Source organism: Novosphingobium guangzhouense (genome assembly GCF_002896965.1).
Classification (GTDB): Bacteria; Pseudomonadota; Alphaproteobacteria; order Sphingomonadales; family Sphingomonadaceae; genus Novosphingobium; species Novosphingobium guangzhouense.
On the sequence record NZ_LYMM01000084.1, the window covers coordinates 1 to 57671 of the forward strand.

General features: G+C 63.0%; 47 protein-coding genes and 2 riboswitches (1 of these 49 running past the window's edge). Of the genes, 24 read left to right on the plus strand and 23 right to left on the minus strand.

The window, feature by feature from the left end; translation table 11 throughout:
- Nucleotides 1-205: 205 nt before the first annotated feature.
- Entirely contained in the window at nucleotides 206-2590 is a 2385-nt protein-coding gene (locus tag A8V01_RS28400; protein ID WP_146037380.1) for an NACHT domain-containing protein, read from the plus strand.
- A gap of 832 nt (nucleotides 2591-3422) precedes the next feature.
- On the opposite strand, the gene prpB is transcribed toward A8V01_RS28400, so the two are convergent.
- The 15 genes from prpB to A8V01_RS29595 form a co-directional block, all read right to left on the minus strand.
- Nucleotides 3423-4343, minus strand: a complete 921-nt coding sequence (gene prpB, locus A8V01_RS24560) for a methylisocitrate lyase (RefSeq protein WP_103098889.1) — start codon at nucleotides 4341-4343, stop codon at nucleotides 3423-3425.
- A 9-nt stretch (nucleotides 4344-4352) separates the two neighbouring features.
- A complete protein-coding gene (prpC, locus tag A8V01_RS24565) occupies nucleotides 4353-5510 on the minus strand; it encodes a bifunctional 2-methylcitrate synthase/citrate synthase (RefSeq protein ID WP_103098890.1) in 1158 nt (385 codons plus the stop codon).
- Entirely contained in the window at nucleotides 5507-5812 is a 306-nt protein-coding gene (locus A8V01_RS24570; RefSeq protein WP_103098891.1) for a hypothetical protein, read from the minus strand. Before A8V01_RS24570 ends, prpC begins: the two co-directional genes overlap by 4 nt.
- Nucleotides 5809-7017 (minus strand): 2-methylaconitate cis-trans isomerase PrpF, encoded by a 1209-nt coding sequence (prpF, locus tag A8V01_RS24575; protein ID WP_103098892.1) that lies wholly within the window; start codon nucleotides 7015-7017, stop codon nucleotides 5809-5811. The genes A8V01_RS24570 and prpF overlap by 4 nt, the downstream gene beginning before the upstream one ends.
- On the minus strand, nucleotides 7017-9635 hold the full coding sequence (gene acnD, locus A8V01_RS24580) for a Fe/S-dependent 2-methylisocitrate dehydratase AcnD (protein ID WP_103099040.1): 2619 nt from the start codon (nucleotides 9633-9635) through the stop codon (nucleotides 7017-7019). The genes prpF and acnD overlap by 1 nt, the downstream gene beginning before the upstream one ends.
- Before the next feature lie 218 nt (nucleotides 9636-9853).
- On the minus strand, nucleotides 9854-10882 hold the full coding sequence (locus A8V01_RS24585) for a methionine synthase (RefSeq protein WP_103098893.1): 1029 nt from the start codon (nucleotides 10880-10882) through the stop codon (nucleotides 9854-9856).
- A gap of 19 nt (nucleotides 10883-10901) precedes the next feature.
- Entirely contained in the window at nucleotides 10902-11900 is a 999-nt protein-coding gene (locus A8V01_RS24590) for a DUF1852 domain-containing protein (protein WP_103098894.1), read from the minus strand.
- A 395-nt stretch (nucleotides 11901-12295) separates the two neighbouring features.
- Nucleotides 12296-12517: riboswitch (cobalamin riboswitch) on the minus strand.
- Between the two features lie 232 nt (nucleotides 12518-12749).
- Nucleotides 12750-14930 carry a TonB-dependent receptor gene (locus A8V01_RS24595; RefSeq protein WP_103098895.1) on the minus strand — a complete coding sequence of 727 codons (2181 nt, stop codon included), beginning with the start codon at nucleotides 14928-14930 and terminating at the stop codon, nucleotides 12750-12752.
- Nucleotides 14931-14984: 54 nt separating this feature from the next.
- Nucleotides 14985-15743, minus strand: coding sequence for a (2Fe-2S) ferredoxin domain-containing protein (locus tag A8V01_RS24600; protein ID WP_211295159.1), 759 nt, complete (start codon nucleotides 15741-15743; stop codon nucleotides 14985-14987).
- Entirely contained in the window at nucleotides 15740-16732 is a 993-nt protein-coding gene (locus tag A8V01_RS24605) for an LLM class flavin-dependent oxidoreductase (RefSeq protein ID WP_103098896.1), read from the minus strand. The genes A8V01_RS24600 and A8V01_RS24605 overlap by 4 nt, the downstream gene beginning before the upstream one ends.
- A complete protein-coding gene (locus A8V01_RS24610; protein WP_103098897.1) occupies nucleotides 16729-17496 on the minus strand; it encodes an ABC transporter ATP-binding protein in 768 nt (255 codons plus the stop codon). Before A8V01_RS24610 ends, A8V01_RS24605 begins: the two co-directional genes overlap by 4 nt.
- Complete coding sequence (locus A8V01_RS24615; RefSeq protein WP_103098898.1) at nucleotides 17493-18536, minus strand: FecCD family ABC transporter permease; 1044 nt, start codon at nucleotides 18534-18536, stop codon at nucleotides 17493-17495. Before A8V01_RS24615 ends, A8V01_RS24610 begins: the two co-directional genes overlap by 4 nt.
- The gene (locus A8V01_RS24620; protein ID WP_103098899.1) at nucleotides 18533-19630 is read right to left on the minus strand and encodes an ABC transporter substrate-binding protein; all 1098 of its coding nucleotides are present in this window, start codon (nucleotides 19628-19630) and stop codon (nucleotides 18533-18535) included. Before A8V01_RS24620 ends, A8V01_RS24615 begins: the two co-directional genes overlap by 4 nt.
- A gap of 186 nt (nucleotides 19631-19816) precedes the next feature.
- A riboswitch (cobalamin riboswitch) is annotated at nucleotides 19817-20072 on the minus strand.
- 240 nt (nucleotides 20073-20312) lie between these two features.
- Nucleotides 20313-21206, minus strand: coding sequence for a LysR family transcriptional regulator (locus A8V01_RS24625; protein ID WP_103098900.1), 894 nt, complete (start codon nucleotides 21204-21206; stop codon nucleotides 20313-20315).
- A gap of 234 nt (nucleotides 21207-21440) precedes the next feature.
- A complete protein-coding gene (locus tag A8V01_RS29595; protein ID WP_281256535.1) occupies nucleotides 21441-21575 on the minus strand; it encodes a hypothetical protein in 135 nt (44 codons plus the stop codon).
- A 28-nt stretch (nucleotides 21576-21603) separates the two neighbouring features.
- Between A8V01_RS29595 and A8V01_RS24635 the strand changes: the two genes are divergently transcribed.
- The 4 genes from A8V01_RS24635 to A8V01_RS29600 all read left to right on the plus strand — a co-directional run bounded on the left by A8V01_RS24635 (nucleotide 21604) and on the right by A8V01_RS29600 (nucleotide 25881).
- On the plus strand, nucleotides 21604-22587 hold the full coding sequence (locus A8V01_RS24635) for an aldo/keto reductase (RefSeq protein WP_103098901.1): 984 nt from the start codon (nucleotides 21604-21606) through the stop codon (nucleotides 22585-22587).
- Nucleotides 22588-22607: 20 nt separating this feature from the next.
- Nucleotides 22608-23465: an aldo/keto reductase gene (locus A8V01_RS24640; protein ID WP_103098902.1), complete on the plus strand. Its 858-nt coding sequence runs from the start codon at nucleotides 22608-22610 to the stop codon at nucleotides 23463-23465.
- Nucleotides 23466-23616: 151 nt separating this feature from the next.
- Nucleotides 23617-24660: an aldo/keto reductase gene (locus tag A8V01_RS24645; protein ID WP_245892810.1), complete on the plus strand. Its 1044-nt coding sequence runs from the start codon at nucleotides 23617-23619 to the stop codon at nucleotides 24658-24660.
- 147 nt (nucleotides 24661-24807) lie between these two features.
- Nucleotides 24808-25881: a bifunctional transcriptional activator/DNA repair enzyme AdaA gene (locus A8V01_RS29600; protein WP_103098904.1), complete on the plus strand. Its 1074-nt coding sequence runs from the start codon at nucleotides 24808-24810 to the stop codon at nucleotides 25879-25881.
- 156 nt (nucleotides 25882-26037) lie between these two features.
- Here the strand turns inward: A8V01_RS29600 and A8V01_RS24655 are convergent, their stop codons facing one another.
- Nucleotides 26038-27051: a pyridoxamine 5'-phosphate oxidase family protein gene (locus tag A8V01_RS24655; protein ID WP_103098905.1), complete on the minus strand. Its 1014-nt coding sequence runs from the start codon at nucleotides 27049-27051 to the stop codon at nucleotides 26038-26040.
- Nucleotides 27052-27211: 160 nt separating this feature from the next.
- On the opposite strand from A8V01_RS24655, the gene A8V01_RS24660 reads away from it, so the two are divergent.
- The 10 genes from A8V01_RS24660 (at nucleotide 27212) to A8V01_RS24705 (ending at nucleotide 38586) form a co-directional block, all read left to right on the plus strand.
- Nucleotides 27212-29347 carry a TonB-dependent siderophore receptor gene (locus A8V01_RS24660; protein ID WP_103098906.1) on the plus strand — a complete coding sequence of 712 codons (2136 nt, stop codon included), beginning with the start codon at nucleotides 27212-27214 and terminating at the stop codon, nucleotides 29345-29347.
- A 430-nt stretch (nucleotides 29348-29777) separates the two neighbouring features.
- Nucleotides 29778-30290 (plus strand): RNA polymerase sigma factor, encoded by a 513-nt coding sequence (locus tag A8V01_RS24665; RefSeq protein ID WP_103098907.1) that lies wholly within the window; start codon nucleotides 29778-29780, stop codon nucleotides 30288-30290.
- A 108-nt stretch (nucleotides 30291-30398) separates the two neighbouring features.
- Nucleotides 30399-31379 carry a FecR family protein gene (locus tag A8V01_RS24670; RefSeq protein ID WP_170066056.1) on the plus strand — a complete coding sequence of 327 codons (981 nt, stop codon included), beginning with the start codon at nucleotides 30399-30401 and terminating at the stop codon, nucleotides 31377-31379.
- Between the two features lie 122 nt (nucleotides 31380-31501).
- Nucleotides 31502-34015: a TonB-dependent siderophore receptor gene (locus A8V01_RS24675; protein ID WP_103098909.1), complete on the plus strand. Its 2514-nt coding sequence runs from the start codon at nucleotides 31502-31504 to the stop codon at nucleotides 34013-34015.
- A gap of 211 nt (nucleotides 34016-34226) precedes the next feature.
- A complete protein-coding gene (locus A8V01_RS24680) occupies nucleotides 34227-35858 on the plus strand; it encodes a PepSY-associated TM helix domain-containing protein (protein ID WP_103098910.1) in 1632 nt (543 codons plus the stop codon).
- Nucleotides 35855-36157, plus strand: a complete 303-nt coding sequence (locus tag A8V01_RS24685) for an iron transporter (protein WP_103098911.1) — start codon at nucleotides 35855-35857, stop codon at nucleotides 36155-36157. Before A8V01_RS24680 ends, A8V01_RS24685 begins: the two co-directional genes overlap by 4 nt.
- Nucleotides 36154-36981 (plus strand): DUF3325 domain-containing protein, encoded by an 828-nt coding sequence (locus tag A8V01_RS24690; RefSeq protein ID WP_103098912.1) that lies wholly within the window; start codon nucleotides 36154-36156, stop codon nucleotides 36979-36981. Before A8V01_RS24685 ends, A8V01_RS24690 begins: the two co-directional genes overlap by 4 nt.
- Nucleotides 36978-37340: a hypothetical protein gene (locus A8V01_RS24695; protein WP_103098913.1), complete on the plus strand. Its 363-nt coding sequence runs from the start codon at nucleotides 36978-36980 to the stop codon at nucleotides 37338-37340. Before A8V01_RS24690 ends, A8V01_RS24695 begins: the two co-directional genes overlap by 4 nt.
- Nucleotides 37341-37344: 4 nt before the next feature.
- The gene (locus tag A8V01_RS24700; RefSeq protein WP_103098914.1) at nucleotides 37345-38157 is read left to right on the plus strand and encodes an energy transducer TonB family protein; all 813 of its coding nucleotides are present in this window, start codon (nucleotides 37345-37347) and stop codon (nucleotides 38155-38157) included.
- Nucleotides 38158-38181: 24 nt separating this feature from the next.
- Entirely contained in the window at nucleotides 38182-38586 is a 405-nt protein-coding gene (locus A8V01_RS24705) for a hypothetical protein (protein WP_146037381.1), read from the plus strand.
- Nucleotides 38587-38750: 164 nt separating this feature from the next.
- Here the strand turns inward: A8V01_RS24705 and A8V01_RS24710 are convergent, their stop codons facing one another.
- The gene (locus tag A8V01_RS24710) at nucleotides 38751-41627 is read right to left on the minus strand and encodes a DUF2339 domain-containing protein (protein WP_146037382.1); all 2877 of its coding nucleotides are present in this window, start codon (nucleotides 41625-41627) and stop codon (nucleotides 38751-38753) included.
- A 122-nt stretch (nucleotides 41628-41749) separates the two neighbouring features.
- Between A8V01_RS24710 and A8V01_RS24715 the strand changes: the two genes are divergently transcribed.
- From A8V01_RS24715 to A8V01_RS24730, 3 genes are all read left to right on the plus strand, one after another.
- Nucleotides 41750-42889, plus strand: a complete 1140-nt coding sequence (locus tag A8V01_RS24715; protein WP_103098917.1) for a sterol desaturase family protein — start codon at nucleotides 41750-41752, stop codon at nucleotides 42887-42889.
- Nucleotides 42890-42891: 2 nt separating this feature from the next.
- Entirely contained in the window at nucleotides 42892-43500 is a 609-nt protein-coding gene (locus A8V01_RS24720; protein WP_103098918.1) for a TetR/AcrR family transcriptional regulator, read from the plus strand.
- A 207-nt stretch (nucleotides 43501-43707) separates the two neighbouring features.
- A complete protein-coding gene (locus A8V01_RS24730; protein WP_103098920.1) occupies nucleotides 43708-43938 on the plus strand; it encodes a hypothetical protein in 231 nt (76 codons plus the stop codon).
- 32 nt (nucleotides 43939-43970) lie between these two features.
- Here the strand turns inward: A8V01_RS24730 and A8V01_RS24735 are convergent, their stop codons facing one another.
- Nucleotides 43971-44315 carry a winged helix-turn-helix transcriptional regulator gene (locus A8V01_RS24735; protein ID WP_103098921.1) on the minus strand — a complete coding sequence of 115 codons (345 nt, stop codon included), beginning with the start codon at nucleotides 44313-44315 and terminating at the stop codon, nucleotides 43971-43973.
- Between the two features lie 122 nt (nucleotides 44316-44437).
- Between A8V01_RS24735 and A8V01_RS24740 the strand changes: the two genes are divergently transcribed.
- On the plus strand, nucleotides 44438-44851 hold the full coding sequence (locus A8V01_RS24740; protein WP_103098922.1) for a nuclear transport factor 2 family protein: 414 nt from the start codon (nucleotides 44438-44440) through the stop codon (nucleotides 44849-44851).
- Between the two features lie 28 nt (nucleotides 44852-44879).
- Here the strand turns inward: A8V01_RS24740 and A8V01_RS24745 are convergent, their stop codons facing one another.
- Both A8V01_RS24745 and A8V01_RS24750 read right to left on the minus strand, forming a co-directional pair.
- Complete coding sequence (locus A8V01_RS24745; protein ID WP_170066057.1) at nucleotides 44880-45497, minus strand: DUF1826 domain-containing protein; 618 nt, start codon at nucleotides 45495-45497, stop codon at nucleotides 44880-44882.
- Nucleotides 45494-46738: a GTP-binding protein gene (locus tag A8V01_RS24750; protein ID WP_103098924.1), complete on the minus strand. Its 1245-nt coding sequence runs from the start codon at nucleotides 46736-46738 to the stop codon at nucleotides 45494-45496. The genes A8V01_RS24745 and A8V01_RS24750 overlap by 4 nt, the downstream gene beginning before the upstream one ends.
- A gap of 73 nt (nucleotides 46739-46811) precedes the next feature.
- Here A8V01_RS24750 and A8V01_RS24755 point away from each other — a divergent pair, with 73 nt between their 5' ends.
- Complete coding sequence (locus A8V01_RS24755; protein ID WP_245892811.1) at nucleotides 46812-47219, plus strand: MerC domain-containing protein; 408 nt, start codon at nucleotides 46812-46814, stop codon at nucleotides 47217-47219.
- 55 nt (nucleotides 47220-47274) lie between these two features.
- On the opposite strand, the gene A8V01_RS24760 is transcribed toward A8V01_RS24755, so the two are convergent.
- Both A8V01_RS24760 and A8V01_RS24765 read right to left on the minus strand, forming a co-directional pair.
- Nucleotides 47275-48168, minus strand: a complete 894-nt coding sequence (locus tag A8V01_RS24760) for an NAD(P)/FAD-dependent oxidoreductase (protein ID WP_103098925.1) — start codon at nucleotides 48166-48168, stop codon at nucleotides 47275-47277.
- Nucleotides 48158-48622: an Rrf2 family transcriptional regulator gene (locus A8V01_RS24765; protein ID WP_103098926.1), complete on the minus strand. Its 465-nt coding sequence runs from the start codon at nucleotides 48620-48622 to the stop codon at nucleotides 48158-48160. The genes A8V01_RS24760 and A8V01_RS24765 overlap by 11 nt, the downstream gene beginning before the upstream one ends.
- Before the next feature lie 171 nt (nucleotides 48623-48793).
- Between A8V01_RS24765 and A8V01_RS24770 the strand changes: the two genes are divergently transcribed.
- The 4 genes from A8V01_RS24770 to A8V01_RS24785 are packed head-to-tail and all read left to right on the plus strand — an operon-like array spanning nucleotide 48794 to nucleotide 55436.
- Nucleotides 48794-50764 (plus strand): TonB-dependent receptor domain-containing protein, encoded by a 1971-nt coding sequence (locus tag A8V01_RS24770; RefSeq protein ID WP_170066058.1) that lies wholly within the window; start codon nucleotides 48794-48796, stop codon nucleotides 50762-50764.
- Nucleotides 50765-50768: 4 nt separating this feature from the next.
- The gene (gene cobN / locus A8V01_RS24775) at nucleotides 50769-54671 is read left to right on the plus strand and encodes a cobaltochelatase subunit CobN (protein ID WP_103098928.1); all 3903 of its coding nucleotides are present in this window, start codon (nucleotides 50769-50771) and stop codon (nucleotides 54669-54671) included.
- The gene (locus tag A8V01_RS24780; RefSeq protein ID WP_103098929.1) at nucleotides 54658-55131 is read left to right on the plus strand and encodes a MotA/TolQ/ExbB proton channel family protein; all 474 of its coding nucleotides are present in this window, start codon (nucleotides 54658-54660) and stop codon (nucleotides 55129-55131) included. The genes cobN and A8V01_RS24780 overlap by 14 nt, the downstream gene beginning before the upstream one ends.
- The gene (locus A8V01_RS24785; protein WP_103098930.1) at nucleotides 55131-55436 is read left to right on the plus strand and encodes a DUF2149 domain-containing protein; all 306 of its coding nucleotides are present in this window, start codon (nucleotides 55131-55133) and stop codon (nucleotides 55434-55436) included. The genes A8V01_RS24780 and A8V01_RS24785 overlap by 1 nt, the downstream gene beginning before the upstream one ends.
- Before the next feature lie 94 nt (nucleotides 55437-55530).
- On the opposite strand, the gene A8V01_RS24790 is transcribed toward A8V01_RS24785, so the two are convergent.
- Nucleotides 55531-57671: the 3' portion of a TonB-dependent receptor plug domain-containing protein gene (locus A8V01_RS24790; RefSeq protein WP_103098931.1), read on the minus strand. Its footprint extends 649 nt past the window's final position; the window shows 2141 of its 2790 coding nt (coding positions 650-2790); the start codon falls outside the window, past its right edge; it ends in the stop codon at nucleotides 55531-55533.

Here is a 57671-nt window from a genome sequence, read left to right on the forward strand (position 1 = left end):
GTCGTCATCCTCCGCCTCGTCGTCAGCCCCAATTAGCCAACGAACAAAGATGACCCGGGGGTGGTCCCCGATTAGGCGCCGATCACCGAGTCAGGTGGGCACCACTTGCACGCCGAAACACACAAAACTATCGGACCCGGATCGCCTTCAGTTAGTACTTGAGCGCCTTGACGCTGCTGCAAAGAATGCTGCGACAGCGATGCTCATGATCAGTCCGCTGCAGGTTGCAATTCTGTTTCAGCTTGTGGACCAACGAGGCACGGCACCCACCTCAAGGTGGACGCTGTTTGCGGAGTATTTGTCTGTCGTTATTAAGCGCGAGCAGGAGAAGACGGGTCCTGGCGGCGACATTGTCCGACTGCACGAACCTCGAATACACGCGCTACTTTCCCGGCTTGGCCTCCTCCTCCATGTTGAGGCTGAAGTTGGCGGGAATTCCGAGGCGTTCGTGTCACGTGAGCGGCTTAACACGATAGCCAGTGATCTGTTGATCGAGGAGGGGTATGAAGGTGACGAACTGAAAAGTCTCGTCAATGACATCCTCGTAGCCTCTACCGACAGGCTCGTGTTCCTCGAACAAAGAACCGAGGGCCAAATTCAGTTCGACGTCAGGTCTCTCCAAGAGTTCATGGCTGCATCCGAACTGATGAGCGGCAATGATGAAGACGTCAGGGAACGCCTCAGAGAGATCGCAGGAAAAACCCATTGGCAACATGTTTATAGGATAGCTGCCAGTAAGGCTTACTCTGTGCATGACGCCAATAAATTCCGTGATTCAATACTAACTATTAATAGAGAACTCGACGATTCCTCTCAAGCAGCCAGTGCTATGCGCTGGGGAGCATTAACCTCATTAGATCTTCTTTTGGATGGCCTCGCTACGGGACAGCCTAAATTTCGCCACCTTCTTCTCGCTCACGCCCTAGAGGTGCTATCAACTGGCTCAAACCAAAATGACCACTTCCCCCCCATCCTTCAGAAGATTGACCATGAAGTGGCAAGGCGGCTGCTGGATCGCCACGTCAATTCGAGCTCGTCAGTTGAGCGCACTGCCGCCTGGGCTATCTTGATCCGTTGTATCAGTGAAGCAAGAGATTGGGCTGATCAGTTTGCCGCAAATTTCTGGCCGACAACAGGCGAGCGTCAACTTGATATCATTGCAGCTGCGGTACTACCGCCTGCCGGCAGCGCAACCGAAGGTCTGCTGGCGAAGGCTATTGCGGAAAAAGGACCACAAGCGCTTATCGAACGATGCAGACGGAACCGCACGGCCGAAGGTGACGCCCTACGACAACTAGCCGCCCGCTTCGAGTATCTACACCCGATCACGAGATCGAATTCATTTGAAGATCGCGAAATTGACTTCCTTACGCCTGGAAGTGAGCTTAGGCTAAAGATATCAACGCTAGGAGACGAGCAAGCGGCTAATATCTACAGCAGTGCTCCACAGATGGATTCTTGGAGAATTTTTCACGTGGTGGGGAATTTCATTGAAAATCCGTCTATCAACAATGCTGTTACCTTTGCTCAAACACTGACCGAACCTGAGTGCCTGGAACTTTCGCGTGAACTAGAGCTTCCGTGGATACTTAAAACCTTAGTTCAGATAGTTGCCGGGGGTGAAAACCCTCTCGACGTTGTAACAAACCTGCGAGCTGGCGATTATGGCGATTTCGATGAGTGGATAGACGGCGAAAATCGTCTTGGCGAAAAAGGAATGACAGAATCCGATCTCAGCCTCTGGCGCGACAATACAATCCTTAACGCTTCGATCGCCGATCTGGGGATGCCTTATCCAAACGCACTTTCGTTGACGCGTAGCAAAGGAATTCTAAATTGGCTCGAACCTTTGATCGAAACAGCTGCTGCTACGCCTCGAGGCCCAGCATTAAATCTTATGAACTGGATGCTGTCGTTCGTTCTGCGCTCGAAGGATAGGCAAAGAATTTCTGCTGACCGTTGGCTTCACATATTCAATTGTGGAAAAGACAATCTTACCATCTACACCGGAATTGTTCATCTTCTGGATGAAGTTGACCTAAGAAGTAAAGAGGTTATTGATTTTCTCGCGAGGGTCAGCGAGGATGGCAATATTGTCATTGCGGAAGGCAGTCCACGCTTCACAGAAATAGCGCAGTCCCTGCTTGATAGTAGCGATAGAGAAGGCATTTTAGTCTTCGCACTTGCGTTGGCTGGCTCTAACGCCAGCCAAGTGGTCGAGCTTGCGAACATCGCAAATTTGTCTGAACGGCGGTTTAGTACCCCAGCTGGACGGGATGCCATCGCCGCCTTGCAAGTCGCAAAAGGGCATGATGATATCGAATATGCTGCCCTTACAGCTGTCGAGGGCGATTCAGTTGGTCAACACGCGGTCCTTGCTGTGGCGCGTAGCGCCTTAATCACCACAGCGGAGATGAAAGCCGCGGTCGCCCATATCGCCACAAAGGTTGTTGATGGTGAACATGTGCGCATCGAGGCTGTGAATGTTCTGAAGCAAATGCTCGACAAAGAGCGTTCAGAACTAAGGAGTCGGCATTGCTGGGTGAGATTAAAGTTACCTGACACCCTCTTTCGTCGAATCGAAGCATGAAGAACAAGGGGTAATTATATTTTTTTAAGAATACCGATTCAGTTTAACGCCGAGATTTAGATAATTATAATATAGTTACTTATTTAATAAGTGCTGGGGAGAAAATTGCGCGACAACGCTATATATTTCCCGATTTTTACTTAGTTGAAGCGCGAATTATCTCGAGTTTAGAGCTCTCGGTGTTCGGTGGCTACTAAATGGGGCGATCTTGACCTGTCAACGAATTATCGGGCCGCTGCTTCTACCCGCCGGCTGGACTGCCGGGCCTGGGTTCCGACCCATACCGTCAAGAACGTTTTAGCACTCGCCGCCGCGAAATGTTCACTGACGTCAGCCTTCGAGAACGGCAGCTTATTCCAATGAGCCGTTCCTAAGCTGACATTCGGGTAAGTCCCAGAAGGTGCTGAGCGGCGTCTAACGTTCGCGGCTGCTTGGCGGCTGGGACGGGACGAGGGCATTGTCGGTTAATCGGAACCGGGTTCTACAGCGGTGGAATTCGGCCCCCGCAACCAACACCAATACAACTCTCTCAAAATCACCACCCAACGGCACACAATGCCCTGGATACACCCCCCACAACACAATCTGACGTGCGCGCGGGGCGGCCGGGGGGCGGCTGCGCGAGAATGTCCGTCTTGTCGGCGGACTGCGCCGCGCCTTTGCGCGCTACAGTCTAGGCGGCGATGAGAACCGAGCGGTTCGAAGTGTTGGTACAGCTGGCGGTCATGTGGAGGCTTCTGTGTGTCTTTGGGAGGCGCGCCGATAGACGGCCCTCCGATCCGACAGGATCGAAGAGCCGTCCAGCGCAGCGATTTTGCAGAGCTGAAGGAGTTTAGACCTGCGGGATCGCCTCGGGCACGATCGTCTTGACGATCGATGCGTCGAGCTCTTCGTAGTCGTGAAGGCCGATGACGTCGTAGAGTTCGGCGCGGGTCTGCATGGCATCCACCATGGCGTGGGTGCCGCCGTCCTTGGCGATCGCCGCGTAGAGCAGGCTTTGCGCCTTGTTGGCGACGCGCAAGCTGGAGACCGGCCAGATCACCATCTTGTAGCCCATCGCCTCGAATTCGTCGGCGGTGTAGAACGGGGTCTTGCCGAATTCGGTCATGTTGGCGAGCAGCGGCACGCCCGGCATTGCGGCGGCGAACTTCTCGAACATCTCGCGGGTGTTGAGCGCTTCGGGGAAGATCGCGTCGGCGCCTGCCTCGACATAGAGCTTCGCGCGTTCGACGGCGGCGTCGAAGCCTTCGACCCCGGCGGCATCGGTGCGCGCGACGATGACGATGTCGCGGCTCGCTTTCTTGGCTGCGGCGACCTTGCCGGCCATGTCGGTGGGCGAGACCAGCGCCTTGCCGTTGAGGTGCCCGCACTTTTTGGGCAGGATCTGGTCTTCCAGATGGACTGCGCCCGCGCCAGCATCCTCGAAGGTGCGGACCATGTGCATGACGTTGAGCGCCTCACCATAGCCGGTGTCGCCATCGACCAGCAGCGGAAGGCCGGAAGAGCGCACGATCTGCCGGATGAAGAACGCCACCTCGTCCACGGTGATGATGCCAAGATCGGGCAGGCCCATCGACGCGGTCATCGCCGCGCCCGAAAGGTACAAGCCATCGAACCCGGCATTGCGGGCCTGGATCGCGGCCTGGCCGTTGTGGGCGCCGGGCAGGCGATAGATGCCCGGCCGCTCGAGTGCGGCGCGAAACCGCTTGCCGGCGGATTCGGTGGGAAGGTCGTCAGCGAGAAGGTAGGGCATGGGTTCTCCTCAGGCCGCTTCGCTGCGCTGGGCGAGCGGCACGAATGTCAGGTTCTCGGGGCCGGTGTAGTTGGCCGAGGGGCGAATGATCTTGTTGTCCACGCGCTGCTCGATGACATGCGCGGCCCAGCCCGAGGTGCGGGCGATCACGAAGAGCGGGGTGAACATCGCGGTCGGCACGCCCATCAGGTTGTAGGACACCGCAGAGAACCAGTCGAGGTTGGGGAACATGTTCTTGGCGTCCCACATCACGCTCTCGATCCGCTCGGCCACCGCAAACTGGCGCTGGGCAGCGGCTTCGTCGGCAAGGCTCTTGGCGACGCGCTTGATGACGACGTTGCGCGGGTCGGAGATGGTGTAGACCGGGTGGCCGAAACCGATCACCACTTCCTTGGCCTCCACTCGTCGGCGGATGTCTGCTTCGGCCTCGTCGGCGGTCGCATAGCGCTTCTGGATTTCGTAGGCGACTTCGTTGGCGCCGCCGTGCTTGGGACCGCGCAGCGCGCCGATGGCGCCGGCGATGCACGAGTACATGTCCGAGCCGGTGCCCGCGATCACGCGCGCGGTAAAGGTTGATGCGTTGAACTCATGCTCGGCATAGAGGATCAGCGAGGTGTGCATCGCGCGCACCCAGCTTTCCGGCGCAGGCCTGCCGTGCAGCAGGTGGAGAAAATGGCCGCCGATGCTGTCGTCGCTCGTTTCCACCTCGATCCGGCGACCGTGATGCGCGAAGTGATACCAGTAGAGCAGGATCGAGCCGAGCGAGGCCATCAGCCGGTCGGCGATGTCGCGCGCGTCGGGCAGGTTGTGATCGTACGTCTCGGGCAGCACGCAGCCCAGCGCCGAGACGCCCGAGCGCATCACGTCCATCGGATGCGCGGCAGCGGGGATCGCTTCCAGCGCCGATTTCACCGAATGCGGCAGGCCGCGCAGGCCCTTGAGCTTGGCCTTGTAAGCGACGAGTTGCGGTGCGGTCGGCAGTTCGCCGTGGACCAGCAGGTGGGCGATTTCCTCGAACTCTGCGCTCTCGGCGAATTCGAGGATGTCGTAGCCGCGATAGTGCAGGTCGTTGCCGGTCTTGCCGACCGTGCACAGAGCGGTGTTGCCCGCAGCGACGCCTGAGAGAGCGACGGATTTCTTGGGCTTGAAGGGAGTCTCGGCATTCATGCGGCGTATTCCCGTTTGTGCGTGAGCGTGGTGAAAGTGAAGCGGCCGCTGGCGGCCATTGTGCGGGCACCGCCGTCCTGCGGCGCGGTGGCGAAGACGGAGACGACGATCGCCTGATGGTCGGCGCTGACCGACCAGGTTTCGAGATCGACGTCGGGCGTGGAAAAGCCCTCGTTCAGCTGGACCTGTTCGCACTTGGCGAAGCGGATCGTGCCGGGCAGATGGGCCGAAGCGCGCCCCGCTGCGGCGCTGACCATCGCGCCCAGCAGGTCGAGGCCCTTTTCGGGACGATTGGAGATCATTTTTCGTCTCCTGCGAGAGTGGCGGCAGGCACGCGAACGCGGCCTTCCATGAGGATGCGGGCGCTGCGGCTCATGATCGCCTTGGTCACGATCCATTGGCCGTCCACCTGCTGAGCTTCCGCCCCGACGCGCAGGGTGCCCGAGGGATGGCCGAACGTGACCGAGCGGCGCTCGCCGCCGCCTGCGGCAAGGTTGACCAGCGTGCCGGGCACGGCGGCAGCGGCGGCGATGGCGACGGACGCGGTGCCCATCATCGCATGGTGCAGCTTGCCCATCGACAGCGCCCGGACGAGGACGTCGATCTCGCCCGCCGCAACGGTCTTGCCGCTTGAGGTGACGTATTCGACCGGCGAGGCGACAAAGGCGATCTTGGGCGTATGCCGGCGCCTTGCGGCCTCTTCAGGAGTCTTGATAAGGCCCATCTTCAGCGCGCCGATCGTGCGCAGTGCCTCGAAGCGGGCCAGCGCGGCGGCATCGCCGTTGATCGCCTCGCGCAGTTCGGTGCCGGTGTAGCCGATGGCTTCGGCATCTACGAAGATCGTCGGGATACCGGCATTGATCAGCGTCGCCTTCAGCTTGCCGCCTGCGACGAGGGCCTCAGGCACGTCCAGTTCATCGACCAGATTGCCGGTCGGGAACATGGCGCTCCCAGTACCATTGGCATCCTCACCTTCGTCGGCAGGATCGACGAATTCCAGCACGATCTCGGCGGCGGGGAAGGTCACCCCGTCCAGTTCGAAATCGCCGGTTTCCAGAACCGCGCCGCCGCTGACGGGGACATGGGCCACGATGGTCTTGCCGATGTTGGCCTGCCAGATGCGCACGGTGCGCACACCGTCCGCTCCGGCATCGACATAGCCCGCATGGATCGCGAAGGCTCCAGCGGCGGTCGAGAGGTTGCCGCAGTTGCCCGACCAATCCACGAAATCGGTGTCGATGGAGACCTGCCCGTAGAGGTAGTCCACATCATGGCCTTCACGGGTGCTGGGCGAGAGGATGACGCACTTGCTGGTGCTGGAGGTCGCGCCGCCCATGCCGTCGATCTGGGCGCCGTAGGGGTCGGGGCTGCCGATCACGCGCTGGAACAGGCGGTCGCGAGCAGCGCCGGGAACCCGTGCCGCTTCGGGCAGGTCTTCCAGACGGAAGAACACGCCCTTGCTGGTGCCGCCGCGCATATAGGTGGCCGGAATTGCGATCTGGCCCATCAGACGGTTTCCGCTTCGGAAGCGAGGAAGTCGGCGGCGAAGCGCTGCAGCACGCCGCCCGCTTCGTAGATCGAGACTTCCTCCGCCGTATCAAGGCGGCAGGTAACCGGCACGCGCTTGAGCACGCCGTCTGATTGCCGGACGATCAGCGTCAGGTCGGCGCCTGGTTTGCGCTCGCCTTCAACATCGTAGGTTTCGGTGCCGTCGAGGCCCAGCGTCAGCCGGGTGGTGCCGGGCTGGAACTCCAGCGGCAGCACCCCCATGCCGATCAGGTTGGTGCGGTGAATGCGTTCGAACCCTTCGGCGACGATGGCCTCCACGCCTGCAAGCCGCACACCCTTGGCTGCCCAGTCGCGCGAGGAGCCCTGGCCGTAATCGGCCCCGGCGACGATGATAAGGGGCTGGCGGCGATCCAGATACGTTTCGATCGCCTCCCACATGCGCGTGACCTTGCCCTCGGGCTCGACACGGGCGAGCGAGCCCTTCTTCACCGCGCCGTCCACCACGGCCATTTCGTTGACCAGTTGCGGATTGGCGAACGTGGCGCGCATGGCGGTAAGGTGATCACCGCGGTGCGTGGCGTAGGAATTGAAGTCCTCTTCGGGCAGGCCCATTTTCGCGAGGTATTCGCCCGCCGCCGAACTCGCGAGGATCGCGTTGGAGGGCGAGAGGTGATCGGTGGTGATGTTGTCGGGCAGGATCGCCAGCGGGCGCATGGCCTTCAGCGTGCGCGGGAAGGCGGCCAGCGCGCCGACGCCCTCGGTGTCCCAGTAAGGCGGGCGGCGGATGTAAGTGGACTGCGGGCGCCAGTCGTAAAGCGGGCTGGCCTCGTCCTTCCCGCGCGGCGCGAACATCGGGTCGTAGACGTCGCGGAACTGCTGCGGCTTTACTGAGGTGGCGACGATCGCGTCGATCTCCTCGTCGCTCGGCCACAAGTCGGCAAGGCGGATGTCCCTGCCGTCCACTGTGCCCAGCACGTCGTTCTCGATGTCGAAGCGCACCGTGCCCGCGATGCCATAGGCGACCACCAGCGGCGGTGAGGCGAGGAACGCCTGCTTGGCATAAGGGTGGATACGGCCGTCGAAGTTGCGGTTCCCCGACAGGACGGCGGTGGCGTAGAGATCGCGCTCGATGATCTCGTTCTGGATCGCCGGATCGAGCGCGCCCGACATGCCGTTGCAGGTGGTGCAGGCATAAGCGACGATGCCGAAGCCCAGCGCTTCGAGTTCGGGCAGCAGGCCCGCTTCCTCCAGATAGAGCCGGGCGACCTTTGATCCGGGTGCGAAGGAACTCTTGACCCATGGCTTGCGGGTGAGGCCCAGCGCATTGGCCTTCTTCGCCACCAGCCCCGCTGCCACGACATTGCGCGGGTTGGACGTGTTGGTGCAGCTGGTTATTGCGGCGATGATCACCGCGCCATCGGGCAACAGGCCCTCGCGCTCCTGCGCGGCCGCCTTGTCGAGATCGACGGCGATGCCGCGTTCCTCCAGCGCCGAGGTTGGGAGGCGGCGGTGCGGGTTGGAAGGCCCGGCCATGTTGCGCACGACGGTCGAAAGATCGAACTCCAGCACGCGTTCGTATTCGGCCTTACGCAGATCGTCGGCCCACAGTCCGGTCAGCTTCGCATAGTCCTCGACCAGACGGACATGATCGGGATCGCGGCCGGTCAGTAGCAGGTAGTCGATGGTCTGGCTGTCGATATGGAACATCGCGGCGGTGGCGCCGTATTCCGGGCACATGTTGGAGATCGTCGCGCGGTCGCCGATCGAGAGGCTGTCGGCACCTTCGCCAAAGAACTCGATCCATGCGCCAACCACGCGGCTCTGGCGCAGGAACTCTGTGATGGCCAGCACGATGTCGGTGGCGGTGATGCCGGGCTTGCGGCGGCCCGTTAGCTTGACGCCGACGATATCGGGCAGGCGCATCATCGAAGCGCGGCCCAGCATCACCGTCTCGGCCTCAAGCCCGCCGACACCAATCGCGATCACACCCAGCGCATCCACATGTGGGGTGTGGCTGTCGGTGCCTACACAGGTATCCGGGAAGGCGACGCCATCGCGTACCTGAATGACGGGCGACATCTTCTCCAGATTGATCTGGTGCATGATGCCGTTGCCTGCCGGGATCACATCGACGTTCTCGAAGGCGCTCTTGGTCCATTCGATGAAGTGAAAGCGGTCTTCGTTGCGGCGATCCTCCACCGCGCGGTTCTTGTCGAAGGCAGCTGCGTCGAAGCCGCCGTATTCCACGGCCAGCGAGTGATCGACGATCAGCTGCGTCGGCACCACCGGATTGACCTTGGCCGGATCGCCGCCCTGATCGGCAATCGCATCGCGCAGCCCCGCCAGATCGACCAGAGCGGTCTGGCCAAGGATGTCGTGGCACACGACGCGCGCCGGATACCACGGGAAGTCGAGGTCACGCTTGCGCTCGATCAGCTGGGTCAGCGCCGCGTTCAGCAACGCCGGGTCGCAGCGTCGCACCAGCTGCTCGGCCAGCACGCGGGAAACATAGGGGAGGCCGTCGTAGGCACCGCTGCGGATCGCCTCGATGGCGGCGCGGGTGTCGAAGTAGTCGACGGCGGTTCCGGGGAAAGGTTTGCGATAGGCGTCGTTCATGACGCCGTTATTGGCAGCGCTGCCGCCCGTGAAAATGGCTGAAATGGCGAAGATTTGCGGATGAATTTCTGCAAATCCGTAAACTTTGCGAAGACAGCCAACCACGTGCGAGGCGCGTTGAAGAGGGAAGGTTGCGAATTCGGTGTGGGCACACGCCAAGGGGGGCTGCCAGGCACCGCCAGGGCCCGCCCGGTTCCCGGACGAGCCCTGCGGTTCGGTCAGCCGGCCAGTTCCTCTCTGACGATCCTTGCACCGGCGCCCAGTGCGTTCAGCTTGCCACGCGCAACGGTGCGGTCCAGCGGAGCCATGCCGCAATTGGTGGAGGGGTAGAGCTTGTCGGCATCCACGAACTTAAGGGCCTTGCGCAGAGTGTCAGCCACTTCTTCAGGCGTTTCGATCGTGTTTCTGGCAACGTCGATGGCGCCGACCATCACTTTCTTGCCCCGGATCAGTTCGATCAGGTCCAGTGGAACCCGGGAGTGATGGCATTCCAGCGACACGATATCGATCTTCGACTTCTGAAGGTTGGGGAAGGTCTGTTCGTATTGCCGCCATTCGGACCCCAGGGTCTTCTTCCAGTCGGTGTTCGCCTTGATGCCGTAACCGTAGCAAATGTGGACGGCGGTTTCGCATTTCAGCCCTTGCGCCGCCTTCTCCAGCGTGGCGATCCCCCAGTCGTTGGCTTCCTCGAAGAACACGTTGAAGGCGGGTTCGTCGAACTGGATGATGTCGACGCCTGCCGCCTCAAGCTCCCTGGCCTCCTGGTTGAGGATCGTGGCAAATTCCCAGGCCAGCTTTTCACGGCTGCGGTAGTGGGCATCGTAGAGCGTATCGATCATCGTCATCGGGCCGGGCAGAGTCCACTTGATCGGCTGATCGGTCTGTGCGCGCAGATACCGGGCATCATCGACGAAAACCGGCTTCGGCCGGGCGACCGCGCCGACGACCGTCGGCACACTCGCATCGTAGCGATTACGGATCCTGACCGTCTCGCGCTTCTCGAAATCGACACCGCTCAGGTGCTCGATGAACGTTGTGACGAAATGCTGACGGGTCTGTTCGCCATCGCCGACGATGTCGATGCCCGCCTGCCGCTGATCGTCCACGGCCAAACGCAGGGCATCGTGCTTGCCGGCGACCAGTTCCTCGCCTTCCAGCTTCCAGGGCGACCAGAGTTTCTCTGGCTCGGCCAGCCAGGAGGGCTTCGGCAGGCTGCCGGCGGTCGAAGTGGGCAAAAGTGTCTTCATGTTGGATGACCTTGTCTTATCAGAGGCTGTGGTTGGCGGCGTAGTCGGCGGACCAGCGTTTCAGATCGGCCTGGTACGGCCGGATGAAGTGCTCTTGCGCGAACCGGCCCTGCTCGATGGCGAGGCGGCTGCGTTCCTCACGGTCGTAGACGATCCGGGTGGACGAGAAGTCCTGATGGCTCAGGCTGGGCCGGAAGCATTTCCCGGCCGCTGAATTCGCATTGTAGATTTCGGGCCGGTAGATACGTTGGAACGATTCCATCGTGCTGATCGTGCCGATCAGTTCGAGGCTGGTGTAATCGCTTGCCAGGTCGCCGGTGAAGTAGAACGCCATCGGCGCCACGCTGCCGCGCGGCATGAAGTAGCGCGCCTGCAGACCCATCTTTGCGAAGTATTCGTCGGTGGGAGAGAATTCGCTCTGCCGGTACTCGATCCCCAGGATTGGGTGGCGGTTTTCCGTGCGATGGTAGGACTTGCTGCTCGATACGCTCAGGCAAATGACTGGAGCCTTCAAGAAATTGTCCCGGTATGCGGGCGAGGCAAGGAAGTGCCGGAAGAGGTTGCCGTGCAGATCGCCGAAGCCTTCCGGCGTCGCGAATGCGGTCCGGCCCTTGTTGTGCTCGGCCAGAAGGACGCTGAAATCGTAATCGCGCACGTAGGAGGAGAAGTTGTTTCCGGCGATCCCGGCGATGCGCGTATCGGTCTTTCGGTCGATGATACTCGGCTTCAAAATCTCGATCATCGGGAAGGCATCGCCGCCATCGCCGGCCGCAACCTGCATCTCGACCGAGACGATATCGAGTTCCACCTGATAGCGGTCACCCTCCGGATTGTCCCAATCCGCCAGATCGTTGAAGCGGTTGTCGATCATCCTGAGGGCTCCGCGCACGTTTTCCTGACGATGCTCGCCTCTGGCCAGATTGGCGAAATTCGTCGTGATCCGCGTGTTGTCGGACGGGCGATAATTCTCGTCGAAGCGGATGCTGCTGATGGAAAATGTGAGATCGTCGTCTGTCATGGCCGGTTGTCCTGAAGTTCGCCCGATCGTGGACGCCAGCGGCGCGCCGGAGGCGATGGGGAGGGCAGGGCGTGAAAATGTCGGGTTGGCGTGTGTTGCGGGCATGCACGGTGTCCTGCGGGTCCGGCGCGAACGCCGCCCGTTTTTGCGGTTCGGAAATGGGTGTGGATCTGCGGCGCGCCGCGTCAGGTGGGCCTCAGCCCGATGACACGGCGCGCGAACGCATTCGTCGGTGTGCGAAGGGCGGGAACAGAACTGCAAACATCGACCGAACACCTGCTTTGGCCGGGCGAAAGGGTCGAAGGAAGAACGCGCAAGGCACGAGTGGCCCGAACGGCAAATAGAATACGGGCCACGCTTCAAGCGCGATCCACCGGAGGAACCCCCGTCCGAGGAACGTTATGGCGCCGAAGGCAGGTCTCCTGGCTTGCGGGTCATTGCGGTGGTTCCGGCCTTCCCGAGCCTTTTGCGAAGCCCAGTGACACGAAATGGAACCGCCACTCGCCGCTTACAGTTGCGGGGGCAGCGCCGGACTCTGCTCCTGAGAGCACCACCGGCTTCCCGTCTTAGCCCCGCTGTCATGCCTGAAGCGGAGAACCTCGACAGGCTCTCTCAACACCATCGGAGCGCCATTGTCAATGATCATATAAAGATATCTTTATATGATAGTTCTGAGCGATTGGCTGCAATTCGACATCGTCGTGTCTCTGGCCACAAATCCCGCGCGCGCCAGAGCTCCATTGCCGCAGCGAGCCCTGTGCCGATTGCAAAGCGAACGTTCCGGATTGAAAGGATAGAAGCTTCAAGGATCCCGGTGCCGCTATTGAATGCGGCACCGGGTTGACGACGTCAGAAGTCGGCCTGAACCGAAAGCTGGACCGTGCGCGGCATGGACAGTCCAAACGTTGTCGAGCCACCACGCCCCATCCAGTAGCTCTTGTCGGCCAGGTTGATCACGCTGGCGTTCAACCGGATGGGCATGGAGCCGACCCGCATCCGATAGTTGGCGCCCGCGTCGAATGACACGAAGGCGGGAATACGCGTGCGTCCGCTGGTGCCGGAATCGATGAAGGCCTCACCGTTGTAGATGGCGCGGCCGGTGAAACCGAGGCTTTCGAGCGGACGGAACTCGAACCCTGCGGTGCCGCTCCACTCCGATACGCCATTGACGAACTTGCCGTCCGTCAGTCCGCCGTTGGTCTTCTGGCGCTCTGCATCGAGGTAAAGGCCGCCCAGCGTCACTGTCCACTGTCGGGCAAGTTGACCGACAGTGGACAGTTCGACACCGCGATAGCGGTTCTTGCCGTCCGCATCGCGGCGGAAGGTCGTGGTGCTGACGGGAACGTCGATGAGGTTCTGCTGATCCATGTCGAAGACGGCCAGCGTCGTCAGCATGCCGCCCTTCTGCAGCTTCATGCCGATCTCGTTTTGCCTGGAGCGCATCGGCGCCAGCACGGCACCCGCGTTGACATAGCGGCTGTCGTTGCTGACCATCTGACCGCGAGAGAAACTCTCGGTATGGCCGGCATAGATCGAGAAATCAGGCGTGACGCGGTAGGTCAGGCCGCCTGTCGGCAGTACGTTGTCGTTCCTGATCCGCTTTCCGGTGAGTTCGTTCAGGAAATTCTCGTCCTTGAGCGATGCGGCCAGCAGAAGGTCGAACTTGCCCAGCGTGATGACGTCGGTCAGCGTCACGCCGAGGTTCTTCTCGGTCCACTGGAGTACGGGCGTGCGCAGGGCCGGCAGCGGGTAGAACGTGGAGCTATAGGCAACCCCGTCATAGAGGTTTCCGCCGATCTTGCCGGTCGCGGTGTTATTGGTGTCGTTCCAGTACTTGGCGAAGGCGTAATCGACCGCGAGCGCAATCTTGTGCGCCAGCGGGCCGGTCCTGAAGGCGCCGCGGATGCCCAACTGGGCGTACTGGTTGAGCGTCTTCTCGTTCTGCGCGTTGGCGACGTTCGCCGTCACGAAGGCACCCGCATCGTTGAAGCGCAGAGCGGAGCTGGAATTGTACTTGTACCCTTCCTTCTCCTGCGCGCCAAAGTTCGCGAAAATGGTCCAGTTATCGCTGATGTGCTGTTCGTGGTTCACGGCGACGATGTAGCCGTGCATCAGCTTGGTGGTTTCCGGGAAGTCGTAGTCGGTGTCTGCCTTGGGCACCTTGGGTAGTTCAGCACCGGTCCCGCTGAAGGTGAACCAGCGCTGGCCGCCATTGATGCGCAAGTCGAAGTAGCCACCGAACAGATTGGTCGTGCTGCTGGCGCTCTTGTGGTCGATGTTGACGAAGATGTTCTTGCTGTTGTTCTCCGCACCCTTCAGCGAGAGACCGCCATCCATGTATTCGGCGTTGGCGCGGATGCCCCATTCCTTGTTCTCTCCAAAGCGCCGGGCGACGTCGAAATAGAGCCCGACGTTGCTGCGGCCGGAGAAGGTGCCAGTCACGCGATTGAGGTCTTCGTTCGGAGCGGACTTGGTGATGACGTTGATCGTGCCGGGCGCGGCGGTGGCGCCGCTGTCGGTCCCGTTGTTCGACATGGCCACGCCATTGACCGCGGCGTTCGGACCCGAGGCGATGTCGATCCGCTCGATGATGTGCGACGGCGGCGTGGTGAACTGCGAGAACAGGCTGGGAATGCCGTTCAGCAGCATGTGATTGCCGTTCATGTTGACACCGCGCATGCTGAAGTCGGTGTACATCGGCGAACTGGTGCTGGAGCGGATCGAGGGATTGTTCTGCAGCACGTTGGCCAGCGGCAGGCTGGGGTTGTGGAACAGCTCCAGCGATTTCGCCGACATGCTTGTCAGCGAATAGGGGATTTGCATGATCGAGGTGTCGCCCAGGATGCCAAGCCTGCCTTCGTCCTGAAGCAGTCCGCCGGGAAGTGGGCGAGATCCGGTAACGATGATGGTTTGCTTGCCGTCACTGGTGCGCGTTTCGGCGCTCGTGCTCTCATCCTGCGCGTGGGCCAGCGCCGGAGCGAGCGCCGTCAACGTGGCAATTCCCAGACCGCGAATGATAACCTTGGACATATATCCCCCTGTTTGAAAATCGAAATGCCGTGAAACTGTGATGGTGAGTGGCTGTCAGGCGCTGCCGTTGCGCAGCCGCTGCTTGCGGCCGTCCGCCGGGTAGGCGTAGGCCTCCGCCGTCTGGCCGCAGAGGATGTGCCGTTCGATGATCGCATCGATGCCTGCCTCGTCGACGCCGCCGTATGTCGTCCCGGCGGGCCAGACCTGAACCACCGGGGCGAGGCTGCATGGGCCGAGGCAGGTGCTCTTGGCGCTCATCATCCCCTCGCCGCAGGTGCGCAGGGACTGGCGGGCCTGTTCATTGCGCAGATGGCCCCATACCAATGCGGCGCCCGCTGCGGTGCAGGGCGCGCCGTGACACACCAGCACGCGATGTTTCTGTGCCGGAACGATGGACCCTTCCGTTTTCAGCACCGGTTCGGGTGGCTGCGCCCAGTCGTCCGTGGTAGCGACCGCGCGCGCAAGAAGCTCGGCGGTGCCCGGCAGCGTCATTGGTGGCGGTGCCAGCAGGACCGGTGGCCAGTCTCGCTCATCGGCTGCGCGCCATCGCGCCAGCGCTTTGGCGATCCAGTTGGCGAAGCTGGCTTCCATGGGGACCAGCAGCGGCACCAGCACGATCCGGTTCGCCCCGGCCTCGATCCGTTCGGACAGGCTTTGGCGCAAGGCGGGTTCGCCCTGTTCGGTGAAGGCGAAGGAGGTGTGGGCTGCAATGCCGCTGCTGGCTAAACCATCGCACAGCGCCTGCATTTCGGCGATCGGCGCGGCGGCGATTGCGGACCGGGCGACGACGATCACATCGGGCTTGTTCATCATGCCGCAATTCCCATGGCGGCGGCGATCAGAGCGCAGGAGCGCTGCCGATCGGCGAGGTCGTATGTCCAAGTCGTGAGGACGAGTTCGGCGGCATCGTAGCGGCGCGCCAGCGCGGTCAGCCTCCGCGCGACGTCGCCCGCTTCACCGACGAAGGAATAGTCGAGCGTCCGCTCGATCCTCTCGCGTTCCGCCGCCGAGTAGTCCTGCGCGGCGGCTACATCGGGCGACACCATCCCGCCGCGCGCCTTGCGGTCCAGTTGCAAGCGCCAGTGCCCGCGCGGACCGTAGAGGAACCGCGCCTCATCGGCGTTGTCGGCCGCCAGTGCGAAGACGTTGAGCGACAAGTGTGGCCGGTCCCCGAACGGCCCGGCCCTGAAGTCGCTGAAGTAGCGGGCCACCGCTTCGTCCAGCAGGCCGTGGTTGAGGTCGTGCGAGGCGTTGAAGCAATAGGGTAGTCCCAGTCTTCCCGCGAGTGCCGCCCCGCGCGGGGAACTGCTGAGAATCCACGGCTCCGGCGCGCGTGAGACGATGGGATAGGCGCGAATATCCCGCTCACCCTGTCCATCGTCGCGCAGGAAATCGAGCAGGGTTTCGACGTCCGCATCAAAAGTGGCCTGTCCTTGACGCCCCAGCGCGACCGCCGCCGCATCGCTGCCTCCCGGCGACCGGCCCAGACCCAGATCGATCCGTCCCGGTGCCAGTGCTTCGAGCACCCGAAACTGCTCGGCAACCTTCAGCGGGGCATAGTGCGACAGCAGCACGCCTGCCGTGCCAACGCGAATGCGGCGGGTCATGGCGGCGATCGCAGCGGCGAGGATTTCCGGCGCGGTGCCGATATTGGCGGCACCATTGTGATGCTCGGCCAGCCAGTAGCGCTTGAAACCCAAAGCCTCGCAAGTCTGCGCGAAGGATACCGCATCGCGGATCACCTCTTCGTGGGCCATGCCTTTGATCGCGGGCGACTGGTCGAGGTAGGACAGCGCGATCATCCCTGCGCCTCCGGAATGACGAAGGGCAGGCCGTCGACGGTGCCTACCCGCGCCTCGATGCCGAAGGCCCCGCGCAGATGCTCGGGCGTCAGGACGTTCTGCCAGGCCCCGGCCGCGCGGATGCGCCCCTGTTCGAGCAGGACAAGCCGATCGGCAAAGCGTGCCGCCGCCGACAGGTCGTGGATCGCGATCAGGGCGCCGACCTGCAGTTCATCGACCATCTCGCGCACCGTCCGCAGCGCTTCCAGCTGATGCCGCAGGTCCAGTGCGCTGGTCGGCTCGTCGAGCAACAGGTAGCGTGCCTCCTGCACGAAGGCGCGGGCAAGCAGGACGCGCTGGCGCTCGCCCCCACTTAACTGGTCGAAGGCGCGGGTTTCCATGCCATTCAGCGCGAAGCGGGCCAGCGCCGCCTCCACTTTCCGGGCGCGCAGGCTTACCGTATCGGTTGCCCGGTGCGGCGCGCGGCCAAGCGTGACCATTTCGCTGACTGACAGCGACATGGTGTCGCCACCGGCTTGCGGGACGTAGGCGATGGAGCGCGCCACTTGCGCGCGCGTCAACGAAGGCAGCCGCTTTCCATCGATGCTGACTTCGCCGCTGCCCGGCCGCCAAAGGCCGTCGAGGCAGCGGATCAGACTGCTCTTGCCCGCTCCATTGGCGCCGACGAGACAGACCAGTTCGCCCGGCTCCAGCGCAAAGTCGATGCCGGACAGGACGGTTCGCTTGCCGCGCGTTACGCTCAGCGCTGTGCAGGACAGGCTCATGCGCGATGCCTCGCCCGGCCCAGCAGCAGATGCAGGAAGATCGGCACACCGAGGTAGGCGACGACGATACCGGCCGGGACGACCACGGGGGCGAAAAGCGTCCGCCCGGCCAGATCGGCAAGCAGCAGCAGCAGGGCTCCTACCAGCGCCGAGAAGGGCAGCAGCACGCGATGGTCGCCGCCGACGATCAGCCTGCCGATGTGGGGTGCCACCAGCCCGACGAACCCTATCACGCCCGCGTAGCTGACGATGGCGGCGGTCACCAGCACGGCCGCTACGGTGATCACGATGCGGGTGCGAGCAACGGCAAACCCCAGCGAACTGGCGACCTCATCCCCGCCCGCAGCGAAGGCATTGAGCGCCCAGCTGTGCGCGGCAAGCACAGGGAGAACGATCCCCAGGATCAGGCCCGTCACCGTGACCGCCTGCCATGTGGCGCCGTTCACCGAACCGAAGGCCCAATGGACGATCACCGCCAGCTGCTGCTCGCTCGCCACGAATTGCAACGTGGAGGACAGCGCGCCGAACAGATAAGACAGCCCCACGCCCGACAGCACCAGCACCGTGCCCGTCACCCCGCGCAGGGCGGACAGACCCAGCACCAGAAATGCGCAGAGCAATGCGGCAGCGAAGGCCGCCACGACCACGGGGGCATAATTGCCCGCGCCGCCATCGCCGCTCGCCAGAATGGCGATCGAGGCGCCGAAGCTGGCGGCGGGAGAGATACCGATGGTGTAGGGGCTGACCAGAGGGTTGCGCGTGATCCCCTGCATCGCCACGCCCGCCACGGCCAGCCCGGCGCCGGCGATGATCGCCAGCAGGGTGCGCGGCAGGCGCAGGGTGAGCAGGATTGCCTGATAGGAAGGCGGAACGTCGGCGCGCCACCCCGCGGGAAGCAAGGGCGCGATCATCGCCTTGAGTCCCGTCGTAAGCGGCATGTGCTGGACCCCGTGGAGAGTCGCAAAGCCCGCGACCGTCACCAGCAGCAGGCCGAGCACCGCAAACGCGCCGGTTCGCCGGGCGAAGGCCTGCGCGATCATTCGCGCACCTCGCGCAGACTGGCCGAGTAGCCATGCCGGGCGGGTACGTGCTGGAAGCGCGTCAGCCATTCAGCCATCACGGCTTCGGGATCGACGTCGCGAAAGCGTTCGGGATAAAGCCACTTGGCCACCTGCAAGGCGCCGACGATCTTGGAGCACCCGCCTGCGAGGTAATAGGAGACGTGGTAGACCTGACCGTCACGCACGGCCGGGATCGTCCCGAAGCCCGGGCGTTCGGCGATCCGCTCCAGCACGGCGCGCGAGAACGTGCGCGGGTGCGGGGCGTACTGGCCGGGCTGGAGCTTGATGATGACGTCGGGCTTGCGGGCGATCACTTCCTCGGGATCGACGGTGAAGCCCTGCGACGTGCCGCGCGCGGTGTTGCCGGCGGAAATCGTGACGTCGCGGAACACGTTGATGCCGCCGCCCGTCTCGATCATGTCATGCCAGCCCGATCCCGGCAGCAGGGTGCGGTAATCGCCGACTTCTTCGAGATAGACGCGCTTGCGCTTCACGCCCTTGAGGCGCTCTGCCAGCAGATCGCGCCAGTGCCGGTAGAACGCGCTCAGCGCCTCGGCTTCCTTCGGTTTTCCGAACAGGCGGCCCAGCAGTGTCGCGTTCTGCTCGTGCTTGAGCACGTCCCATGCGGTGACCACCGCCACCGGAATGCCCAGCGGCGTCAGCAGCCGGTCAGCCTCGGCCCAGGCACCATTGCGGGGCACGATTACGAGATCGGGCGCGAGATTGGTCACGGCGTCGTAGTTGGGGGTGGACTGGCCCTGTCCGACGATCGCCACGTGGCGCAGTTCGGGCCAGTAAGCTCGTTCCTTGGCGGTGCTCGCATCTATCCCGATGATGGGGGCGGTCCCGGCAACGGCCCGCACGAATTCGACGTTGTAGCGGTTGAAGACCACAACGCGGCGCACCGGGGTCTTCACCGAAACTGTGCGCCCTACATCATCGACGAAGGTAAAGCCCTGTGCGGTCGGGATCGATGCGGTCGGCGCTGCGCCATGCCACCATGCGACGCTGCCGCCGATCGCCAGCAACAGGGCGATCAGCAGCGGCCAGAAGAACCGCCTGGAAAGGGCCATGTGAACTCCCCCGGTCGCGTCGAACGGCAACTGGCGGGGCCTGCCGTGCTTGCAACGCACAGCGAAACGCGCACGGCCGACGGACGCCCCGGACAGGCGCCGACCCTGCTCGCCCTGCGGCCCGGCCGCATGGTCGTCGCTCTAACGGAAGAGTTCCCGTGCCCCGGCCATCCCCTGGACCAAGACGATAGCGACCAGACGCCGGCAGGTCTCCTGGCTCACGGGTCATCGCTTGATGCATGGCCTTCCCAGACCTCGCTTGTTTCAGCGTCCGGCCCAGTGGCTGCGACAGGGCACCTTGGCCTGCCGAATATGCATCGCGCTCACCGCTTACAGTTGCAGGGACAGCCTCGGATTCGGTCGGCCGTTCCTGACGGAAAGGCCATCCTCACCGCGTTCCCTATTAAGCCCCTTTCGGGACACCGGCGCGATCTTGCCCGACGTTTGTGGCGTCGGACGCGCAGGCTGTTACAGGGTGTGATCTCGGGTCGCAAGCCATCGGACGGAAATTCTTACGCCGATTTGCCCTTTGATGCATTGGCCGAACTTTGTCGGGGGCGCGCAGTTCGATCGCGATCCCGAGGCGTTAGATCATTTTTCCGGTCGGTAACGCTGAGCACCGGCGCTTAGGACGCAAACGTCATTTCCTCGGCGATGCCCAGTATGCGGGCGCGGTCCGCCATCAGCCGCGATAACGCAAGGTCTCCACGAACAATGCGAACGCCGGCGATGCATGGCGACGGCTCGGATAATAGAGGTGGTAGCCGGGAAAGGGTTCGCACCAATCCTCCATGACCCGGAGGAGTTCTCCTCGCTCGATGTAAGGCATCACCTGATCCTCCGGGAGATAGGCAAGCCCCAGCCCGTCAAGTGCCGAGTTCAGCCGCAGACTGATGTTGTTGAAGACCAGCTGCCCCTCGATCCGGACATTGACCTCATGCCCGTCCTTGTCGAGATCCCAGGGGAAGATACCGCCATAGGTCGGCAATCGGATGCCGATACAGTTATGCGCGGTGAGATCCTGCGGCGAACGGGGCACGGGATAGCGGGTGAAGTAGTCCGGGGAGCCGACAACGGCCATGCGCAGGTCTGGACCGATGCGCACCGCAATCATGTCCTTGGCTACCTGATCGCCCAGGCGCACTCCGGCATCGAAGCCTCCCGCAACGATATCGCTCAGACCATAATCGACGACGATCTCGACGCTGATATCGGGATTGTCGGGCAGCAGTTTTCGCAGCGCGGGCTGCAGAACCGACACTGCGGGATGCTCTCCGGCGTTGATGCGGATCTTGCCGGAAGGCTTGTCGCGCAACTGGCTCAGCGAGGTGAGTTGCTGTGCGATCTCTTCAAAACGCGGCGCCACCGTGTCGAACAGGCGGTGTCCCGCCTCGGTCGGCGAGACGCTGCGGGTCGTCCGGGTCAGCAGACGCAGGCCCAGACGTTCCTCAAGCCCCCGGATCGTCTGGCTGAGCGCCGACTGCGAAACACCCAACTGAGCCGCCGCGCGCGTGAAGCTGCGTTCGCGCGCCACCATCACGAAGGCGGCCAGCTCGTTGTAGTTCTCGCCCGCCATTGATTAGACCACCTTATAGCGACATGCCGATTATGGCGTCTAATCGCATCCCAGAGCGCGGGCTATATCCAATCCGACAATTCCCTGTGCTGCCTGAGCCCAATCGCCGGACAGCCTGATGAGAGCTTCGGACCGACCTCACGATGACGCAGCGCCTTCAGCCTTCCGGAGAACCGCACAAGAGCGCCATTCTGGCAATCATCCTCGTGAGCTACGTGATGATCGTTCTCGACATCAGGCTTTCGCCGTCAGGCGCATTGGCGCCGCGTTCGACACCGGCACGGTGATGCTGGTCGTCGCCTTGCTGGTGGCGCTCACCACGATCGTCGCCGCAGACAAAGTTTCGCAAACCAGACCCTTGCGCGCCACCGGCGCTGCTTGAACAAAGGACAGTCCCATGAACACACGCGAACTCGGCCGTAATGGCCTCAAGGTTTCGGAGATCGGTTTTGGCTGCATGGGCCTCAGCTTCGGCTATGGCCCCCCGATGGAGCGCAGCGCAGCGGTAAAGCTGATCCGCGATGCCCATGAGCGAGGTGTGACCTTCTTCGACACGGCCGAAGCCTATGGCCCCGGTCTGAATGAAGAAGTGGTGGGCGAGGCACTCGAACCCATCCGCGACGAGGTGGTGATCGCCACCAAGTTCGGCTTCGTGAACGGCGTCCCGGCGCAGGGTCTCGACAGCCGCCCGGAGCGCATCCGACAAGTTGCCGACGAAGCGCTGGCGCGCCTGCGTACCGATCGCATCGACTTGTTCTACCAGCACCGCGTGGATCCCAATGTGTCGATCGAGGATGTGGCAGGCACCGTCAAGGACCTGATCGCAGAGGGCAAGGTCAAGCATTTCGGGATGTCCGAAGCTGGCATCGATGCAATCCGCCGTGCCCATGCCGTGCAGCCGGTGGCAGCGCTGCAGAGCGAATATTCGATGTTCTGGCGCGAGCCGGAGAATGCATTGCTGCCGGTGCTTGATGAACTGGGGATCGGCTTCGTCCCGTTCGCACCGCTGGGCAAGGGCTTCCTCACGGGCAAGATGAGCGCCGATACGGTGTTCGCCAAGGATGACTTCCGCAGCACGGTTCCGCGCTTCCAGACTGATGCCCTTGAGGCCAACCGCGCTCTCGTCGAACTGGTCACAAGCCTTGCGGCTGAGAAGAACGCCACCCCGGCGCAAGTCGCCTTGGCATGGCTGCTGGCCCAGCGCCCGTCGATCGTGCCGATCCCCGGCACAACCAAGCTGCACCGGCTTGAAGAAAACCTCGGCGCGGTGGCCGTCGAACTGACCGAGCCGGATCTGGCCCGTATTCGCGACGCACTGACCGCCATCGAACTGGTGGGCGAGCGTTATCCGGCGTCCGCACAGAGCCTCGTCAACCGCTGATCTGGACCGAAGGATCTCCCATGTCCCAATCTGTTCCCACCGTCACGCTGAACAACGGCGTGGAAATGCCCAGCCTGGGCTTTGGCGTTTTCCAGGTTCCCGACCCGGCAGAATGCGAGCGCAGCGTGCGTGACGCTATTGATGTCGGCTACCGCCTGCTCGATACGGCCACCTCCTATGGCAATGAAGAGGCCGTCGGGTACGCCATCCGTAGCCACGGCATCGACCGCCGCGAGTTGTTCGTCACCACCAAGCTGTGGATCGAGGACGCCAGCTATGACGGCGCGAAGGCGGCCTTCGAGCGCTCGCTCAACAAGCTGCAGCTCGACTATCTGGATCTCTGGCTGATCCATCAGCCCTATGGTGACGTCTATGGCGCGTGGCGAGCCATGCAGGAACTGCACCGCGAAGGCCGCATCCGGGCCATCGGCGTGAGCAACTTCTATCCCGATCGCCTGCTTGATTTCGTGCTGCACAATGAGATCGCGCCCGCCGTCAACCAGATCGAGATCCATCCCTTCCACCAGCAGGACGATGCGCAGGTGCTGCTCCAAGAATACAAGGTTCAGGCGGAAGCCTGGGGGCCTTTCGCCGAAGGCAAGAACGGGCTCTTCAGCAATGAACTGCTCGCCTCGATCGGGGCCAAGCATGGCAAGAGCATCGCCCAGGTTGTCCTGCGCTGGCTGCACCAGCGGGGCATCGTCGCGATCCCCAAGTCGGTCCGCAAGGAGCGCATGGCCGAGAATTTCGCGATCTTCGACTTTGCCTTGGACGACGAGGACATCGCCGCGATCGCCACGCTCGACCAGAAGGCCAGCAGCTTCTTCGACCATCGCGATCCGGCGATGGTGAAATGGCTCGGCACCCGCAAGCTCTGATCGAAAGGCGAAAACCATGTCAGTTGAAACAGCATCAGGGCAGGTCAGCCGCCGCGGCCTGCTTGGCGTGGCCGGTACAGGCGTCGCCCTCGTCGCACTCGGAGCGGGTACAGGAAGGGCGACGAGTGCCACAGCAGCGACGCCGCCGGGCATGGCGGCGCAGGTCGGCTCGCGCCGCAAGCTGGGGTCGCTTGAGGTCTCCGCCGTCGGTCTCGGTGTTCAGAACATGCACCGGACCTACCAGACGACTATCCCCGACCGGGCCGAAATGCACCGCATCATCGCCAGTGCCCATGACCACGGCGTCACGCTGTTTGACACCGCCGAAGCCTACGGGCCGCACGAGGACGAGCGCATCCTGGGCGAAGCAACACAGCCCTTTCGCAACGACATCGTCATTGCATCGAAGTTCGGCTGGAACATCGATCTGGAAACGGGCGAGCGCCGCCCCGGCCTGAACAGCCGTCCCGAGCATATCAAGCTGGCGGTCGAAGGCTCGCTCAAGCGGCTGCGGACGGACCGCATCGACTTGCTATACCAGCATCGCGTCGACCCGACTGTGCCGATCGAGGATGTCGCCGGCGCGATCAAGGACCTGATGGTCGAAGGCAAAGTTCTGCACTGGGGCCTGAGTGAAATGGGCCTCGGCACGCTGCGCCGCGCCCATGCCGCGCTGCCGCTCGCCGCAGTTCAGAGCGAATACTCGATGCTGTGGCGCGGCCCCGAGGCCGAGGTGCTGCCCCTGTGTGAACAACTCGGTATCGGCTTCGTATGCTGGAGCCCGCTCGGCGTCGGCTTCCTGAATGGCGCGATCGATGCGCAGACCCGCTTCGCCCAAGGCGACATACGGGGCGGCGAAGGACGGTTTTCACCTGAGAATCTGCCCCATAACCTCGCTCTGGTCGAACTGTTGAAGCGGTGGGCGATCCGAAAGAACGCGGCGCCGGGGCAAATCGCGCTTGCCTGGCTGCTTGCGCAGCGCCCGTGGATCGTGCCGATCCCAGGCACCACCCAGATGGCGCACATGACCGAGAACAGCGCCGCTGCGCAGGTGCGCTTCTCTCAGGAGGAGATCGCCGAATTGAACGCGGCAGTGCGCGCCATCGAGGTGCAGGGCGCTCGGCTTCCCCCGCCAGTCCTGTCCTTCTCTGGCGTCGAGGCGCCAACCCAGGAACTGGGGCGGATACCAAGCTGACCGGCAGGTTCTGGTGGAGGGATTCATCAGTGCGAATGACTTGGTTGGAGCGCTCAGGTCGCTTTGCCCTTCAACGTATTGCGAGAGCAATAAATAGACGCCCGAAAAACGGCGACGAAGCACGTTGCGAGAGGGTAGACCCATCGCATGTTGTTCGACCTGCCTGACCACCAAACTCTCTATTCTGCACTGCTTTCGCGCGACACCCGTTTTGACGGACAAGCCTTCGTCTGCGTGTCTTCCACCGGAGTTTTCTGCCGGCTGACCTGCCCGGCGCGTAAGCCGAAGTCGGAAAACTGTACTTTCTTCCCTACGATCGCGGAATGCATCGACGCGGGATATCGCGCGTGCAAGCGATGTCACCCGCTTCAGGCCGCTGCGCTGGCGGACCCGGCGATCGGCGCTCTCCTTCAGGCACTGGACGCGCGTCCGGACCTGCGATGGTCCGAAAGTCACGTGGAGCGACTTGGCTATGACCCTTCGACCGTGCGGCGCAGTTTCAAGCGACAGTTCGGTATGACTTTCCTGGAAATAGCACGCCAGCGACGCTTGAGAGCGGGCTTCGATACATTGGCGGCTGGTGGCAAGGTGATTACTGCCCAGCACGACGCCAGCTTCGATTCCCCCAGTGCGTTTCGTGCGGCCTTTGCGCGCTTGCTCGGTTGCGCGCCAGCAGACCTGCGCACGGATCGGCTGTTGCAGGCGACATGGATACCGCCCCCTCTGGGTGACATGATTGCCGTTAGCAGCCGCCATCACCTGCACTTGCTGGAATTCGTGGATCGCAAGGGACTTCCGGCCGAACTGGCAAGGCTGCAAACTGGATCGAAGGAAGGGATCGGAATCGGTTCTTTGCCTCCTGCCGAACAGGCGGAAGCGGAGCTGGCCGATTATTTTGCCGCACGTTCCGACCGCTTCCTGACGCCGCTCGCGCTGAGCGGAAGCGCATTCACGCGTCAGGTGTGGGAAGCTTTGCGCGAGATCCCGGCAGGAGAGAGACGCAGCTATTCCGACATTGCGCGGCAGATCGGTCGTCCAGCGGCCGTGAGGGCCGTCGCCTGTGCCAATGGCGCCAATCAGATCGCGCTCATGATCCCATGCCATAGGGTCATCGGCGCGGACGGTTCTTTGACCGGCTACGGCGGTGGTCTTTGGCGCAAGCAGCGCCTGATCGAGATTGAACGGCAACTCAGGACAGGCCGGCGGGAAACAGCAGCATGAATTCGCAGATCGAAAAGAGCCGCCTGTTCCGCGGTCTTCACATGCCAAATGATCCGCTCGTCCTCTACAACATCTGGGATGCTGGCAGTGCCTCGGCTATCGCGCGAGCCGGCGCAGCAGCGAATGTGGAGCCTCCCGTGGGGAAGGCCCTGGCCATCAATACAGATTGTCCTTGTAGTCCTTTTCCAGCCCCTTTTGCATCAGCGTGCTCATGCCCGGCACGGCAATGCTGGCACGGGCCAGCGCGGCGGCCCAGCCACGGTTCCTGTTCAGCTTGATATGCGCGATGAAGAGCTTGGTCGGCTCGATGCTCTTTTCAGGCGTGACCGGCCAGAGTGCCGCACGCTTGAGGGCAGCGCTTTCGCGCAGTTCAAGACCGGCGATCTCGACCCCGATCGCCAAAGACGGGACTTTGCCCTGCACCGCAAAGCGTTCGCGAATGGCGGGATCGGTGGTGATCCGTGCGCGCCCGTGAATCCGTGCGACACTGGTGGAGCCGGGCACCAGCAACGCCAGCGCAACCCTTGGCTGTTCGATGATGTTGCGGAAGCTGTCCATCCGGCGGTTGCCGGGGCGATCGGCGAACCATAGAACGTCGCGCTCCAGTTGGACCATGCCCCCCGCCGGATCTCCCTTGGGGCTGAGGTCGGCCCAACCCTGCGCGCTCATCGATGCCAGGGCTACGAAACGGACCGCATCGGTGAACGGTGCCGCTTCTTGAGGTGTTTCCATAGCGGCCGCGTCCCAGAACCGGGAGCGGATCATCGCCTTTGCGCAATGGCCGTAGCATTCGCCAACCTCGACCTGCACCGCGCCGTCCTCCAGCCCCGATACCCGGCCATTGACGCGCAGCGTTTCACCGACGCCGGGCAGCAGGAACAAAGCGCCGACAGGTGCGCCGATCGCGGGCAGAGCGGGATCATCGAGCATGGCCAAGGGAATGCGCAATGTTCGGGCGTCTCCTTCCGCGAACCCGGCTGCGCCTCCGGCCAGCGTCACCCGCAGGCCTTCCGCGCTCCCGAAGCCCGCGAAGCCCAGCGGTGAGCGAGAGAGCCACGCGAGAGCGCCGGTGTCGAGATGATCGATGACCTTAAGGTGCATCGCCGGTGGGGTTTGTCCCAGCACGGCTTCCAGCGCCTCTACGGAGGTTATGTCGGTCGAGCCGGTCATCCCGATATCCTCATTGTTCGAACGACGTGTGCGGCCCAGCGCGCGGTCCGCGCTGCGGAAAGGGCGAGGCCGAACTGCGGGGCAGGATAATACCGGCTACGGCATTATTGCAACTAATTATCATTATATGATACGGGGCAGCAAAAGTGTGGGGGGAATCATGAAGACATTCACGCAGCTGAGCCTGGCCGCATCTGCCATCGCCATGGCTTCTAACGCGCAGGCGCAGGACACCGAACCGGGCAATCAGGACCCGATCCTTGTCACCGGCACGCATCTGGAAGCACCAGTGGTGGCCGGAAAAACCGCAATCCCGATGTTGGAAACGCCGCAAGCCATATCGGTCGTTTCCGCCGATGACATCGAGGCGCGAGGTGTCACCCGCCTTTCGGAAGCGCTGCGTACAGTCGCGGGCGTCTCTCGCAGCACGACTTACGGGTTCTACGACGCCTACACGATCCGCGGCTTCGATGCGGCCTATGGCAGTGTCTATCTCGACGGTCTGGTCAACGAGGCCGGCGTGGGTTTCAATCAGGAACTCTCGGCGGTGGAGCAGGTCGAGGTGCTCAAGGGCCCCTCATCCATGCTGTTCGGGCAGGCGCCGCTGGGCGGCCTCATAAATCTTGTCAGCAAGCGGCCGCGTGAGGAGGCGTTTCTCAAAGTCACGGCTTCGACCGGCTCGTGGAATCTGGTGGAAAGCACGGTCGATGCCAATGCGCCGCTGAATGCCGCAGGCACCTTGCTGGGAAGGATCAACCTAACTTATCGGGATGCTGACAGCTTCGTGCGCAATGCCGGTATCAACCGCATCTTCGTGGCGCCTGCGATCACCTGGCGGCCGGGGCCGGATACGACCCTGACGGTGCTGGGTCGCTACCAGCGCGACCATGACAGTCCGATCTCGCCCATTCCGGCTTATGGCACCGTGCTGCCAGGCCTCGTTTCCATCCCGGACGACTTTGCCATCAACAATGCCGGCAGCCAGCGCGTCGTCAACAATCGCGACCGGATTCAGGCCGGCTATATCTTCGACCATCGCTTTAGCGAGGTGCTGAATTTCTCGCAGACCCTGCGTTACACGCGCCGCAAGGAATACTGGAACCGCTGGATGTTCGCCGCCGGTTTCATCGACGCAGACGGCAATTATTCCGATGAGCCGACCAATACCATCGGCCGTTATTTCTACGGACCTTACAATGCCACGGACAAGGATTTCGCCGTAGACAGCCGTTTCACGGGGAAATTCCACACCGGCAGCATCACGCACGAATGGCTGGGCGGCATCGACTATCGTCAGAACCGCAGCACCTATTTCAGCGCTGGCGATTACGATCCCACGCATTTCCCGCTCAACATCGCCAATCCCGATTATGATGAGGTTTACGATACCAGCTTCGTCCAGGGTGCGCCGGGCGGCAGCAAGGCGCATCAGACCGGAATCTACCTGCAGGATCACCTGAAGTTCGGGGATTTCGCCACCGTGACCCTGGGTGGTCGTTACGACTGGGCGGAAGCTGCCGGGCAAAAGGACGATGCCTTCAGCCCGCGGATCGGCGCCACCGTGAAGCTGGCAACCGGCGTCAATGCCTATGCCAGCTGGTCGAAGTCGTTCCTGCCCCAGCTATACAGCCAGCAGGTCGTGGGATTTGATGCGGACGGCAATCCCATCGGCGGCCCGGTTCCGCCGGAGCGCGGCAAGAACATTGAACTGGGGGTCAAGTTCGCGCCCGATGGGACGCGCCTCAGCGGAAGCCTCGCCATCTATCAGCTGACCCGGCAGAATGTCACAACTTCCGACCCGGTCTACCTCGACTTCTCGGTCGTGACCGGAGAGCAGCGCGCGCGGGGCATTGAGGCTGAGCTGCAATGGCAACCGATTGGCGGCCTGAGCCTCAACCTTGCCTACACGTTTACCGATGCCAAGGTGACGAAGGACAACTTCTTCACCGTGGGCGCGCCACTCTCCAACGTACCGCGGCACAACATCGGGGCCTTTGCGCAGTACGAGGTGCAGGAAGGCCCGCTCGCCGGACTGGGTGCGACACTGGGCGTCAGCTACAACAGCAGGCGCAACGGCGATATCTATTCGGTCAACCCGGACGGGTCGGTGCTGCTCTGGTTGCCGGCTTATGCCCTGGTCGATGCGGGGCTCTCGTACAGGCGTGACGGCTGGGGCCTGCAACTGACAGTCGCAAACCTGTTCGACGAGAGTTATTTCCCCGACACGGGCGGCATCGATCGTGTGACTCCCGGCAATCCCCGCAACTGGAGACTGACGCTTTCACGCACGTTCTGAGTGGCAGGTCGGCTACAACCAGGCGAAGCTTTATCCCGGGCTTCGGCGCAACGTTGCGCGGGCACAACCACACGGCGAGAGGCAGGCGGGGAGCCGGGCCTGTCTCTCGCCGGGCCTCCGCGATCAAGCAAACCGGCAAAGCAGCGCCATATCATAGGCGCTGTCAGGACCAGGGCCCCAAGCCCTGAACGCGCGGCGATCTACCGCAGCCGGCGCAAACGCATTGAGTTATCATGATTTTCCGAGCATGGACCTCTCCCCGAAGGTAAGCAATGACAGCCCGTTGGGCGCGGTGCGGGAGGGTGGCGACGATGCGCGCTTTGCCCTCGTTCAGCCGAACCCCAGACTACCCTGGCGACAGCCGCTCATTGCAAGCACATGAGTTGTTGCGACTAATTATCAACACGCCTAACAGGTCGGCGGATATTCGATGCTGAACAACGCCGCCGCCCTCACGCGCCTGCTCCTGCAAGAGCGCACGTCGCTCCTGCGGCTTGTCGAAAGCATATTGCGCGATCGGCCGGCAGCGGAAGACGTGACGCAAAGTCTGTGGTTCAGGGTGCAGCGTATCGAGGACGATCCGCCAATCCTAAACAAGCGGGCTTATCTTTTCAGGCTGGCGGCCAATCTTGCAAAGGATCGCATCAGGGCGGATGGCAGATATTCTGCCCTGTTCCACGCCGCCGATACGCTGCCCGAAGAAGTACCCGCTCATATAGTTGGTGCCGATACGGAAATTTGCGATCGCCAGCGCCTGGCGGTGACGATGGCCGCCATCGACGAACTTCCTGCGCGAACAAGGGAAATCTTCATCCTGCGCAAATTTGACGAACTTACTCTGGACGAGATTGCTCAGCGGGTAGGGATTTCTCGCAGCATGGTCGTCCGATATCTCCAGCAGGCTTTGCGGCATTGCATGACCCGACTAGGGGAAAGCGAATGAGGCGATTTGTCGGCTCGCGGAGTGTCCGGATGCCGCTTTCGAACGTCATTGATTATGGAGAGTGTGAAATTCCCATGGTTGAGGCGGGAAAAGCGATCGGAATGCACTATGGCCGCTGACGACGATGCCCCTGATCCGATCGAGGATGCGGCCGCCCGCTGGGCGGTCGAGCAGGATGCAGGCCTGACCGATGAGGGTATTGCGGCTCTTGAGCAGTGGCTGGGCAGCGATTCCCGTCACCCGCCCGCCTTTGAGAAGGCCCGTGCGGCGTGGCGTTTCATGGGACATCCGGCCATTCGCTCGGAAGTGGCGCAGCGCAGGCTGAGTGAGCCGCCATTGCCGGGCTATCCGCCTGTCGGCCGACCGGGCGGCAAACGAAAATGGATTGCGCCGGCCATCGCGGCCAGCATCGCTCTCGTTGTCGTGGGCACGATCAGGGACTGGCCGACAGCGTTGCAGTCCGATGCCATGACGGCGACAGGGGAACAGCGCACCTTGACCCTTGCCGACGGATCGCAGGTCCGGCTCAATACCGACAGTGCCATATCCATCGATTATCAGACAGATCGTCGGATCGTGCATGTGCTGAAAGGCGAAGCCGCCTTCTCGGTGGCGCGCGATCCGCAGCGACCTTTCTCGGTTGAAGCGAAGGGCGGATCGACCACGGCGCTGGGCACCCGGTTCATCGTCGATCGTCATGCCGACACGACGCAGGTTACCGTTACTCAGCACAGCGTTCGCGTGGCAGCGCCGGGCTTCGGGGCTTCCACTGCGATCGTGAAGGAAGGACAATCCGTCGCATATGGCAAAAGCGGCATCGGTTCCATTCACGCCATCGATGCAAATGCGGCCTCCGCCTGGACCCGCAAACGGCTTGTTTTCGTGGATCAGCCGCTGCGAGATGTGGTGGCGGAACTCAATCGCTATCATCCGGGATTTATCGTCATCATTGGTACCGATCTGGGCGATCGGCGCGTCAGCGGGATTTTCCGCACCAACAATCCCGTTGCCGCACTGGATACGCTTCAGGCATCCCTGAAACTGGGCTCCACCCGTCTCACCGACAGGGTGATCTTCATTCACCGCTGACCTTGCAAAAAATTTGGCTTCTGCGGTTCTCACTTCGAGATTTGAGACGTCAGGCTATTGAAGGCGCCTCGCATTAGCGAATTGCCATCGACATCTGATGCTTGAATTCTGGGGGTTAAGACGTGAAGATTGTACAGGCCGGCAAGGCTGTTGTTGCGGGATTTCATACGGTAATTCCGGCGACGCTGCTTGCCACAACGGCGCTGGGGGCCGGGATCGTCATGCCGACGAGCGCCTATGCGCAGGTGCGCAGCTATGTCGTGCCCGCCGGGCCGCTGGCGGTTGCGCTCAACCGGCTTGGCGAGGCGGCCGATATCGAAATCATCTATGATGCCGAACTGACGAACGGCATCGCCAGTTCGGGACTTCAGGGCAGCTATAGCCCGGCCGAAGCGCTGTCCCGCCTGCTGGTCGGAACCGGCCTTACCTTCCGGCAGAGTGGTGCGCGCTCCTATACGCTTGAAAGAGCGCCGCGGTCCGCCGAGGGAGCGGTCCAGCTTGGGCCGGTGAGGGTCGAGGGCGCAAATGCAGCCGCGAGCGCCAACGGCACCGATGGCGCGGATCTCGCCCTGACGATGACCGAGGGCACGAAGTCCCTGGCCGGGCAGTATGCCCAAGTCGGCGGCAAGTCGGCGGAACGGCTGCGCGACATACCCCGCAGCGTCACTGTCCTGACCGCGCAGGAGATCGAGGACAAGGACATCACCACGGTCACCAGCGCGCTCGATCAGGTGACCGGCATTTACGTGGCCTCATATAATGCCCGTACCCCCGTGTTCTATTCCCGCGGCTTTCTGATGCAGAACCTGACGATCGACGGCGGCAGCCCGATGCGCATGCATGACGGCCTGCAATCGATCATCAACGGCGTCGGCCTGCCCAATCTGCTTGCCTATGATCACGTCGAGGTGATGCGCGGTGCGGATGGGCTCTATTCGGGAAACGGGGACGCCAGCGGCACGGTGAACCTTGTGCGCAAGAGGCCCACGGACAAGCGACAGATCAAGTTCGCCGCCTATGCGGGAAGCTGGGACAATTACCGCGCCGAGCTTGATATGGGTGGGCCGCTCAATGCTTCGGGCACATTGCGCGCCCGCGTGGTGGCGGGCTGGCAGGACGCGGATTCCTATTTCACCGGCGCCTATACCAAGGACAAGCTCGGCTATGGCATCATTGAATGGGACGCAGGCGCGCACACAACGCTCTCGGCGGGCGTGAGCTATGACGATCTGAACACGCAGAAATATGAACGTACATTGGCATGGCGCGCGGGCAGCCTCGGCACGCCGGAGAACCTGCCGATCCTGTCGAAGCGGGATTCCTGGATGCCGGAATGGGACTATGACAAGGCGCAGACCCTGCAATATTTCGCGAAGGCGAGCCACGATTTCAGTCCCGACTGGAACCTGACCGTCAACGTCACCCGCAACGAAGTCGATTCCGACGAACTTTACGGATACTATGGCATCGGCATCAATTCCGATGCGGCCGTCCCCAGCGGCTTCTTCATGCGCTGGATGTCGCACGGCTATTCCCACCAGACGATGGCGGACGCCAACTTGAAGGGCAAGTTCACCCTGTTCGGCCGGCAGCACGACGTTGCCGTCGGTGCGAACTGGTCGCGCAGCGCCGCCAATTCGACCAACCCGATTGGCAGTATCGCCGGCGTGACGGTCGATGATTACCTGACTTATTATCGTTACACCAAGCCGACTGCGGCCGAAATATCGACCTGGAGCGGCTATGGTGAGTGGGGCAGCGTCTATGGCGAAGACGGCTGGGTTACGAGCCGTTACGGCTTCTGGGGCACGCTGGGCATGCACATTGCCGATCCGGTCAAGGTGACCGTCGGCGGCCGCTACAGCCGCAACGAGAACTTTCGGGGCCAGACGATCGGCAAGTTCGTGCCTTATGCGGCCGTCACCTATGACGTCTCGCCCGACTGGACGACATATGCCAGCTACTCCGAGATTTTCGAGCCGATGCAGAACATCGTGCCGATCGGCCAGTGGCACGAGGATGCCACGCAGATCAGCTTCTCGGACAAGCCCACCACCGGCCGGAACTTTGAGGGCGGCGTCAAGGGTGACCTCAACGGAGGTGCATTGCAGGCCGCGTTTTCGGTGTTCTACATCGAGAAGAACAACGTTTACGTGAATGACGAAACCCAGGGACAGGTCGTCATTCCCGGCTACGGCACCACTTATATGCAGCGCGTGGCAAAGCTGCAGACCAGCAAGGGGTTCGACGCCGAACTGAAAGGTGCTCTGACGCAAAACTGGCAGATTTCAGCCGGTTATACGTTCAACGTGACCAAGAACAAGGAAGACGATGAAGGCGGCCCGATCCTGCTCTGGGCGCCCAAGCACTCGGCGCGGGTGTGGAGCACGTACCAGCTTCCTGATGCGCTGGAGGGGCTGCGCCTTGGTGCCGGAGTGCGCGTGTTCGGCAACTCGGACTTACGCAAGGGCTATGCCGTGATCGGTGCCAGTGCCGACTACGAGATCAACCGGCATCTGACGCTGGGTGTCTATCTCGATAATCTGGCAAACAAGACTTACCGCGTTTCCACCAGCAGCGCGGCGACTTACGGCAATCCCCGCAATTTCATGGTGACGCTGCGCGGAACCTACTGAGCCGATGAACAGGGCGAAACCTGCGGCGTTTCCAGTCGAAGGTTTCGCCCCTGACATGGCTGCGAACGCCCGCCCAAAGGTGCGCTTGCGCGGTCAAGCAAGCCTCGCGCGGGAATGGATCATGTGACGTTGCGAGAGAAAATGTGAAAATCCGCAGCGTTCAAACGTCTATCTGACAGACGTTGTGCAAACAGTATTGAAAAGCAATCGCATGAAAGACACATTGCGCCAGTCGATGGCCTGGCTGCATACCTGGGTGGGGCTGGTAGCAGGCTGGCTGCTGTTCTTCGTCTTCGTGACCGGCACGGCGGGCTATTTCCAGCAGGAGATCACCCGCTGGATGCAGCCCGAGCGGGTTGTCACGGTGGCGCCTGCCGAGGTCGATCGCACGATCCTGGCCGAGCGGGCCGTCGCACGCCTGATCGCCGTCGCCCCCATCGCCGCGAGTTGGCAGATCACCTTCCCCTACCGGCAGCCGGGGAACCGCGACTGGCAGAATTTCTCCATTCGTTGGGAGGAAATGCCGAGCGGGGCGCATGACTACGGCGCCAGCGCCAGCGAACGCCTTGACCCGGCCAGCGGCGCGGTCCTGCCGCTTGATCCCGAGCCGCGAGAGACGGCGGGCGGGTCGGGCCTCTACCGGATGCACTACGCGCTGCATTACATGCCTTACGACTGGGCGATCCGGATCGTCGGCGTGGCCACGATGCTCATGCTGCTAGCGATCGTCAGCGGTGTCATTACCCACAAGAAGATCTTCAAGGACTTCTTCACCTTTCGCCCCGGCAAGGGCCAGCGTTCCTGGCTGGATGCGCACAATGTCGTCAGCGTGATGGCGCTGCCGTTCTTCCTGATGATCACCTATAGCGGGCTGGTCTTCTTCCTCTTCGCCTATATGCCGGTGGGCAAGGACGTGATCTACGGCACCGACCCGGAGACAAGCGGCGCTTATTATGACGAGCTTTATGAAGGCGGCGAGCACAAGCATGCACCCATAAGCCGCCCGGTAGCCCCGCTTGCCTCCATGATTGCACAGGCGGGCAAGGCCTGGGGCATGGACCAGATCGCCTGGATCACCGTCGAGCGGATGGAGGGCGAGGTGCCGACAGTGGAACTGACCCACGTTCCTGTGGGTCTGGGACGCACCGATGCCGCAACCATGCGGTTCAACGCCGAGACCGGCCGACGCCTGCCCGATGAGCCGTCCCCCAGCGGCGTTCCGGGTGCGACGCAGAGCGTGCTGTTCAACCTGCATGAAGGCCTCTACGCCGATATCTGGGGGCGCTGGGTCTACTTCGCGTCCGGCCTGCTGGGCTGCGCGATGATCGGCACGGGACTGGTGCTGTGGACAGTCAAGCGGCGGCGCTTCCATCTCAACGAAGACCGCGGGCATCAGGAGCACTTCGGGCTGCGGCTGGTCGAGAGCCTGAATGTCGCCACGATTGCCGGCCTGCCGCTGGCGGTAGCGGGCTTCTTCTGGGCCAGTCGACTGCTTCCGGTCGGCATGATGGACCGTGCGGCCTGGGAATATAACAGCCTGTTCGCGCTGTGGCTGGGCACGCTGTTCTACGCGCTGGGCCGTCCGCTGCGCCGGGCGTGGATCGAACTGCTGTGGGCAGGCTGCGCGGCCTTCGCCTGCGTACCGCTGCTCAATGCGCTGACCACCGGGCGGGGCCTGCCGGCGTCGCTGCGTGACGGGGACTGGGTGTTCGCCGGCTTCGACCTCACCATGCTGGGCCTCGCGGGGGGCTTGGCCTTCACTGCCCGCAAGGTGCAGCGGCGTTTGCGCCCGGCAGCACCGGCTCCAGCGCCGCAACCCGTGCTGCGGGAGGCGCAGGCATGAGCCGGGGCAAGGCCGTTCCGGCTGGCTACCGCTGGGCGGTGGCGTCGCGGGTGGCAGGCGCATTTATCGGCGGTTACGCGCTGACGTCTGCCGCAACCGTGCTGCTCGCGCTCGTCTGGCCGCTTCCCAAGGCACAGGCGGTGCTGAGCGCATCCATGGCAAGCTTCGCGCTTTACGCGGGGTTCGTCATCTGGGCCTTCCATGTCCGTCGCCTGCGATGGATCTGGGGCGTCGTGCTGGGCGGCACAGCATTGCTGAGCGCGGCGGCATGGATGCTTGATGCGGGAGGCGCGGCGTGAGCGGCGTACATCTCGCCATGCTGGCGCTGAGCTTCCTTGGCTTCGTGGCGCTGGCCGTGGGGACCGAGCGCCATGCCAAATATCTGCTGCATACCGTGCCCGCAGCGCAATGGCGGCTGGCGGCGCGGATCGGGGGCTGGGCGCTACTGGCAGGCGCACTGGCGCTTGGTATCACCGGGCTTGCGACGGCCGGGGTCGGTATTGCCATCTGGACCGGATGGATTTGCCTCGCTGCGGTCGCGCTCGTCTTCGCTCTGCCTAAATGGCCGTGGCAGCCGCCGGTCAAGTCCAGCGCGGAACGCAGCCCGCGCAAGAAGACCGCGCTGGTGGACGAAGCGCCGACCCGCCAATCCCGGCGCTGGATTGGCTGGCTTCTGCTGGCATCGACCGCCGGGGCCTTCACAGTTGCATTCGCTCAGGTCGAAACCAAGCCATTGCAACGCGAGGATGCGATACATGATCAGGTCGGCCCCTGGGCTTTTACCTTTGCCGAGACTGACCGCGATGGTCCCGAACTGGTCGACATGGATGTGCCGATGAAGGCCTATCGCCTGCGCTTTTGCGAAAGCTGCGATAACCAGATCCTGCGCGTCACCCTCAAGGTCAATCGCCCGCGCGCCATGCGCGCTTCGGGCATCGCGTTCGAGGGCGCACGCTGGGAGCGTTCGGCACAGATCCAGTTGCCCTCCAATCTCACCGGCAAGAGCGAATTATGGATGACGGTCGTGGGCAAGGATGGCACGGTTCATCAGGCATCGTGGCCGATGGCCGCCGTCTCGCCTGCTACAGTTGCCTGGTTCGCCAGGCAGGAGCACACGAAATGACAGCGCTAAGGAGATCACTCGCCTGTGTGCTGGCCGTCATCGTCGTCGGCTTCTCCACGCCTGCGCTGGCACATGAGCCGATCCTCAAATGCGTGTTGCTGGACGCGGCGACTGTCCGTTGCCGGGGAGGCTATGCCGAAGGGGAGACAGCGCAGGGCGAGCGCCTGGAGGTGATCGATCATGCCGACAGGACGCTGCTGGCCGGCAAACTGGGCAAGGATGGCACGCTGACCTTTGCGCGGCCAAAAGGCCCCTACTATGTCCTGTTCGATGTAGGGCCTGGCCATCAGGCGATCGTCGAACATGATGAGATCGGCCTGCCCAGAGCAAGCGACCGTGCCCGTTGGGTGAGGAAATGAGCGCATGACGGTCAATCGCGGCAGCGTGCGTCTTGCTCATCCGGCCTATGATGCGCCGGACGATCATGCACGCCGGACGGGCCTTGCCGAGATGGAAGGGATGTCTGCAGCGTCAGGACGGCAGGCGTCGGGGCGCTACGCGGACCAGCCGATGACCTGGCAGACGCGGCTGTTCGGGATGGGTGGCGTTTGCGGCGTCGCAGTTGTCTTGGCCGCAGGTCTGTTTCTTTCCTGGCAAGTCTATACCGTTGCCAAGCCCAAGCCGGCACTAAGCGTGTTCGACGTTGCCGCCCCTGCCGCACCGCCCGAGCCGCAGCGTGAGATGCCGCCCGGCCCTGAACAGGTCCAGAAGGAGAAGGCGCAGGTTCCGCCCGATCGCCCCAGGATCGAGGTTCCCGAAATCCAGATCCCCAGCGAAAACCCGGTTACGCTGGTTGCGGCCAAACCTGTCATCGATCCCGGCCCGCCGATCGAGAAGACCACAGCGCCGGAAACCAAGCCGGCCCCACCCGCGCAGAAGGCCAGCGATGCCAAGCCTACCTGGGAAGGTCTGGTGCTGGGCGCGCTCAACAAGGTGAAGCGCTACCCGCGCGAGGCGTCGTTCCGGCGCCAGCAGGGCGTGCCCTACATCCGCTTCGTCATGAACCGCGATGGCAAGGTGCTTTCCGTGCGGCTGGAGCGGTCGTCCGGCGTCCGCTCACTCGATGCCGAGGCCCTCAGCCTGCCCAGGCGCGCTTCGCCGCTGCCCAAGCCGCCGGAGGAGGTGAAGGGCGACAGTATCGAACTGGTGGTTCCCGTCGAATTTTTCATGTCCTGAAAACTCCATTGGGAGAGTGTCTCGTTGGCAAGAATTGCCCAAGGGTCGCCGCGTCGAACGGTGATGGCGCTGAAGCGCCGCTCGTTTACCGAACAGCGCGTCATCCGTATGCTGCGAGGAGATCAGACCGACGATCGGGCTCTTTTCCTTTATGAAGAGCAATTTGGTCGACTACGTGATCTGGCGCACCGCGCGGGCATGCGCGTCAATCCGCCGGGCACCGCCTGGCTCGGCAGTGACGAGCTTTTGGTACTGGCATGGTTGGCACAGGCCCAGCGGGTTTTGGGCTATACGAAATCATTCCACCGCGACGCCACGCTCACGCTCACCGTAGTTCACTGCGCCGGCACCCTCAACGCGCTGGGTATACAACTGCCGCCCCTTACGCTCCAGCATGCGTCGGCCCAGCCATCCGAGGAAACGGAATAGTTTCGCCAGCCGGGACTGCGCGCGCGACAAAGACGACTTTTCCGCGTTCGAAATCCGGAAATCTGCCGTTCTCCTTGTTGGCCAGTCATGGGCATTCGGATGGGAAATCCGACGAGCCGCACTTGGAAACGGAAAAGCAGGGGGCGAGGGACCGGAAACGCTAGCTAGTTCCTGTAGCGGTTGTGCAGCCAGCCGATCCCGATCAGGCTAAAGCCGAGAGCGAGGAACGAGGCGATGCGCAATAGTCCTTGCAGTCCCGATGCATCTATCAGGAAGACCTTGCCTGCCGCACCGAGCATCAGCACCAGCGAAGTAAGGCGCCAGTCGCTCAGGCCCTTGCGGATGCCCCAGAGCAGGAACCCGACAGCCAACACAATGGCGAGCACCGACCGCCCTATGTTCTCCAGTTCCGTCACGTTCCCGAGAACCAGGACCGAGCCTGCGAACAACTGGCGCAATGTCGCGAAAGCGAAGAGGAGAACAAGCGCCATGCGGAGCCCGTCGCCGACCCGCCGCAAGTTGCTGGGGAACTCGGGCACGATGCGTTCGAGGATCGATACTCCAAGGAACGTGATGCCGAATGCGGGCAGCAGCAGGTTGGCCAGGGGCCATGCGCCGACTGCCTGCTTGGCCCACAAGGGATCATGCAGCGCGACGGTGTAGACGAGGTTATGCGCCATGCCTGCCAGAACAAGCCCGATGGCTATGCGCCGCGCCGCCAGATAGCGCCATGCCAGCGTTCCCGCTGCCATTAGCACGGTTTCCCAAAGGCATCTTTCGGCAAGTCCGAGGCGGACGAAGGCGGCGTAGTCACCGATGGCAAAAAGCTGCTTGTACAGGACGTGCGCGCCGATGAGGGCAAGCCCGCTCGTCAACGCCGCGCCGCCCATACGGGCGATATCAGTCAGGCGCAAAGGCATGCGCCACAGCATGAAAGCACCCGCGATTGCCGGCACCACCAGCCTTCCGATCGCCATGCCGACCGACGGCAGTTCTCCAACGTACACCGGATTTCCACCCAGCGACATCATGCCAGCCAGAAGCCAGTGGCCGATCGGCTGAAGCGCCCACAGTGCCAGCAGGCCGGCCACCGTCGCCCATGTCGGCTCCAGCGCCAGAACCTGCCGACGGCGGCCAGCCTCGACCAGAGCGATCAATGCGGCGCTGGTCACTACCGCAAGCCACGGGGCCGGGACGATCTGTGCAACCAGTCCATAGCCGAGCACGGCCGCCACAGGCTGCAACACGAACCGTAGCATCGTGCCGCAATTGCGCCAGGCAAAGGCCGCCGTCACGGCGCAGAGCAAGCTCCATCGCAGCACCGCCCGCGCGGGATGCGGAACCGCCGCAACTTCGAAAAGACGCGCCAGTTCGGCTGTAGTCTCGATCGTCACCACCAGCGCGATGACAGCCATGACAAGGAAACCGAGAGCGCCCTTGGCCACACGCTGATCCTGCGCCATGACCGAAAGCCCGAGCAGCGTCGCCGCCACTGTGGCGATGACCATCGGCGCGCACCATTCGGGCAGGCCGACCAGCCCCGCCAGCGCCACCAGCACTCCAGAGCAGCACGACAGCAGCGCGAACCGGGCATCGCCGCCACGCTCGCCGTTACGCCATCCCAGGCCGGCGCCAAGCATCGGCACGGCCGAGAACGCCAGCGCCAGCAGCGCGAACCGCAGATCCTGCCCCGGATGGCCTGCGTAGAACTGCCCGAAGCAGACGACATAGCCGCCGAGCGCAATGGCGCCGAGCAGCCCGACTTCAACGAGGCTGCCGTCTTCACGCCATACCCGCCAGAGCGCATAACCACCGTAGATCGCCGTGATCCCGGCCACGACAGAGGCAAACAGCCCCGCACCCGGCGTTGGCCAGACCGCGACGAGCCCCAGAGCGGTCAGTAAAGGCACGGCGACTGTGCGCCGCAGAACCGGCGTGCGGCCGGCCAGCCACACGAACGCCAGCGAAAGCAGTCCGTAAAGGCCCCATGTCAGGGGCGCGAACTCGCCCCGCGCGATGATCAGCGCCAGTTGCAGCGCCCCGACCACGCCTGTCACCCCCCGCAGTATCGGCGCGGTGCGCCCTTCCACTGCCAGAGCAGGCAGGCCCAGCCCCAGCAGGAGCACCAGCAGGCCCATCGCCAGCGTCGATCCGCTGTCAAGATCGCCCATGGCGATGGTCAGCAGGGTCCAGCCCGCGCCGCCGGTCAGCGCACCGATGCCCAGCCAGACCCAGCGCTGGCGTCGCGAAAGCAGGGTGATCGCGCCGATAACGACTGCGAGATATCCCGCCAGCAAGGGCACGCTGGGGCTTTGCGATTGGACGACGGCCGGAGTTGCCAGTCCCCCGACAAGGCCAAGCACTGCGCAAGGGGCCCCGAACCGCAGCGCCAGGCCGAGGGCGAACGCGGTGATCGCGGTCAGCCCGACGAAAGCCGTGCCGGAACCGATCAGATCGTAGAGATTGGCAGCGGCCAGAACAGCGGCATAAAGCCCGCCCACACCGGCACCGACAAGGGCTTGAGCGACACGGGCATCGCGCACGACGTTCTCGCGCCGACGCGCAAGTTCACCCAGGCCGATGAGGGCGCCGCTGAAGAGCAAGCCCATCGCCACGCGCACGACAGGCGACAGCAGGCCGGTGTCGATGGAGTATTTCACCATCAGCACAGCAGCCACGATCAGCGTGATGCCGCCCGCCCAGATCGGCAGCCTGCGCCCGAACAGATCCTCGAATCCGAAGCCTGACGACGCGGGCTTGTCCTCCACCTCGGTGGCGGATGCCGGTTCGGGCTCCACTTCTTCGGCAAACGGCATCGGTTCGGGCGCGACCGGCACGAACTCGGCTACCGGATCGAGTTCGAGATCCGGGGCAGGAGGCGTTTCAGCTTCGACGTGCGCCTGCTGCACCGGCTCCTCCGGCCCGGCATATGCTGGTGCCAGGGGCTCGGCCAGCAAGCCCTCCACGCGGATAAGGCGTCGCCTTGTGTCGTAGAGCAGCGCGCCCAGTATGATGGTCGCAAGCAGGAGGATCCCGGTCATGAATCGCCTTTCGATCTCATTCACACCAAACCTATCGATAAATCGAACGCTGTACAATAAATAATTAGACAGCGTTCGATTGTCGCGGTAGAGAGCCTCATCGACACTGGAGAAAGCCGCCCATGACCGGGTTTCTGAAAAAGCTTGTTCGCGATCTTGAAGCCCCGATCGAAGCGCGCGGCTTCGGCACCGGCTGGTTTGCGGGATTCTTCGCGCTGCTGTTGGCCGCGGCCGGACTGTGCTTCGTCATCGCGCTGCGCTGGCCGGACTGGTTCGCCACGCCCGAGCTGGCGGTCGTACTCAAGTCGTCCGCCTTTCGCATCGTCGTTCACGCCACGCTGCTGGCATCCTATGCGCTGGCCCTGCTGAGCCTGCTGCTGCGCCCGCGCAAGGTGATGGGGATGACCGCGCTCATGGTGGCGCTCGCAGGGACGATCCTTGGCGGTGCGTCGGTACAGCCGCGCGAAATGCATGACTGGGGTGTGTTCTTCGGCGTCGATTTCTTCGCTGTGAACCTTGTCGCCACCGGCCTTATGTTCGCCCCGCTGGAGCGCCTTGTCCCCCATCGCGACAAGCAGCGCCTGTTCCGGCCCGAATGGCGCGAGGATCTGTTCTACTTCCTCATCAGTTCGATGCTGGTGCAGCTCATCACCTTCCTGGCGCTTGCGCCGTCGAGCTATCTCAACGCGCACGGCACCGCGTTGTCCGGCATTCGGGCAGTGGTGGCCGGTCTGCCGTGGGCCGTGCAGTTCATCCTCGCGATGTTCCTGACCGACCTGACGCAGTACTGGTTCCACCGCGTATTCCACCGCATCCCGTTCCTGTGGGGCTTTCATGCGGTGCATCACTCGGCCCGTTCGATGGACTGGCTGGCCGGGGGACGGATGCACTTCGCAGAGATCGTGCTCCTGCGCGGCGTGACCTCGCTGCCGCTGCTGACGCTGGGTTTCCTGCCCTCGGTCATGCAGGCCTACATCGGCATGGTCTATGTCTATTCCTCGCTCGTCCACGCCAACATCCGGGGCGACTTCGACCGCCTCGGCCGGTTTATCGTGGTGCCGCGCTTCCACCACTGGCATCACGCGCTGGAGGCCGAGGGGATCGACAAGAACTTCGCGATCCACTTCCCCTGGCTCGATCGCCTGTTCGGCACCCATTACTTCCCCAAGGGCCAGTGGCCGCAAGGCTACGGCGTGCCAGAGGCGGTGCCGAGCGGCTACCTCGCGCAGATGCGCTATCCCTTCGTGCGAAAGGCGAACTGACGATGGGCAGGCGATCTGATCATGGCCGCGAGGAACTGGAAGCGCTGATCCTCGACACCGGGCGGGAGGTCATGGCCGAAAGCGGCTACGCCCGCTTTTCCGCCCGCGAAGTGGCCAAGCGCATCGGCTATTCGGTGGGCACGGTCATGCACGTCTTCGGCAACGTCGACGGGCTCGTCATGGAAATCAACGCGCGGACCTTCAGGCACTGGAGCGAGTGGCTGGAAGACCGCCTCGAAGGCACGGAGGGTCGCGGGCGTATCCTCGTCCTCGTGCGCGGCTACTTCGACTTCGCTGAAACCCACCGCAATCTGTGGGCGGCGATCTACGAGCACCGCGTACCGGAAGGCATGGACATGTCGGAAACGCTGGCGGCGCAGCGCGTCCGCCTTACCGGCGTGATCGCTCGCGAGGTTGCGGCTGTCCTGCCCCCGAACGATGCCGGGGATGCGGCGGAACTGACGAGTTCGCTCATCGCCACTGTCCACGGGCACTGCGCCTTCATGCTCGGCGGCACTTTCGCCCTGCTGGGCGTCGAGCACCCTGCGGAACTGGCAGCAGCGCGCGTCATGGAGACGCTGCAGGCAAGAGGGGCTCTAATCGGCGCTTGACCGGAAAAGGGCATGCATAAGGTCAAAGTGATGCACGTTCTGACTTTGTCGACAACATGGGAACTGGACTTCAGGCCGGGAAACGGGGGGCTGAGAGGCCGTATTGGGCGGGCGTTTGGGGCCGGCCTTCAAGACTTGATGTTGATCGATCAAGCGCGGAAGAGAGGTCCTGTTTTCTTAGCCGGCGACAACGGCTAAGCGGTGTATATGACGGCATCCGAACTCGAAAATCTGCTTGTAGCTCGCCTTGTCCGGGAAAAAGGCGGCACCTCTCAGACATGGCGCCGGGCGCTTGGCAAGATCATCGTGCGAGACGTGAAGACACATCCTCATTGCAACTGGGATTTCAGGCTTAGCGGTACTGATGCGCAGCATGCTGCGATCGAGCGCGTGCTTGATGACGTGCGACTTGAACATTCAATCGTGGCAGTTGGCTGAGCGCCCGCATCGGTGACAGCCGCCGCGCGAATTCAGCCTGATGCTGCGGCCAGCGTTGCCGCCACATGCGCGCGATTTTGCGTCCCCCATTCGCAAAGGGGCTGCAGGGCCTCCACCAAGGTCTTGCCAAAAGGCGTCAGCGCGTAATCGACCATCGGCGGCACACGCTGGTGGTCACGGCGGATGAGTACGTCCATCGCGACGAGTTCGCGCAACTGCTGGATGAGAACTTTCTCGCTGATGCCCGCCACACGCTGTTTCACCTGGGAAAAGCGGGTCGGACCATCCTGGATGTGATAGAGGATCAAGGGCTTCCACTTGCCTCCGATCACCTTCAACGAAACGTCGAGACCGCAAGGGCCATCCGTTGTGTCCATGGGCAATTTCCTACTTACCTTTAGGTAGGTACTGCCATAATTGTAACTTGGTGTCTATCTGGAGTGCCCGGCGTCGCCCATGGCGGAGTGATGCCTGCCTCTCGCAACGAAGGACACTGGGGATGACGCAGAATATTCAGACTATCGAAAAGCTCTATGCCGCAGCTGAAGGCGCCAGTCTGGACCTTGCCGGCTTCCTGTCCTGTTTTGCGCCGGACGGCTATGCGCGCAATGTCCCTGCCGGGATCGATTTTCGCGGAGAAGACATCGCACTGGTCGCAAGTGGAATGGCTGAAGCCTTTCCGGACGTACATCGGGAAATCCTGCATGTCGATGCGACCGACAATCTTGTCGTCGTCGAACTGGCCATTCGCGGAGAGCATCGCGGCACCTTGATGACGTCGGCCGGTCCAGTGCCCGCCACCGGCAAGCGTATCGACGTGCCGTGCTGCGACGTGTTCCATATGAAAGAAGGCAAGGTTACCGCATTTCATTGCTATAACGCGGCCAATATTCTGCAGGAACAACTCGGCTAGATCGCCATGGTAGGGCTGGTGGCGAACGTCAGGTTTCCGCAGTACGCGTCGGGGATGGCAGATCGAGCACCAGAAGGAGGCGCGCGACGCCGGTTCCTGCGATCGGGGGCGAGCGGTGAAGGATTGCAGGAGTTTCAGCCCAGATCCGTCCTTTGAATATTCCGACGTCGCCGGCTCGCAGGTGGTTGATCGGCTCCTCGGGCCCGGCCTCTGCCTCGATCCATTGTGTGCCGGGCTCAGTCAGCGGCATCAGCAGGCGGGCCCTGACGTTGTCCATGTGGAACTTGCGGCAGGCATCGGTTTCGACGATCTCAAGCCGCATCCGGATGGACTTGGTTTGCATGATCCGGGCGTACCTAAGGGCGAGGGCGGTGATCTCATGGCCCAGCGCGGAATGCGGACCCTCGGGATAGCCTGCTTGCAGCAATTTCGCAGGCAATGTGCAGGCCAAGCTTTCCACGGGCAGGGTCTCCTGCACGTCGTCGATCCCATCGTAATCTAGGCTGTCGAGCCAATCGAGGTCACGCGGTCGGGCGCGCTGCCACACGGCAAGATGAACATGACTGTCACGGATGCGGCCAAGTACGGCGGCATCTTCATCCGCGATCCACGCGGCGCGGGTGCGTTCGAGCGTCGTGATGTTCACTCTGCCGCCTCCAGCTGTTCGCCCCAGGCGGGGAACGGGTCGCGCAGACCCTGCCACCGGGCGGGGACGAAGGTGTCGACCGGCAGCAGGCATGCGTCCAGCCGGGTGCGGATGCGGGCCTCGTCCATGCCGATGCCGATGAACACCAGCTCCTGCCGTCGGTCGCCCCAGATCTGGTCCCAGTGCCGGGCGACGAACTTCTCGAAGCGATCGTCTTCGGGCCACTGGTTCTTGGGGATGCTGCCCCACCAGCGCCCCATGCGCGAGGTCATGGTCTGTGCGCCCGCGACGGCCAGTTCGCCGACCCAGTCGGGCCGCGTCGCCAGCCAGAAATGCCCCTTGGCACGAACCACTGCATCAAGCCCGTCGCCAGTCAAGAAGGCATGGAATAGCGCAGGATCGAAGGGGCGCCGGGCGCGGTAGACGAAGCTTTCGATCCCGTACTCCTCGGTCTCCGGTACGTGCCTAGCATAGCCATAGAGTTCCTTGGCCCAGAGCGGGTTTTGCGCCGCCTTCTCCTCGTCGAACAGGCCGGTATCAAGGATCGCATTGAGCGGGACGCGGCCCTGATCGCAGGTCAGGATACGCGCATCGGCGTTGAGGCTGGCCACAAGCTTCCTGACCACCGCCAACTGCTCCGCAGTGACCGAGGAGGCCTTGTTGACGATCACGACGTCGGCAAACTCGATCTGCTCGACCAGCAGGCCGACAAGGCTGCGCGTGTCATCCTCACCCAAAGCCTCACCGCGATCGGCAAGGAAGTCCTGGCTGGAATAGTCTTTCAGCAGGTTGATCGCGTCGACCACGGTGACCATCGTGTCGAGGCGGGCGACATCGCCAAGCGACAGGCCGGCCTCGTCGCGAAACGAGAAGGTGCTGGCGACGGGCAGCGGCTCGGAAATGCCGGTGCTCTCGATCACCAGATAATCGAAACGGCCCGCGTCGGCGAGCGCGCGGACCTCCTGCAAAAGATCATCGCGCAGGGTGCAGCAGATGCAGCCATTGGTCATCTCGACCAGCGTTTCTTCGGATCGCGCCAGCGCCGCATCGCCGCCGCGGACAAGGTCGGCGTCGATGTTCACTTCGGACATGTCGTTGACGATGACCGCCACGCGCCGCCCTTCGCGATTGGCGAGGATATGGTTGAGCAGCGTCGTCTTGCCCGCGCCGAGAAAGCCGGACAGGACAGTGACGGGCAGCTTCCCGCTATTTGCGGGCGAGGGAGTGCGAGAGAGTGTCATGGAGCCTCTTGCGTTCAATGATACGGTATATCATTACAATGCAGCAGGGCAGATGGAAAGGCTTATGTTGAAAATGGATTCCCGACCCGCCGTGGGCAACTGGCTCGACGGCGCCGCGACTTGCGCCTCCGCCGCGTGCCTCATTCACTGCCTCGTGCTGCCGCTGATCATCGCCGCATTGCCCAGCCTTGCCGGAAGCATCGATCCGGGAGAGCGCTTTCATGCGCTCGTTCTGGCTTTCGCGATTCCCACCAGCGCATTGGCACTTGTTCCGGGCTGGCGCGCAAGTGGGGCAGCCGGGCCGCTGTCCTGTGGACTGGTGGGGCTTGTGCTTCTCGCGATCGGTGTCGCCATCGAGGGCAGCGAGGTAGTGGAGACTTCAATGACCGTCGTGGGCAGCCTGTGTCTGGCAGGGGCGCACTTCGCCAACTGGCGGCTGCGGCGGGCACAATGCCTTGGAGGGGACGGCTGCCCTTGCTGACGGGCGGCACCCGGCATGTCAGGCCGGGTGCTGCGCTATATCCGGTAGGGCTGGTTCAGCCAAAGACCATGGCGCGATGGGCAGAGGTTCCGGCGGTAACCCCATCGGCAACGGCCCAACTGACACTATGCGGTGCGCGCGCGATGTCGCCCGCGGCATAGATGCCCGGCACACTGGTCATCTTTTCCCCATCGGTGCGGATGACCGGGCCCATCGGCGTTTCGTCGATGGCGAGGTCCAGTTGATCCGCCAGCGGACTGGAAAGACACGATCGCGGCGCAATGTAGAGCGCATCGATGGCTGCGCGTCGTCCGTCGTCGAGGCGGATGGAAGACAGCGATGTGCCTTGCCCTTCAAGTGCTGCCACCCGACCGGCTTCGACCTTGATCTTGCGTTCGGCGAGCTTTTGCGCGGCTTCCGGTTCAAGTTCGGCACCGTCAAGGTAGAGCGTCACAGGCCCCCATTCGGCAACGATAAGCGCCTGATGGACGGACATTTCGGTACGATATAGTACGCCCAACTGCCGGTCGCTGAACTCTATGCCGTGGCAATAGGGGCAATGAAGGACCGTCTGACCCCAACGCTCCTGCAGGCCCGGAATCTCGGGAAGTTCGTCTCTAAGCCCGAATGCGAGGATGATCTTGCCCGCGCGCAATATGCGCCCGCTTGCCATGGTCACGGCAAAACCGGCATTCTCGCGGCTGGCCGCGACCGCTTCGTCCTGAAGAAGCGCTGCGGTGGGGTAAGCGTCCAGCTGCTTGCGCGCGGCGGCCAGGATCTCCAGCGGATTGCTGCCGTCCTGGCCCAGAAAGCCGTGAGACGCCTTTGCGAACCGATTGCGCGGTCGGCGGGTATCGACGACGCAGACCTTGCGGCGAGCGCGTGCAAGGTAAGTGGCGGCGGCCAGACCGGCAAAGCCGCCGCCGATGACGATGGCATCATGATCCATGTTCGTTCTCCAGAGTAGGAAGGGCAGTGCGCCCAGACATGCGGGCGTGGAAATCGGCACTGAGATCGGCCAGCGTCACTTCGCCGAAGCGTTGCAACAAGATGGCCTCGGCGGCATCGAACGCCTGGCCCAGCGCCGCATTGACCGCCTGTTCGACAAGGCAGCCGGGGGCATCGGTCCTGTTGCCCATGGCAAGGATCTCCGGCTCTCCCAGTGCGTGATAGATGTCGCGCAAGGTCGTGCGGGAAAAGTCGCAGGCAATCGTCCAGCCACCGCCATGCCCCTTCTGCGAGCGAAGGAACCCCTGTTCGCGCAGCCCTGCCATGATCCGGCGGATCACGACCGGGTTCGTTGCCATCGCCGCAGCCAAAGCTTCGGAGGTGTGTGGGCCGGGCTGTTCGGCCATGTGCAGCAGCACATGGAGAACACCGGAAAGGCGGCTGTCTCGTTTCATGTAATAATATATGTTACGTGATTATCCCGGCGTCAAGAGCTGGCCGGTTGATGTGTCTAAATATGATGATATAACATCACTCGAATCGCTGCCGTCCTGTACGGATCAGACGGCTGGTGCGCGATGTCATCGCGGCCGTTCGGCGATGTGGGCCGCATATTCGGGGGTTTGATGAAGAAGCTGGTTATTGCAGCGGCTCTGCCGCTGGCCGTTGTCGTGCATGGTGCGCAGGCAGCGGAGCAGGATGATTCCGCGACGATCAGGAACGAGCGCCGCGCTGCCGTTTCCGGCCGCGAGATCGTGGTGACGGCGACGCGCACGCAGCAGGAGATCGCGCAGGCGCCGGCATCGATGTCGGTGGTGACCGGCCCTGAATTGCGCCGCCGTCCGGTGCAGGATCTTGCCGAGGCGCTGGAGAACGAGCCGGGCCTTACCATCAATGGCGTCGGCATGACCCGGCGCGGCATCTCGATCCGTGGCATGTCGAACGAGCACCTGCTGACGCTGGTGGACGGACGCCGCATCACCGATTCCTCGGCCAACATGGCGCACGTCGATTTCGATCTTGGTTGGGTGCCCAGCATTGCGATCGACCGCATTGAAGTGGTGCGCGGCCCCCTTTCGGCGCTTTACGGTTCCGAGGCGCTGGCAGGCGTAGTCAATGTCATCACGCGCCGCCCGGAAACGCGGCTGGAGGCGAGCGCGCTGGCGCTGCAGGGCTTCCGCGATGGCAAGGGCGGCGATACCTCTCAGCTTTCGGCCATGGTCGGCGGGCCGATCATCGAGGACACGCTGGGTGTCGTGGCCTGGGGCGAGTACCGCCGGCGCAGCCGCACGACGAGCGAGGCCGACCCTCTCCAGAGCGAACTGGAGGCGCGCGAGGCGCTGAGCGGCAGCGTCATCGCCTGGTGGAAGCCGGCGCCGGGCCACCGCATCGAGATCGGTCAGGCCGTCAGCGATGATGATCGCGCGCGCGATACCGTCACCACAGGCACTGTCCCGGTCTATTACGAGTATCAGGACCATGTCACCCGCGCGCAGACGCACGGCAGCTATACCGGCACTTTCGATTGGGGCGAAGTGCAGGCCCGCGTCTATCGATCGGTGCTGGAGCGCGATAACGAGCGCGACCGGAACCAGACGCCGACCCAACCGACCCGCGCAGTCGATTTCGTGGCCGATGCGCGCGTGACGCTCAATGCGTTCGCGGGCAACAAGCTGACGCTGGGCGCCGAACATCGCAATGAGTTCCTGCGTGATTCCACCATCAACACCGCAGGTGAAGACAGCGTCAATCATGACGCGCTGTTCGTGCAGGACGAATGGAGCTTTGGGGGGCTGGGTTCGCTGACCGTCGGCAGCCGCTTCGATCATCACCCGGCCTATGGCTGGCAGACCAGCCCGCGCGCTTACCTGACGCTTACGCCGGTCGAGGGGCTCGTGCTGCGCGGCGGTGCGGGCAAGGCGTTCAAGGCACCGAGCCTCAAGCAGCTGTCGCTGGGCTACATCACCGTTGCAGCGGGCGGGCGGTTCATCATTACCGGCAACCCGGATCTCAAGCCCGAAACCAACACCGCCTATGAACTGGGCGCGGCCTATTACGGGAAGGGCTGGCATCTTGGCGCGACGCTGTTCCAGAACGACCTCAAGGGGCTTGTCCAGACGATCTGCGTGGAAAGCTGCAGCATTCGCGGGCAGGAACGGCGCGCCTATGTCAACGTCGACAAGGCCCGCATCCGCGGGGTCGAACTGAGCGGGGAATGGATGCCGTTGGAAAGCCTGTCGCTTTCGGCAAGCTACACTTACGTCGATCCGCAGGATATCTCGAACGATCAGTCGCTGGCCGAACGGCCCAACCACAGCGCCAAATGGAAAGTGGCCTGGGATTTCCTGCCTGGCAGTACGGTCAACCTGCGTGGCCGCTATATCGGCAGGCAAACGATCTACAGCGGCACCACCGCGATCCGGCTTGACGGCTATGACTTGTGGTCGGCCGACGTCAGCCACGACCTGACCGAGCGCGTCACGCTGAAGGCCGGTGTCGATAACGTGTTCAGGAAGCGGCTCGCGGAAACCTCGGCGCTTTATACTTATGCCGAGCCGGGACGGGTGTTCTTCGTCGGTCTTGGCGCGAACTTTTGATCCGATGCAGCGCTGGTTGACCCTGCTGCTGGCTCTGCTGGCGCTTGTTCCTTCTCCATCGGATGCAGCGGATGTGCCGCCTCCGACCGTGCGTATCTTGAGCACCGGCTTCGTGCTGCCTGCCAAGTTCGCCCGTCTCGCGCAGTGGGCCGAGGCGGAGGGCTATCGCCTCGAATGGCGCTATGTCGACGATGGCACCGATAGTGCGAAGGTGGCTGCGGCAGGCGCGGACCTCATCGTCATCGACGCTCCGCGTCCGAGCGACCGGGCGGCCGTCGAGAAAACGCTGGGGCCGCTGGCCGACCTGCAAGGCGCATGGATTGCGGTGGGCGGCGGCCCTCCTGCATCGGGCGGGCTGCCGCAGGGCGCTGCCCGGCGCCTGATCGGCTATTATGCAGGGGGTGGCGAGGCAAACCTCAGGGGCTTCGTGAAGGCGGTTCCTCTGGCGTTGGCGGGTGACGATCTGTCTGCGTTGCCGCCGCCGCAGCCTTTGCCTGCTGGTGGGCTCTACCATCCGCAGGCCCCGTCAGTCTTCGCCGATGCAGGTGCCTTCGCCGCATGGAACACGCCGCGAGGAACGCGCCCCGTGGTCGCCTTCGCCATTTCCGAGGGGCAGATCCGCGACATGCAGACAAGCGTGATCGACGCACTTGCCCGCAGTGCCGAGGCGCGAGGACTGGCGCCGGCGTTCTTCTGGTACGACGAGCGCGATCCGCAGGCGCTGACCAAAGTCCTGCGCCCGCTTGATGCGCAAGTGCTGGTGAACCTCACTCACATGCAGGACGGTGATGCGCGCAAGGCCGAGTTCGAGTCATTGGGCATCCCTGTGCTGCAGGGCCTTGTCGATCGCGCGATGACGCCGGGGCAATGGCGCGCAGCCTCCTCCGGCATCTCGGGGGCGAGCGCGGCTGTGATGCTGACCGGGCCGGAAAGCTGGGGCATCTCCGACCCCCTCGTCATCGGCGCGGTCGAGAACGGCGAGCCGGTGCCGATCCCCGAACAGATCGAACTGATGACGGCGAAGCTGGCGCGGCTGGTGGCGCTGCGCCACGCCCCGGCATCGGACAAGCATATCGCGCTGTTCTTCTGGAACTACCCTGTGGGTGAGCGCAACCTTGCTGCCTCCAACCTCAACCTGCCGCTCAGCCTTGCGAAAATGTCGCGCGATCTGGCGGCGGCGGGATACGATGTGAAGCCCGGCGAGGAGGCTGACCTGATTGCTGCCGGACAGGCGATGCTGGGCGGGCTCTATCACCCCGAGAAGCTGGCTGAGCTTGCCGCGCGCGGTCTTGCCGATCGCCTGCCGCTTGCGCAGTACAAGGCGTGGTTGGCAACGTTGCCGCAGGCGCAGCAGGCGGCGATCATGCAGCATTGGGGGCGGCCCGAGGACAGCCCTGCGCTTGGGAACGGGGCGTTCCTCATCCCGCGCCTTGCGCTGGGCAAGCTGTCAGTCCTGCCGCAACCGCCGCGCGGGGGTGATCCGGCCAGGGCCTATCACGATACCAAGGTTCCGCCCGACCACCGCTACCTTGCGACCTATCTGTGGGTGCGCACGCGCGGGCAGGCGGATGCGATCGTCCATTTCGGGACGCATGGCACGCAGGAGTGGACGCCCGGCAAGGATCGGGGCCTCTGGTCGGGGGACTACCCGATGCTGCTGGTGGGCGACATTCCGGTGTTCTACCCGTACATCCAGGACAACGTGGCCGAAGCGATCCAGGCGCGTCGGCGGGGCAGGGCGGTGACCGTCAGCCACCAGACACCCGCCTTCGCGCCGTCCGGCCTCTATGACGAATTGCGCGACATTCACGCGCTGATCCACCAGTACGCCCAGCTTGACGCAGGGCCGGTGCGTGAGCGCGTGGGACGCGAGATCGTGGCGCGGGCAACAGCTGCGCATTTCGATGCAGACCTTGGCTGGGACAAGGCACGGATCGCGCGCGATTTCGACGGCTATTATACCGCGTTGCATGACCGGCTGCATCAGATCGCCCGCGCGTCGGTTCCGCTGGGGCTGCATACTTTCGGCGAACCGGCGCAGGAGCAGCAGCGCCTGTCGACGGTGATGCAGCAGCTCGGCCCGGACTATCTCAAGGCGCTTGGACTGGACCCCGCAGAAGCCTTTGCCGAGGATTTCACCCAGATCGCCCGGACAGAGCCCTACCGCGTCCTCCATCGCTACCTGCGCGAGCGGGAAGATCCTGCGACCATCACCGATCCGGTCCTTCGCGCGCAAGTGGACAAGGCCCTCGTCTATGACCGCAACCTCGCCGCGCCGGGCGAGACCGAGGCGCTGCTGACCGGCCTTGCAGGAGGCTTCGTGCGCGCAGGGGCGGGCGGCGATCCCGTGCGTGAGCCCGACGTGCCCAGCGGGCGCAACCTCTATGCCTTCGATGCGCAGAAAGTGCCGACGCCTGCCGCTTATGCCGAAGGGGGCAGGGCGCTTGACCGGCTTGTCGCGGCCTATCGCGACAAGCACGGCGGGGCATGGCCGCGCAAGCTGGCGTTCTCGATGTTTTCGGGCGAGACGATCCGCACGCTCGGTATCGGGGAGGGGCAGATCCTGCAGGCGCTTGGCCTGCGTCCGGTCTGGGGACGCGGCGGCAGGGTGGAGCGGCTGGAGATCGTACCTGCGCAAGAACTCGGCCGCCCGCGCATCGACGTGCTGGTGCAGCCAACCAGCGTCTATCGCGATCAGTTCGATGTCTTCATGCGCCTGCTGGCAGATGGCATAGACCGGGTTGCCGCGCTCGACGAAAACACAGGCCCGGCCGCGAATGCGCGCGCCCTCGAACAGCGGCTGATCGCTTCCGGCATTGCGGCGGATCGTGCCCGAGAACTGGCACGGCTGCGCATCTTCACCAATGCACCGGGCGATTACGGTACGGGCCTTCCCGACCGCGTGGTCGCCGACGGGAAGGGAAGCTGGAAGGACGAGGCAGAACTTGCCGAACCCTACATCGCCCGCCTTGGCCATGCCTACGGTGCGCGGGACTGGGGCCTGTCGCTGGAGGGTACGAACCTTTTCGCCGAACAGCTGAAGGACGTCGATGCGGCAGTGCTGATGCGTTCGTCGAACGTCCACGGCCTGCTGTCCACCGATCACCCCTTCGAGCACCTTGGCGGTCTGTCACTGGCGGTCCGGGCGGTTTCAGGACGCACGCCCGACCTTTTCGTCACCGATATGCGCGGGAACGAGGCACGGGTGACGAGTGCGGGCGGTTACATTTCCGAGGAACTGCGCGCGCGCTACCTCAATCCGCAATGGATCGGGGCGATGCAGCGTGAGGGCTATGCCGGGGCCAATGCCATGGCCGGTATCGTCAACAACCTGTGGGGCTGGCAAGTGACTGATCCCGCCAGCGTGCGCGCTGACCAGTGGCAGGCGATGCACGACACATATGTGGCCGACAGTCGCAAGCTGGGGTTGTCCCGTTTCTTCGCGCAGGTTCATCCCGGCGCGCAGTTGCAGATGGTCGATCGCATGCTGGAGGCCGTTTCGCGTGGATACTGGCAGACCGATGCCGCCACCCGCGCGTCGCTGGCCCGGCGCCGCGCCGAACTGGCACAAGCCGTTGCAGAAGCGGACAAGGCCGCGCGACAACGGCTGGAAGGCGCAGGCTTTGGTCTTTCGGGCAGTCCTGCAACGTCGCTGGCCGCAAGCCCCGTTGCGCGTGCCGCACGCCCGCAACCGCAGGCCGAAAAGGCGGCACCCATGCCCCCGATGCCACCCGTGGGCCGCGTGCTGGAACGCCAGCGGCCCAGCCCGATGCCGGAACAGCCTCATCTTCGCGGACAATTGCCGGCGCTGCTTCTTATCCTGACCCTTTTCCTTGCCGGTGCGGTGCTTGAAGCCATGGCCCGCCGTGCCGCCCTCTCGCGAAAGATCCTCAATGCCAGAGCTTGAAGCCACTCTATACGATGCCTCGCGATTGTTCCTCGTGCCGGTCATGGTGCTGATCTTGCTGGCACTTGCTTACGCCATCGTCAGCCTGGGCAGCTTCGCCTTCGAAGCCGCTGTGCGCGGAACGGGCCGAGGCAGTCGCCCCCTCCATGCCTATCGTGCGCGCACCGGCGGTGCCAGCGAGGATCTGGAGCTGCAGATCATGCGCCGTCTCGAATGGCTGCGCATCGTATCGCGCAGCGCGCCGATGCTGGGGCTGGTGGCGACGATGATCCCGATGGGGCCGGCGCTGCTGGCGCTGGGCAACAATGATGGCGCGGCAGTGGGCAAGAACCTTGTCGTCGCGTTTTCCTCGGTGATCCTGGCGCTGGTGGCAGCATCGATCAGCTTTTTCGTCTATACTATCCGGCGCCGATGGCTGCTGGAGGAACTGCGCGAGCTAGAGACGGAAGGAGCCGCCTGATGCGCTTCCTCGAAGATGACGAGGCGGATGATCCGATCCTCTCGGTGGTCAATCTGGTGGACCTGTTCCTGGTGATCTGCGCGATCCTGATGGTGCTGATCGCGCGCAATCCGCTCAACCCGTTCCAGTCCAAAGATGTGATCGTCATCGAGAATCCGGGCAAGGACGACATGACGATTACCGTCAAGAACGGCGAGAAGCTTGAGCGCTACACCTCCACCAGCAGGATGGGCAAGGGCGGCGGGATCAAGGCAGGGGTTACCTATCGTCTGCCGGATGGAAATCTCGTTTACGTGCCGGAATAGAGATCGCGAAATCGCGCCGTGCATCGTTCGCTCAATTCGCAGACCGCAACGACAAGCAAGGGCATCCTGTCAGGGTATGCCCTTGCCATCATGACTAGAAACGCAATTCCAGGTTCGCCTTGAGCATGCGCCCGGGATAGAAATTGTAGCCGAACGTGGTGGGCTGCGCGTCCATCCGGTTGGTGACGTTCGCGGCGTAGACACCCAGCTTGATGCTGTCGTTCACCTTGTAGTTCGCGAAAAGGTCGAACTTCATGACCGACGGGAACAGGTTTGCGACCAGCCAGCCATCGCCGTCGGGAAGCGGTGCGGTGGAATTGAGGCGGTTGTTGTTCGTCTGCATGACCTCGATGTAACGGTACACGGCACGCTGGCGACCGCGATAGTGCGCGGCGCCGCCCAGTTCCAGCTTGTCGCCCATCGGCGTAAGCGTTGCGGTAAGACTGCCGGTGATGGGCTGGATCAGGCCCGTCTGCATCCAGTTCCAGCTTGAGTAGCACAGCTTCCTGCCATGCCCGAGTTCGGTGTAGATGGTGTTGCTGGTGGCGTCGTCATAAGTCGACAGATAGGCCTTGCCGCTGGGGGAGTGCCAACTGCAGATATTGTTATCATGTCGCAGCGGGATCGTCAGGTTGCCGCGCAGGTTGAACAGCGGCTGCCGGTAATCGAGGTTCAGTTCGAACCCCTGCCGGATGTATGGCGTCAGGCTGTTGACGTTGGCGATCCCGCCTGCCGATGGCGACAGCAGATGCGCGCCGGTATCGGCATCGCCGTAAGGATCACTCGTGAGCGAGTTGCGCGAGATGATCGGCCCATAAGTGATATAGTCACTGATCCGGTTGCGATAGAACAGCACACCCAGCTTCAGCCGGTCCGATGCTGCGAACAGGCCCGATTTCGTATAATCGACACCCAGTTGCAGTGACAGGTTGGCTTCGGGCCTGAGGTCCGGGTTCGCGGTGAAGGTCGTCATGTTGTAGACGCCCGCCATGTACATCTCGTTGCTGGTCGGCGCGCGCTCTGCGTAGTTGAGCTTGGCGTATCCTGTCAGCCCGCTGCCTTGCGGAGTGTATTGCACCGCAAGGTGAGCGGACTTCAGGTTGAAGCGGTGATGCTCGTTCCCGGAGGTATAGAATGAATTGCCTGAGTTCGGGATGATATAGAACTGATCGGCGTAGCCTTCGAGATCCGCCGAGGCCATCTGCCGCGCCACGCTCGTCGAATAGCCCAGCGATCGGTAATAGGTGCGCAGTTCTATCAGCTTGGCCGAGTAATCGTTGACGCCAGCCTTTGCATGGTTGCCCGTGACGTAGCGCGGTTCGTAGACGCTCATCCGCACATGCTGCCAGCCCACACCCGCGTTGGCCTGAAACGGGCCGCTGCCTTCGGTGCTGAAGGACAGCGCGGCGGCAAACGTGTCGTTGCGGGATTCCGGATCCCACTTGGGGATGGGATAATCGATGCCGAAGCTGGCCATGTACTGCGCGTAGTATTCCTGCTCGGAAAGGCTGTCGACGGTCTTGTCCATGCGGCGCAGATCGACGCCGAAGTCCATGCGCATCGGCCCGGCGAACGGCATGGTGAAGTGCGCGGAGTTGTCCAGTCTCAGTCCGTAGGACCGGTTGGTGACATCGTAATGCAGCGGCTTGTTGGCCGAGATCGAGCCGGGCAGCGCCAGCCAGTTCTGGCGCCGGTTCTGGTCTTCGTAATAGACCTGCGCCTGCGGGTTCAGCCAATCGGAGAAGGCGCCCGAGTATTTCAGGCTGGCGATCGTGTTCTTCATGCGCGTGCGCACGGACCACGGGTCGTCCCGCCAGTAAGCGGGATCGCCGACAGTGCCCCCGTCCCATTCGCCCGGCACCAGGACGACCGGTGCCTGCTCGGTATAATAGCGTGCGCCACTATGGACGGCGAACAGGTCGATCTTCTGGTCGTGATCGTCGCCAAAGTCGTAGCGCAGGCGCAGTTCGCCTGAATATGTGCGCTTGCGCGTGCCTTCCAGCGCGCTCGATTTGGCGGCCTGCTTCAGGTACTTCGCCTGCTCGACGCTGAGCTGGCAGTTCTCGAAGCCACCCATGGAACTGCCCAGGATCGGGATGATGGCCTGATAGCGGCACGTTCCTTCGGGCACGCCGCCCGCACCATCGGCGAAAGTCAGGTTGTTGGCGTGGAAATTGCGCATCATTGCATCGGTGTCGAAACCGCTGCCGACGCGGTAGTCCTTATTGTCCGAAT

What these genes read in the sequence shown, in the direction of transcription:
- A8V01_RS24635 (WP_103098901.1), top strand. Translation starts at nt 21,604, where the DNA reads ATGAACACACGCGAACTCGGCCGTAATGGCCTCAAGGTTTCGGAGATC.
- A8V01_RS24595 (WP_103098895.1), bottom strand. Translation starts at nt 14,930, where the DNA reads ATGTCCAAGGTTATCATTCGCGGTCTGGGAATTGCCACGTTGACGGCG.
- prpC (WP_103098890.1), bottom strand. Translation starts at nt 5,510, where the DNA reads ATGAATGCCGAGACTCCCTTCAAGCCCAAGAAATCCGTCGCTCTCTCA.
- A8V01_RS24765 (WP_103098926.1), bottom strand. Translation starts at nt 48,622, where the DNA reads ATGAAACGAGACAGCCGCCTTTCCGGTGTTCTCCATGTGCTGCTGCAC.
- A8V01_RS28400 (WP_146037380.1), top strand. Translation starts at nt 206, where the DNA reads ATGATCAGTCCGCTGCAGGTTGCAATTCTGTTTCAGCTTGTGGACCAA.
- A8V01_RS24665 (WP_103098907.1), top strand. Translation starts at nt 29,778, where the DNA reads ATGCTGAACAACGCCGCCGCCCTCACGCGCCTGCTCCTGCAAGAGCGC.
- A8V01_RS24610 (WP_103098897.1), bottom strand. Translation starts at nt 17,496, where the DNA reads ATGAGCCTGTCCTGCACAGCGCTGAGCGTAACGCGCGGCAAGCGAACC.
- cobN (WP_103098928.1), top strand. Translation starts at nt 50,769, where the DNA reads ATGCAGCGCTGGTTGACCCTGCTGCTGGCTCTGCTGGCGCTTGTTCCT.
- A8V01_RS24645 (WP_245892810.1), top strand. Translation starts at nt 23,617, where the DNA reads ATGGCGGCGCAGGTCGGCTCGCGCCGCAAGCTGGGGTCGCTTGAGGTC.
- A8V01_RS24695 (WP_103098913.1), top strand. Translation starts at nt 36,978, where the DNA reads ATGACAGCGCTAAGGAGATCACTCGCCTGTGTGCTGGCCGTCATCGTC.
- A8V01_RS24735 (WP_103098921.1), bottom strand. Translation starts at nt 44,315, where the DNA reads ATGGACACAACGGATGGCCCTTGCGGTCTCGACGTTTCGTTGAAGGTG.
- A8V01_RS24680 (WP_103098910.1), top strand. Translation starts at nt 34,227, where the DNA reads ATGAAAGACACATTGCGCCAGTCGATGGCCTGGCTGCATACCTGGGTG.
- A8V01_RS24715 (WP_103098917.1), top strand. Translation starts at nt 41,750, where the DNA reads ATGACCGGGTTTCTGAAAAAGCTTGTTCGCGATCTTGAAGCCCCGATC.
- A8V01_RS29600 (WP_103098904.1), top strand. Translation starts at nt 24,808, where the DNA reads ATGTTGTTCGACCTGCCTGACCACCAAACTCTCTATTCTGCACTGCTT.
- A8V01_RS24600 (WP_211295159.1), bottom strand. Translation starts at nt 15,743, where the DNA reads ATGATGAACAAGCCCGATGTGATCGTCGTCGCCCGGTCCGCAATCGCC.
- A8V01_RS24780 (WP_103098929.1), top strand. Translation starts at nt 54,658, where the DNA reads ATGCCAGAGCTTGAAGCCACTCTATACGATGCCTCGCGATTGTTCCTC.
- prpB (WP_103098889.1), bottom strand. Translation starts at nt 4,343, where the DNA reads ATGCCCTACCTTCTCGCTGACGACCTTCCCACCGAATCCGCCGGCAAG.
- A8V01_RS24710 (WP_146037382.1), bottom strand. Translation starts at nt 41,627, where the DNA reads ATGACCGGGATCCTCCTGCTTGCGACCATCATACTGGGCGCGCTGCTC.
- A8V01_RS24670 (WP_170066056.1), top strand. Translation starts at nt 30,399, where the DNA reads ATGGCCGCTGACGACGATGCCCCTGATCCGATCGAGGATGCGGCCGCC.
- A8V01_RS24785 (WP_103098930.1), top strand. Translation starts at nt 55,131, where the DNA reads ATGCGCTTCCTCGAAGATGACGAGGCGGATGATCCGATCCTCTCGGTG.
- A8V01_RS24770 (WP_170066058.1), top strand. Translation starts at nt 48,794, where the DNA reads ATGAAGAAGCTGGTTATTGCAGCGGCTCTGCCGCTGGCCGTTGTCGTG.
- A8V01_RS24640 (WP_103098902.1), top strand. Translation starts at nt 22,608, where the DNA reads ATGTCCCAATCTGTTCCCACCGTCACGCTGAACAACGGCGTGGAAATG.
- acnD (WP_103099040.1), bottom strand. Translation starts at nt 9,635, where the DNA reads ATGAACGACGCCTATCGCAAACCTTTCCCCGGAACCGCCGTCGACTAC.
- A8V01_RS24625 (WP_103098900.1), bottom strand. Translation starts at nt 21,206, where the DNA reads ATGGCGGGCGAGAACTACAACGAGCTGGCCGCCTTCGTGATGGTGGCG.
- prpF (WP_103098892.1), bottom strand. Translation starts at nt 7,017, where the DNA reads ATGGGCCAGATCGCAATTCCGGCCACCTATATGCGCGGCGGCACCAGC.
- A8V01_RS24685 (WP_103098911.1), top strand. Translation starts at nt 35,855, where the DNA reads ATGAGCCGGGGCAAGGCCGTTCCGGCTGGCTACCGCTGGGCGGTGGCG.
- A8V01_RS24615 (WP_103098898.1), bottom strand. Translation starts at nt 18,536, where the DNA reads ATGATCGCGCAGGCCTTCGCCCGGCGAACCGGCGCGTTTGCGGTGCTC.
- A8V01_RS24585 (WP_103098893.1), bottom strand. Translation starts at nt 10,882, where the DNA reads ATGAAGACACTTTTGCCCACTTCGACCGCCGGCAGCCTGCCGAAGCCC.
- A8V01_RS24750 (WP_103098924.1), bottom strand. Translation starts at nt 46,738, where the DNA reads ATGACACTCTCTCGCACTCCCTCGCCCGCAAATAGCGGGAAGCTGCCC.
- A8V01_RS24590 (WP_103098894.1), bottom strand. Translation starts at nt 11,900, where the DNA reads ATGACAGACGACGATCTCACATTTTCCATCAGCAGCATCCGCTTCGAC.
- A8V01_RS24730 (WP_103098920.1), top strand. Translation starts at nt 43,708, where the DNA reads ATGACGGCATCCGAACTCGAAAATCTGCTTGTAGCTCGCCTTGTCCGG.
- A8V01_RS24655 (WP_103098905.1), bottom strand. Translation starts at nt 27,051, where the DNA reads ATGACCGGCTCGACCGACATAACCTCCGTAGAGGCGCTGGAAGCCGTG.
- A8V01_RS24570 (WP_103098891.1), bottom strand. Translation starts at nt 5,812, where the DNA reads ATGATCTCCAATCGTCCCGAAAAGGGCCTCGACCTGCTGGGCGCGATG.
- A8V01_RS24605 (WP_103098896.1), bottom strand. Translation starts at nt 16,732, where the DNA reads ATGATCGCGCTGTCCTACCTCGACCAGTCGCCCGCGATCAAAGGCATG.
- A8V01_RS24740 (WP_103098922.1), top strand. Translation starts at nt 44,438, where the DNA reads ATGACGCAGAATATTCAGACTATCGAAAAGCTCTATGCCGCAGCTGAA.
- A8V01_RS24755 (WP_245892811.1), top strand. Translation starts at nt 46,812, where the DNA reads ATGGATTCCCGACCCGCCGTGGGCAACTGGCTCGACGGCGCCGCGACT.
- A8V01_RS24720 (WP_103098918.1), top strand. Translation starts at nt 42,892, where the DNA reads ATGGGCAGGCGATCTGATCATGGCCGCGAGGAACTGGAAGCGCTGATC.
- A8V01_RS24620 (WP_103098899.1), bottom strand. Translation starts at nt 19,630, where the DNA reads ATGGCCCTTTCCAGGCGGTTCTTCTGGCCGCTGCTGATCGCCCTGTTG.
- A8V01_RS24700 (WP_103098914.1), top strand. Translation starts at nt 37,345, where the DNA reads ATGACGGTCAATCGCGGCAGCGTGCGTCTTGCTCATCCGGCCTATGAT.
- A8V01_RS24760 (WP_103098925.1), bottom strand. Translation starts at nt 48,168, where the DNA reads ATGGATCATGATGCCATCGTCATCGGCGGCGGCTTTGCCGGTCTGGCC.
- A8V01_RS24660 (WP_103098906.1), top strand. Translation starts at nt 27,212, where the DNA reads ATGAAGACATTCACGCAGCTGAGCCTGGCCGCATCTGCCATCGCCATG.